Annotated in this window: 55 protein-coding genes, 1 pseudogene and 1 other annotated feature (1 of these 57 running past the window's edge); of the genes and pseudogenes, 31 read left to right on the forward strand and 25 right to left on the reverse strand. The window is 53.2% G+C overall.

Going from position 1 to position 55040, the window contains the following annotated elements; all coding sequences use genetic code 11:
- The 5 genes from dnaA to yidA all read left to right on the forward strand — a co-directional run bounded on the left by dnaA (window position 1) and on the right by yidA (window position 7200).
- Window positions 1–1404 carry a chromosomal replication initiator protein DnaA gene (dnaA, locus tag AC3ITF_RS00005; protein WP_117342601.1) on the forward strand — a complete coding sequence of 468 codons (1404 nt, stop codon included), beginning with the start codon at window positions 1–3 and terminating at the stop codon, window positions 1402–1404.
- A 4-nt stretch (window positions 1405–1408) separates the two neighbouring features.
- The gene (dnaN, locus tag AC3ITF_RS00010; RefSeq protein WP_096758997.1) at window positions 1409–2509 is read left to right on the forward strand and encodes a DNA polymerase III subunit beta; all 1101 of its coding nucleotides are present in this window, start codon (window positions 1409–1411) and stop codon (window positions 2507–2509) included.
- Window positions 2510–2657: 148 nt separating this feature from the next.
- Complete coding sequence (gene recF / locus AC3ITF_RS00015) at window positions 2658–3731, forward strand: DNA replication/repair protein RecF (RefSeq protein ID WP_181596070.1); 1074 nt, start codon at window positions 2658–2660, stop codon at window positions 3729–3731.
- A gap of 28 nt (window positions 3732–3759) precedes the next feature.
- Window positions 3760–6174 carry a DNA topoisomerase (ATP-hydrolyzing) subunit B gene (gene gyrB / locus AC3ITF_RS00020; RefSeq protein ID WP_115257112.1) on the forward strand — a complete coding sequence of 805 codons (2415 nt, stop codon included), beginning with the start codon at window positions 3760–3762 and terminating at the stop codon, window positions 6172–6174.
- A gap of 213 nt (window positions 6175–6387) precedes the next feature.
- Entirely contained in the window at window positions 6388–7200 is an 813-nt protein-coding gene (gene yidA, locus AC3ITF_RS00025; protein ID WP_115257113.1) for a sugar-phosphatase, read from the forward strand.
- A 5-nt stretch (window positions 7201–7205) separates the two neighbouring features.
- On the opposite strand, the gene cbrA is transcribed toward yidA, so the two are convergent.
- A complete protein-coding gene (gene cbrA / locus AC3ITF_RS00030; protein ID WP_489176026.1) occupies window positions 7206–8333 on the reverse strand; it encodes a colicin M resistance lipid reductase CbrA in 1128 nt (375 codons plus the stop codon).
- Window positions 8334–8432: 99 nt separating this feature from the next.
- Between cbrA and AC3ITF_RS00035 the strand changes: the two genes are divergently transcribed.
- Window positions 8433–9659 (forward strand): YidR family protein, encoded by a 1227-nt coding sequence (locus AC3ITF_RS00035; protein WP_489176027.1) that lies wholly within the window; start codon window positions 8433–8435, stop codon window positions 9657–9659.
- A gap of 1 nt (window position 9660) precedes the next feature.
- On the opposite strand, the gene AC3ITF_RS00040 is transcribed toward AC3ITF_RS00035, so the two are convergent.
- Window positions 9661–9993 carry a YceK/YidQ family lipoprotein gene (locus AC3ITF_RS00040; RefSeq protein ID WP_096759493.1) on the reverse strand — a complete coding sequence of 111 codons (333 nt, stop codon included), beginning with the start codon at window positions 9991–9993 and terminating at the stop codon, window positions 9661–9663.
- Between the two features lie 240 nt (window positions 9994–10233).
- Window positions 10234–10306: a sequence feature (ROSE (Repression Of Heat Shock gene Expression) occurs in the 5'-region of heat shock genes and acts as an RNA thermometer to modulate expression.), on the forward strand.
- Between AC3ITF_RS00040 and ibpA the strand changes: the two genes are divergently transcribed.
- The 3 genes from ibpA (at window position 10300) to AC3ITF_RS00055 (ending at window position 13022) form a co-directional block, all read left to right on the forward strand.
- A complete protein-coding gene (gene ibpA / locus AC3ITF_RS00045; protein WP_045448945.1) occupies window positions 10300–10713 on the forward strand; it encodes a small heat shock chaperone IbpA in 414 nt (137 codons plus the stop codon). (Overlaps the previous feature by 7 nt.)
- Window positions 10714–10807: 94 nt before the next feature.
- Entirely contained in the window at window positions 10808–11236 is a 429-nt protein-coding gene (ibpB, locus tag AC3ITF_RS00050; RefSeq protein ID WP_096759003.1) for a small heat shock chaperone IbpB, read from the forward strand.
- Window positions 11237–11360: 124 nt separating this feature from the next.
- Window positions 11361–13022, forward strand: a complete 1662-nt coding sequence (locus tag AC3ITF_RS00055; protein WP_181218479.1) for a putative transporter — start codon at window positions 11361–11363, stop codon at window positions 13020–13022.
- A 123-nt stretch (window positions 13023–13145) separates the two neighbouring features.
- Here the strand turns inward: AC3ITF_RS00055 and AC3ITF_RS00060 are convergent, their stop codons facing one another.
- Window positions 13146–13595: a hypothetical protein gene (locus AC3ITF_RS00060; protein ID WP_182292081.1), complete on the reverse strand. Its 450-nt coding sequence runs from the start codon at window positions 13593–13595 to the stop codon at window positions 13146–13148.
- 108 nt (window positions 13596–13703) lie between these two features.
- On the opposite strand from AC3ITF_RS00060, the gene AC3ITF_RS00065 reads away from it, so the two are divergent.
- The 3 genes from AC3ITF_RS00065 to AC3ITF_RS00075 are packed head-to-tail and all read left to right on the forward strand — an operon-like array spanning window position 13704 to window position 14930.
- Window positions 13704–14051: a YidH family protein gene (locus tag AC3ITF_RS00065; protein WP_096759005.1), complete on the forward strand. Its 348-nt coding sequence runs from the start codon at window positions 13704–13706 to the stop codon at window positions 14049–14051.
- The gene (locus tag AC3ITF_RS00070; RefSeq protein ID WP_115257118.1) at window positions 14041–14403 is read left to right on the forward strand and encodes a DUF202 domain-containing protein; all 363 of its coding nucleotides are present in this window, start codon (window positions 14041–14043) and stop codon (window positions 14401–14403) included. The genes AC3ITF_RS00065 and AC3ITF_RS00070 overlap by 11 nt, the downstream gene beginning before the upstream one ends.
- Window positions 14400–14930: a radical SAM protein gene (locus tag AC3ITF_RS00075; RefSeq protein WP_489176028.1), complete on the forward strand. Its 531-nt coding sequence runs from the start codon at window positions 14400–14402 to the stop codon at window positions 14928–14930. Before AC3ITF_RS00070 ends, AC3ITF_RS00075 begins: the two co-directional genes overlap by 4 nt.
- A 12-nt stretch (window positions 14931–14942) precedes the next feature.
- Here the strand turns inward: AC3ITF_RS00075 and dsdA are convergent, their stop codons facing one another.
- On the reverse strand, window positions 14943–16265 hold the full coding sequence (gene dsdA, locus AC3ITF_RS00080) for a D-serine ammonia-lyase (protein ID WP_117342595.1): 1323 nt from the start codon (window positions 16263–16265) through the stop codon (window positions 14943–14945).
- A gap of 17 nt (window positions 16266–16282) precedes the next feature.
- Window positions 16283–17620 carry a D-serine transporter DsdX gene (gene dsdX / locus AC3ITF_RS00085; protein ID WP_096759009.1) on the reverse strand — a complete coding sequence of 446 codons (1338 nt, stop codon included), beginning with the start codon at window positions 17618–17620 and terminating at the stop codon, window positions 16283–16285.
- Between the two features lie 241 nt (window positions 17621–17861).
- On the opposite strand from dsdX, the gene dsdC reads away from it, so the two are divergent.
- The gene (dsdC, locus tag AC3ITF_RS00090) at window positions 17862–18788 is read left to right on the forward strand and encodes a DNA-binding transcriptional regulator DsdC (RefSeq protein WP_182297224.1); all 927 of its coding nucleotides are present in this window, start codon (window positions 17862–17864) and stop codon (window positions 18786–18788) included.
- Window positions 18789–18869: 81 nt separating this feature from the next.
- Window positions 18870–19952 carry a cellulase family glycosylhydrolase gene (locus tag AC3ITF_RS00095; RefSeq protein ID WP_489176029.1) on the forward strand — a complete coding sequence of 361 codons (1083 nt, stop codon included), beginning with the start codon at window positions 18870–18872 and terminating at the stop codon, window positions 19950–19952.
- Here AC3ITF_RS00095 and emrD read toward each other — a convergent pair.
- The 3 genes from emrD to tisB form a co-directional block, all read right to left on the reverse strand.
- Window positions 19879–21063 (reverse strand): multidrug efflux MFS transporter EmrD, encoded by a 1185-nt coding sequence (gene emrD, locus AC3ITF_RS00100; protein WP_096759012.1) that lies wholly within the window; start codon window positions 21061–21063, stop codon window positions 19879–19881. The two genes, AC3ITF_RS00095 and emrD, sit on opposite strands and share 74 nt — an antisense overlap.
- Window positions 21064–21271: 208 nt before the next feature.
- Entirely contained in the window at window positions 21272–22132 is an 861-nt protein-coding gene (locus AC3ITF_RS00105) for a DMT family transporter (protein WP_297711787.1), read from the reverse strand.
- Window positions 22133–22224: 92 nt separating this feature from the next.
- Complete coding sequence (gene tisB / locus AC3ITF_RS00110; protein ID WP_115257124.1) at window positions 22225–22314, reverse strand: type I toxin-antitoxin system toxin TisB; 90 nt, start codon at window positions 22312–22314, stop codon at window positions 22225–22227.
- A 523-nt stretch (window positions 22315–22837) separates the two neighbouring features.
- Between tisB and ivbL the strand changes: the two genes are divergently transcribed.
- From ivbL to ilvN, 3 genes are all read left to right on the forward strand, one after another.
- Window positions 22838–22936: an ilvB operon leader peptide IvbL gene (ivbL, locus tag AC3ITF_RS00115; protein WP_096759014.1), complete on the forward strand. Its 99-nt coding sequence runs from the start codon at window positions 22838–22840 to the stop codon at window positions 22934–22936.
- A gap of 105 nt (window positions 22937–23041) precedes the next feature.
- The gene (gene ilvB / locus AC3ITF_RS00120; protein WP_489176030.1) at window positions 23042–24730 is read left to right on the forward strand and encodes an acetolactate synthase large subunit; all 1689 of its coding nucleotides are present in this window, start codon (window positions 23042–23044) and stop codon (window positions 24728–24730) included.
- 3 nt (window positions 24731–24733) lie between these two features.
- On the forward strand, window positions 24734–25024 hold the full coding sequence (gene ilvN, locus AC3ITF_RS00125) for an acetolactate synthase small subunit (protein WP_115257126.1): 291 nt from the start codon (window positions 24734–24736) through the stop codon (window positions 25022–25024).
- Between the two features lie 48 nt (window positions 25025–25072).
- Here the strand turns inward: ilvN and AC3ITF_RS00130 are convergent.
- Window positions 25073–25156: pseudogene (locus tag AC3ITF_RS00130) on the reverse strand (hypothetical protein); the annotation flags it as partial.
- 22 nt (window positions 25157–25178) lie between these two features.
- Between AC3ITF_RS00130 and uhpA the strand changes: the two are divergent.
- From uhpA to nepI, 6 genes are all read left to right on the forward strand, one after another.
- Complete coding sequence (gene uhpA, locus AC3ITF_RS00135; protein ID WP_096759017.1) at window positions 25179–25772, forward strand: response regulator transcription factor UhpA; 594 nt, start codon at window positions 25179–25181, stop codon at window positions 25770–25772.
- Entirely contained in the window at window positions 25769–27271 is a 1503-nt protein-coding gene (gene uhpB / locus AC3ITF_RS00140; RefSeq protein WP_137362530.1) for a signal transduction histidine-protein kinase/phosphatase UhpB, read from the forward strand. The genes uhpA and uhpB overlap by 4 nt, the downstream gene beginning before the upstream one ends.
- Window positions 27272–27280: 9 nt before the next feature.
- Entirely contained in the window at window positions 27281–28609 is a 1329-nt protein-coding gene (locus AC3ITF_RS00145) for an MFS transporter (RefSeq protein WP_096759019.1), read from the forward strand.
- A 142-nt stretch (window positions 28610–28751) separates the two neighbouring features.
- Complete coding sequence (uhpT, locus tag AC3ITF_RS00150; protein WP_096759020.1) at window positions 28752–30143, forward strand: hexose-6-phosphate:phosphate antiporter UhpT; 1392 nt, start codon at window positions 28752–28754, stop codon at window positions 30141–30143.
- A gap of 145 nt (window positions 30144–30288) precedes the next feature.
- Window positions 30289–30741 carry a DUF1198 domain-containing protein gene (locus AC3ITF_RS00155; RefSeq protein WP_096759021.1) on the forward strand — a complete coding sequence of 151 codons (453 nt, stop codon included), beginning with the start codon at window positions 30289–30291 and terminating at the stop codon, window positions 30739–30741.
- Between the two features lie 130 nt (window positions 30742–30871).
- Complete coding sequence (gene nepI / locus AC3ITF_RS00160) at window positions 30872–32065, forward strand: purine ribonucleoside efflux pump NepI (RefSeq protein WP_137399113.1); 1194 nt, start codon at window positions 30872–30874, stop codon at window positions 32063–32065.
- Between the two features lie 125 nt (window positions 32066–32190).
- On the opposite strand, the gene AC3ITF_RS00165 is transcribed toward nepI, so the two are convergent.
- The 5 genes from AC3ITF_RS00165 to AC3ITF_RS00185 all read right to left on the reverse strand — a co-directional run bounded on the left by AC3ITF_RS00165 (window position 32191) and on the right by AC3ITF_RS00185 (window position 37150).
- Window positions 32191–33567, reverse strand: a complete 1377-nt coding sequence (locus AC3ITF_RS00165) for a carbohydrate porin (protein ID WP_489176031.1) — start codon at window positions 33565–33567, stop codon at window positions 32191–32193.
- Window positions 33568–33773: 206 nt separating this feature from the next.
- Window positions 33774–34076: a PTS lactose/cellobiose transporter subunit IIA gene (locus AC3ITF_RS00170; RefSeq protein ID WP_008786514.1), complete on the reverse strand. Its 303-nt coding sequence runs from the start codon at window positions 34074–34076 to the stop codon at window positions 33774–33776.
- A 12-nt stretch (window positions 34077–34088) separates the two neighbouring features.
- Window positions 34089–35471 carry a glycoside hydrolase family 1 protein gene (locus AC3ITF_RS00175; RefSeq protein ID WP_181819821.1) on the reverse strand — a complete coding sequence of 461 codons (1383 nt, stop codon included), beginning with the start codon at window positions 35469–35471 and terminating at the stop codon, window positions 34089–34091.
- 20 nt (window positions 35472–35491) lie between these two features.
- On the reverse strand, window positions 35492–36823 hold the full coding sequence (locus AC3ITF_RS00180; protein ID WP_096759028.1) for a PTS sugar transporter subunit IIC: 1332 nt from the start codon (window positions 36821–36823) through the stop codon (window positions 35492–35494).
- A gap of 12 nt (window positions 36824–36835) precedes the next feature.
- Complete coding sequence (locus AC3ITF_RS00185) at window positions 36836–37150, reverse strand: PTS sugar transporter subunit IIB (protein ID WP_096759495.1); 315 nt, start codon at window positions 37148–37150, stop codon at window positions 36836–36838.
- A gap of 292 nt (window positions 37151–37442) precedes the next feature.
- Here AC3ITF_RS00185 and AC3ITF_RS00190 point away from each other — a divergent pair, with 292 nt between their 5' ends.
- Window positions 37443–38390 carry a LacI family DNA-binding transcriptional regulator gene (locus AC3ITF_RS00190; protein WP_137362526.1) on the forward strand — a complete coding sequence of 316 codons (948 nt, stop codon included), beginning with the start codon at window positions 37443–37445 and terminating at the stop codon, window positions 38388–38390.
- Window positions 38391–38426: 36 nt separating this feature from the next.
- Here the strand turns inward: AC3ITF_RS00190 and AC3ITF_RS00195 are convergent, their stop codons facing one another.
- On the reverse strand, window positions 38427–38720 hold the full coding sequence (locus tag AC3ITF_RS00195; RefSeq protein WP_115257133.1) for a YicS family protein: 294 nt from the start codon (window positions 38718–38720) through the stop codon (window positions 38427–38429).
- 129 nt (window positions 38721–38849) lie between these two features.
- Between AC3ITF_RS00195 and AC3ITF_RS00200 the strand changes: the two genes are divergently transcribed.
- From AC3ITF_RS00200 to nlpA, 3 genes are all read left to right on the forward strand, one after another.
- Window positions 38850–39266: a GNAT family N-acetyltransferase gene (locus tag AC3ITF_RS00200; protein WP_181624847.1), complete on the forward strand. Its 417-nt coding sequence runs from the start codon at window positions 38850–38852 to the stop codon at window positions 39264–39266.
- A 220-nt stretch (window positions 39267–39486) separates the two neighbouring features.
- Window positions 39487–40401, forward strand: a complete 915-nt coding sequence (locus AC3ITF_RS00205; protein ID WP_182297001.1) for an Rpn family recombination-promoting nuclease/putative transposase — start codon at window positions 39487–39489, stop codon at window positions 40399–40401.
- 124 nt (window positions 40402–40525) lie between these two features.
- Complete coding sequence (gene nlpA / locus AC3ITF_RS00210; protein ID WP_181540228.1) at window positions 40526–41344, forward strand: lipoprotein NlpA; 819 nt, start codon at window positions 40526–40528, stop codon at window positions 41342–41344.
- A gap of 28 nt (window positions 41345–41372) precedes the next feature.
- Here nlpA and AC3ITF_RS00215 read toward each other — a convergent pair whose 3' ends face one another.
- Window positions 41373–42275, reverse strand: a complete 903-nt coding sequence (locus tag AC3ITF_RS00215) for a carboxylate/amino acid/amine transporter (RefSeq protein ID WP_181540229.1) — start codon at window positions 42273–42275, stop codon at window positions 41373–41375.
- 26 nt (window positions 42276–42301) lie between these two features.
- A complete protein-coding gene (locus AC3ITF_RS00220; protein ID WP_489176032.1) occupies window positions 42302–43246 on the reverse strand; it encodes a LysR substrate-binding domain-containing protein in 945 nt (314 codons plus the stop codon).
- A gap of 147 nt (window positions 43247–43393) precedes the next feature.
- On the opposite strand from AC3ITF_RS00220, the gene AC3ITF_RS00225 reads away from it, so the two are divergent.
- Entirely contained in the window at window positions 43394–44170 is a 777-nt protein-coding gene (locus AC3ITF_RS00225) for an SDR family NAD(P)-dependent oxidoreductase (protein WP_489176033.1), read from the forward strand.
- A 39-nt stretch (window positions 44171–44209) separates the two neighbouring features.
- Here the strand turns inward: AC3ITF_RS00225 and AC3ITF_RS00230 are convergent, their stop codons facing one another.
- Together AC3ITF_RS00230 and AC3ITF_RS00235 are read right to left on the reverse strand one after the other, a co-directional pair.
- Window positions 44210–44515, reverse strand: coding sequence for a putative quinol monooxygenase (locus tag AC3ITF_RS00230; protein WP_181490795.1), 306 nt, complete (start codon window positions 44513–44515; stop codon window positions 44210–44212).
- A gap of 1 nt (window position 44516) precedes the next feature.
- Window positions 44517–45524: a zinc-binding alcohol dehydrogenase family protein gene (locus AC3ITF_RS00235; protein WP_489176034.1), complete on the reverse strand. Its 1008-nt coding sequence runs from the start codon at window positions 45522–45524 to the stop codon at window positions 44517–44519.
- Window positions 45525–45636: 112 nt separating this feature from the next.
- Between AC3ITF_RS00235 and AC3ITF_RS00240 the strand changes: the two genes are divergently transcribed.
- On the forward strand, window positions 45637–46539 hold the full coding sequence (locus AC3ITF_RS00240) for a LysR family transcriptional regulator (protein WP_137362522.1): 903 nt from the start codon (window positions 45637–45639) through the stop codon (window positions 46537–46539).
- Between the two features lie 45 nt (window positions 46540–46584).
- Here the strand turns inward: AC3ITF_RS00240 and AC3ITF_RS00245 are convergent, their stop codons facing one another.
- The 3 genes from AC3ITF_RS00245 to AC3ITF_RS00255 all read right to left on the reverse strand — a co-directional run bounded on the left by AC3ITF_RS00245 (window position 46585) and on the right by AC3ITF_RS00255 (window position 49643).
- A complete protein-coding gene (locus AC3ITF_RS00245; protein ID WP_489176035.1) occupies window positions 46585–48081 on the reverse strand; it encodes a C69 family dipeptidase in 1497 nt (498 codons plus the stop codon).
- A 327-nt stretch (window positions 48082–48408) separates the two neighbouring features.
- Entirely contained in the window at window positions 48409–48873 is a 465-nt protein-coding gene (locus tag AC3ITF_RS00250) for a hypothetical protein (protein WP_146718184.1), read from the reverse strand.
- Window positions 48870–49643, reverse strand: a complete 774-nt coding sequence (locus tag AC3ITF_RS00255) for a winged helix-turn-helix domain-containing protein (RefSeq protein ID WP_489176036.1) — start codon at window positions 49641–49643, stop codon at window positions 48870–48872. The genes AC3ITF_RS00250 and AC3ITF_RS00255 overlap by 4 nt, the downstream gene beginning before the upstream one ends.
- A gap of 572 nt (window positions 49644–50215) precedes the next feature.
- On the opposite strand from AC3ITF_RS00255, the gene AC3ITF_RS00260 reads away from it, so the two are divergent.
- Both AC3ITF_RS00260 and misL read left to right on the forward strand, forming a co-directional pair.
- Window positions 50216–50833: a helix-turn-helix transcriptional regulator gene (locus AC3ITF_RS00260; protein ID WP_115257147.1), complete on the forward strand. Its 618-nt coding sequence runs from the start codon at window positions 50216–50218 to the stop codon at window positions 50831–50833.
- A 74-nt stretch (window positions 50834–50907) separates the two neighbouring features.
- Complete coding sequence (misL, locus tag AC3ITF_RS00265) at window positions 50908–53691, forward strand: intestinal colonization autotransporter adhesin MisL (protein WP_489176037.1); 2784 nt, start codon at window positions 50908–50910, stop codon at window positions 53689–53691.
- 96 nt (window positions 53692–53787) lie between these two features.
- Here misL and AC3ITF_RS00270 read toward each other — a convergent pair whose 3' ends face one another.
- The 3 genes in view from AC3ITF_RS00270 to AC3ITF_RS00280 are tightly spaced (at most 10 nt apart) and all read right to left on the reverse strand, a layout consistent with a single transcriptional unit that may run on beyond the window.
- The gene (locus AC3ITF_RS00270) at window positions 53788–54120 is read right to left on the reverse strand and encodes a DUF1493 family protein (RefSeq protein WP_115257149.1); all 333 of its coding nucleotides are present in this window, start codon (window positions 54118–54120) and stop codon (window positions 53788–53790) included.
- Entirely contained in the window at window positions 54114–54557 is a 444-nt protein-coding gene (locus AC3ITF_RS00275) for an STM2901 family protein (protein ID WP_489176038.1), read from the reverse strand. Before AC3ITF_RS00275 ends, AC3ITF_RS00270 begins: the two co-directional genes overlap by 7 nt.
- Window positions 54558–54567: 10 nt before the next feature.
- Window positions 54568–55040: the 3' portion of an Hcp family type VI secretion system effector gene (locus AC3ITF_RS00280; protein ID WP_489176039.1), read on the reverse strand. It continues 13 nt past the right edge of the window; the window shows 473 of its 486 coding nt (coding positions 14–486); its start codon lies off the right edge, out of view; it ends in the stop codon at window positions 54568–54570.

Below are 55040 nucleotides of genomic sequence, written 5' to 3' on the forward strand. Positions count from 1 at the left end.
GTGTCACTTTCGCTTTGGCAGCAGTGTCTTGCCCGATTGCAGGATGAGTTACCAGCCACAGAATTCAGTATGTGGATACGCCCGTTGCAGGCGGAACTGAGCGATAACACGCTGGCTTTGTATGCGCCAAACCGTTTTGTGCTCGATTGGGTAAGGGACAAATACCTTAATAATATTAATGGATTGCTGAATAACTTCTGCGGAGCAGATGCCCCACAGCTACGCTTTGAAGTCGGTACCAAACCCGTCACGCAAACGCTGAAGACGCCGGTTAATCACGTTGTCGCACCTGCGTATGTAGCGCAACAAGTTCAGCCGCAACGAGCTGCACCTGCAGCACGTCCGGGTTGGGATAACGTCCCGGCCCCGGCAGAACCAACCTATCGCTCTAACGTCAACGTCAAACACACGTTTGATAACTTCGTTGAAGGTAAATCTAACCAACTGGCGCGCGCGGCGGCTCGTCAGGTGGCGGACAATCCTGGCGGCGCCTACAATCCTCTATTCCTTTATGGCGGCACCGGTCTGGGTAAAACCCACCTGTTGCATGCTGTGGGTAACGGGATTATGGCGCGCAAGCCGAATGCAAAAGTGGTGTATATGCACTCCGAGCGTTTTGTACAGGACATGGTTAAAGCCCTACAAAACAATGCGATCGAAGAGTTTAAACGCTACTACCGTTCGGTTGATGCGTTGCTGATTGACGATATTCAATTCTTTGCTAATAAAGAACGATCCCAGGAAGAGTTTTTCCACACCTTCAATGCCCTGCTGGAAGGTAATCAGCAGATCATCCTGACGTCGGATCGCTATCCGAAGGAGATCAATGGCGTTGAAGATCGTCTGAAATCCCGCTTTGGCTGGGGACTGACCGTCGCGATCGAACCACCTGAACTGGAAACGCGCGTTGCGATCCTGATGAAAAAAGCTGACGAAAACGATATTCGTCTGCCAGGCGAGGTGGCGTTCTTTATTGCCAAGCGTTTACGCTCTAACGTGCGTGAACTGGAAGGCGCACTGAACCGCGTGATTGCTAACGCCAACTTTACTGGCCGGGCGATTACTATCGATTTTGTGCGTGAGGCGCTGCGCGACCTGCTGGCATTACAGGAAAAACTGGTCACCATCGACAATATTCAAAAGACGGTGGCAGAGTATTACAAAATCAAAATTGCGGATCTGCTTTCTAAGCGTCGATCTCGCTCGGTAGCGCGTCCGCGTCAGATGGCGATGGCGCTGGCAAAAGAGCTTACCAACCACAGTTTGCCGGAAATTGGCGACGCCTTTGGTGGGCGTGACCATACTACCGTGCTTCATGCCTGTCGCAAGATTGAACAGTTGCGTGAAGAAAGCCATGATATTAAAGAAGATTTCTCCAATTTAATCAGAACATTATCTTCGTGACGCTATGAAATTTACCGTTGAACGTGAACATTTATTAAAACCGCTTCAGCAGGTCAGCGGCCCGCTGGGTGGTCGTCCTACGCTGCCGATCCTCGGAAACCTGTTACTACAGGTTGCGGATGGAACGCTTTCTCTGACCGGTACCGATCTCGAGATGGAGATGGTGGCACGCGTTGCGCTGATCCAGCCGCATGAACCCGGTGCGACCACCGTCCCGGCGCGTAAATTCTTCGACATTTGTCGTGGTTTGCCGGAAGGTGCGGAAATTGCTGTCCAGTTGGAAGGTGACCGCATGCTGGTGCGTTCTGGCCGCAGCCGTTTCTCGCTGTCCACACTGCCTGCTGCCGACTTCCCGAATCTGGATGACTGGCAGAGTGAAGTTGAATTCACGCTGCCGCAGGCGACGATGAAGCGTCTGATTGAAGCCACGCAGTTTTCGATGGCTCATCAGGATGTGCGCTATTACTTAAACGGCATGCTGTTTGAAACCGAAGGTGAAGAACTGCGTACCGTGGCGACCGACGGTCACCGCCTGGCGGTGTGCTCTATGCCGGTGGGTCAATCGCTGCCCAGTCATTCGGTGATCGTGCCGCGTAAAGGCGTGATTGAACTGATGCGTATGCTCGACGGCGGCGACAACCCGCTGCGCGTGCAGATTGGCAGCAACAACATCCGTGCGCATGTTGGCGACTTCATCTTTACCTCCAAGCTGGTAGATGGACGTTTCCCGGATTACCGTCGCGTACTGCCGAAGAATCCAGACAAACATCTGGAGGCGGGCTGCGATATCCTTAAGCAGGCGTTTGCCCGTGCGGCCATACTCTCCAATGAGAAATTCCGCGGTGTGCGTCTGTACGTCAGCGAAAACCAGCTCAAAATTACGGCCAACAACCCAGAGCAGGAAGAAGCGGAAGAGATCCTCGATGTCACCTATCCTGGGACTGAAATGGAAATCGGCTTCAATGTTAGCTACGTGCTGGACGTACTGAACGCGCTGAAGTGCGAAAACGTCCGTATTATGCTGACCGATTCCGTATCGAGCGTACAGATTGAAGATGCAGCGTCACAATCCGCAGCCTACGTCGTCATGCCTATGAGATTGTAGAATCTGCAAAGGGGCTGGTTTACTTGCCATTTCGCCTTCCGGCAGTGCTCGAAATGCTCACGTACTTCGTGTACGCTCCGCTTTCTGCGCGCTGGCGGTAGACGAACTGGCTGCGGCACCCACGCCCCTTGAATGATGACGAGTTGATATGTCGCTATCCCGACTCCTGATTAAAGATTTCCGCAATATTGAAAATGCGGATCTCACTTTATCTCCCGGCTTTAACTTCCTGGTCGGCGCTAACGGCAGCGGTAAAACCAGCGTGCTGGAAGCTATTTATACGCTCGGTCACGGTCGGGCGTTTCGCAGTGTGCAGATTGGCCGCGTCATTCGCCACGAGCAGGAGTCGTTTGTACTCCACGGGCGTTTGCAGGGCGCCGAGCGTGAAACCTCGATTGGCCTGACCAAAGATAAGCTGGGTGACAGCAAAGTGCGCATTGACGGCACTGACGGTCATAAGGTTGCCGAACTGGCGCACCTGATGCCGATGCAGCTGATAACGCCTGAGGGGTTTACTTTACTCAATGGCGGCCCCAAATACAGAAGAGCATTCCTTGACTGGGGATGCTTTCACAATGAAGCCGGATTCTTTACCGCCTGGAGCAACCTTAAGCGATTGCTAAAGCAGCGCAATGCGGCGCTGCGCCAGGTGAGTCGTTATGAGCAACTGCGCCCGTGGGATCGAGAGTTGATCCCGCTGGCGGAACAAATCAGCACCTGGCGCGCGGAGTACAGCGCCGGTATCGCGCAGGATATGGCGGATACCTGCCAGCTGTTTCTTCCCGAGTTTTCACTCTCTTTCTCTTTCCAGCGTGGCTGGGAGAAAGAGACCGATTACGCTGAGGTGCTGGAACGCAGTTTTGAACGCGATCGCATGTTGACCTACACCGCGCACGGCCCGCACAAAGCGGATTTCCGCATACGTGCCGACGGTGCACCGGTGGAAGATACGTTGTCGCGTGGGCAGTTAAAACTGCTGATGTGCGCCTTACGTCTGGCGCAAGGGGAGTTCCTGACTCGCGAAAGCGGACGGCGCTGCCTGTACCTGATAGATGATTTTGCCTCTGAACTGGATGATGCGCGTCGCGGACTGCTAGCCAGCCGCTTAAAAGCCACGCAATCTCAAGTCTTTGTCAGCGCAATTAGCGCTGAACACGTTATGGACATGTCGGACAAAAATTCGAAGATGTTCACCGTGGAAAAGGGTAAAATAACGGATTAACCCAAGATAAAATGAGCGAGAAACGTTGATGTCGAATTCTTATGACTCCTCCAGTATCAAAGTCCTGAAAGGACTGGATGCGGTGCGTAAGCGCCCGGGTATGTATATCGGCGACACGGATGACGGCACCGGTCTACACCACATGGTATTCGAGGTGGTAGATAACGCTATCGACGAAGCGCTCGCGGGTCACTGTAAAGATATCGTGGTGACAATCCACGCTGACAACTCCGTGTCCGTTACCGATGATGGTCGTGGTATCCCAACCGGTATCCACCCGGAAGAGGGCGTTTCGGCGGCCGAAGTGATCATGACCGTCCTGCACGCAGGCGGTAAATTCGATGATAACTCCTATAAAGTCTCCGGCGGTCTGCACGGCGTAGGTGTTTCCGTGGTTAACGCCCTGTCGCAGAAACTGGAGCTGGTGATTCGCCGCGAAGGCAAAGTGCATCAGCAAACTTACGTGCACGGCGTACCGCAGGCACCACTGGCCGTGACTGGCGAGACTGAAGCGACCGGTACCCAGGTGCGTTTCTGGCCAAGCCATGAAACCTTTACCAATGTCGTTGAGTTTGAATATGAGATTCTGGCGAAACGCCTGCGCGAGCTGTCATTCCTGAACTCCGGCGTATCCATCCGCCTGCGCGATAAGCGCGACGGCAAAGAAGATCATTTCCACTACGAAGGTGGCATCAAGGCGTTTGTTGAATACCTCAACAAAAACAAAACGCCGATCCACCCGAATATCTTCTACTTCTCCACCGAAAAAGACGGTATTGGCGTCGAAGTTGCGCTGCAGTGGAACGATGGTTTCCAGGAAAACATCTACTGCTTCACCAACAACATTCCACAGCGTGATGGCGGTACTCACCTTGCAGGCTTCCGTGCGGCGATGACCCGTACCCTGAACGCCTACATGGACAAAGAAGGCTACAGCAAAAAAGCGAAAGTCAGCGCCACCGGTGACGATGCCCGTGAAGGCCTGATTGCTGTCGTTTCCGTGAAAGTACCGGATCCGAAATTCTCCTCCCAGACCAAAGACAAGCTGGTCTCCTCCGAGGTGAAAACCGCAGTAGAACAGCAGATGAACGAACTGCTGAGCGAATACCTGCTGGAAAACCCGTCTGACGCGAAAATCGTCGTCGGTAAAATTATTGATGCGGCACGTGCCCGTGAAGCAGCACGTCGTGCACGTGAAATGACCCGTCGTAAGGGTGCGCTGGACTTAGCTGGCCTGCCGGGCAAACTGGCGGACTGTCAGGAACGCGACCCGGCCCACTCTGAACTGTACCTGGTGGAAGGGGACTCAGCGGGCGGCTCTGCGAAGCAGGGGCGTAACCGTAAGAACCAGGCGATTCTGCCGCTGAAGGGTAAAATCCTTAACGTTGAGAAGGCGCGCTTCGACAAGATGCTCTCTTCTCAGGAAGTGGCAACGCTGATTACCGCGCTCGGCTGCGGTATCGGTCGCGACGAATACAACCCGGATAAACTGCGTTATCACAGCATCATCATCATGACCGATGCGGACGTCGACGGCTCGCACATTCGTACGTTGCTGTTGACCTTCTTCTATCGTCAGATGCCGGAAATTGTTGAACGCGGCCACGTCTACATTGCACAGCCACCGCTGTACAAAGTGAAGAAAGGCAAGCAGGAACAGTACATCAAAGACGATGAAGCGATGGATCAGTACCAGATCTCTATTGCTCTTGATGGCGCCACGCTACACACCAATGCCCACGCTCCGGCGCTGGCGGGTGAAGCGCTGGAAAAACTGGTGTCTGAATACAATGCCACGCAGAAAATGATTGGTCGTATGGAGCGCCGCTTCCCGCGCTCGTTGCTGAAAGAACTGGTTTATCAACCGACGCTGGCCGAAGCCGATTTGGCTGATGAAGAGAAAGTCACGGCCTGGGTTTCCCAGCTGGTGAACGTGCTGAATGAAAACGAAATGCACGGTAGCACCTGGAATAGCTTTGTACGTAAAGACGCCGAGCTGAACCTGTTTGAACCGGTTATCCGCGTGCGTACCCACGGGGTCGATACCGACTATCCTCTGGAGCATGAGTTTGTGACCGGAGGTGAATACCGTCGTCTCTGCACGCTGGGTGAGAAACTGCGTGGCCTGATCGAAGACGATGCGTTTATTGAACGTGGTGAGCGTCGTCAGCCGGTTACCAGCTTCGAGCAGGCGCTGGACTGGCTGGTGAAAGAGTCCCGCCGTGGTCTGTCTATTCAGCGTTATAAAGGCCTGGGCGAAATGAACCCGGATCAGCTGTGGGAAACCACCATGGATCCGGAAAGCCGTCGTATGCTGCGTGTAACGGTGAAAGACGCGATTGCTGCCGACCAGTTGTTCACTACGCTGATGGGCGACGCCGTTGAACCGCGTCGTGCGTTTATCGAAGAGAACGCCCTGAAAGCGGCAAATATCGATATCTAATGTGTAACTCAGGCCTGCTCCTGTAGGCCTGATAAGCGCAGCGTCATCAGGCAGTTCGTCAGTTTTTGCCGGATGGCGGCTTAGGCCTTATCCGGCCTACCATCGATTGTCAAAAGGGGGATCCCGGTTCCCCTTCCTATCCCCCTTTTCGTAGCTGTTTTTTGAGCGGAATCGCGTTAGCATGAGGATGGACTCATTTAATCCGGGGAACTCATGGCTATCAAACTTATTGCTATCGACATGGATGGCACACTTCTGCTGCCCGATCACACCATTTCACCTGCAGTCAAAAATGCAATTGCTGCGGCGCGCGCGCGCGGGATAAACGTGGTGCTGACCACTGGCCGTCCGTATGCCGGCGTCCACAGCTACTTGAAAGAACTTCATATGGAACAACCCGGCGACTACTGCATTACCTACAACGGGGCGCTGGTGCAGAAAGCAGGAGATGGCAGCACCGTTGCCCAAACGGCGTTGAGCTATGACGATTATCGTTACCTGGAACAGCTCTCCCGGGAAGTCGGTTCACACTTCCACGCCCTCGATCGCAACACGCTGTATACCGCTAACCGAGATATCAGCTACTACACGGTGCATGAATCGTTTATCGCGACCATTCCGCTGGTGTTCTGCGAAGCCGAGAAGATGGACCCGGCGACTCAGTTCCTGAAAGTAATGATGATTGATGAACCCGAAATCCTCGATAAAGCCATCTCACGCATTCCGGCAGAGGTGAAAGAGAAATATACAGTGCTGAAAAGTGCGCCGTACTTCCTCGAAATCCTGGATAAACGCGTCAATAAAGGCACCGGTGTGAAATCGCTGGCCGATGCGCTGGGCATTAAAGCCGAAGAGGTTATGGCGATTGGCGATCAGGAAAACGACATCGCGATGATCGAATATGCCGGTATGGGCGTAGCCATGGATAACGCAATTCCCTCGGTAAAAGAAATCGCCAACTTCGTCACCAAATCTAATCTTGAAGACGGCGTTGCGTATGCCATTGAGAAATTTGCGCTGAATTAGGTCCGCTATGGGCAAATGCCTTGCCGCATTTGCCCAACGTCTTTTTCATCCGTTGTCGTTTTTGATTCAGGGTATTCGGCCTGCGGAATATGCGCCACGCCGCTGCGCATTATCCATTTACGGGAAAATGCGGACGTTAGCGCCCGGCTCTTGAGGATTTTTCCATACAGCTTGATACGCAGCTTGCGGGTTGCTTTGCGATAGGCTTTATTTTTGTCTACCACGTCCTGCAACAGTACGGATTTAAGGATTTCCGCGCTGTCCAGCGCATAGCTAATACCTTCCAGTGAACTGGCGCTAATAAATCCGGCGGCTTCACCAATCAGAAAGGCGTTCTCCTCGCCGCAGACGAAATCCTTCCAGCGTGACGGGAACAGGACTGTACATTTTTCGCTTTTCACCGGTTTGCCAAACTGGAAATGGAACGCTTCCATCCTGGTTTTCAGCATGTCAAAACGTGCCTGACCGTCCTTCATTGGGTAAGCCCCCCCGAAGATAAAAAAGCCGTCTTTGCTGATACTCCAGGAATAACAGTCCGTAGCATCGTTATCAAAAATACACGAGTAGAACGGGACAGGGTGTTGTTCCGTAAACCACTGTTGGATAGCAACATATTTACGGATCTGGTGTTGTGGATAGAGATGACGGCGCACCAGCGAATTCGCCCCGTCGGCACCGATCAGATAGCGAGCCGTAATCTGCTGTTCCCAGCCGTCTGCACTGAATATCACATGCCATTTATCGCCCTCGCGCCAGACTTTACGACACAGGCTGTCATGGTAAACCTGCACATCGTCAGGGATGAGTGATTTCATCCATAAATCAAAAGCATGGCGATCGATATTGATATAACTACGCTGGTAGTTTCGGGTCAGAGAGGCGGCCACATCGACCGTTTTAACGCTGAATATCTGCGGATTGGCAATAACATCAACGGGGAGCGTGATCCCGTCGCGGATAAATGAACGTTGGGCGTCAGGAGCCAGTAGGCCTCCGCAGGGTTTGGTGAACCCTTCAGTCCCGCACTGGCGCTTTTTATCCAGAGCAATCACGCGCATTTTTCCGCTCAACTGCCGCGCCAGCGCTGCACCTGCCGGGCCTAAACCGATAATCGCCACGTCAAAATGTTCCATCTTTCTGCCCATAGTAAGTGAGATGAGCATACGCTAAAGCCTGAAAGTGAAGTCCTTGTGAAGTATGATTGCTGAAATTGTCTCGTATCAGGGCATCCCATGAAGCAAGTCACCTTTACGCCGCGTCATCACCAACTGACCAATATCAATACCTGGACCCCGGACAGCCAGTGGCTGGTTTTTGATGTGCGACCCTCCGGCGCATCGTTTACCGGCGAGACCATTGAACGCGTCAATATTCACACTGGCGAGGTGGAAGTGATTTATCGTGCGACGCAGCAGGCACACGTTGGCGTGGTGACCGTTCATCCGAAGTCTGAAAAATACGTGTTCATTCACGGGCCTGAAAATCCTGATGAAACATGGCATTACGACTTTCATCACCGTCGCGGAGTCATTGCCGGGCAGGGTGATGTGACGAATCTGGACGCGATGGATATTACTGTCCCGTTTACCCCTGGCGCACTGCGCGGCGGCAGCCATGTACATGTTTTTAGCCCGAACGGCGAGTTTGTTAGCTTCACCTATAACGACCATGTGTTGCGTGAGCGTTCCCCGGCGCTGGATTTACGTAACGTTGGCGTGGCTTCGCCGTACGGTCCGGTGACGGTTTCCGTTCAGCATCCGCGCGAGTACAGCGGAAGTCACTGGTGCGTACTGGTAAGCCAGACTACGCCTGCGCCACAGCCGGGTAGCGATCAGATTAACCGTGCCTATGAAGAGGGCTGGGTGGGGAACCACGCGCTGGCGTTTATCGGTGATACGTTGTCAGTCAATGGTGAGAAAGTACCTGAACTGTTTATTGTCGATTTACCGCAGGATGAAAGTGGCTGGAAGCAATCGGGCGATGCACCGCTTGAAGGCAGCGAATCAACAATGCCAGCCCCGCCGGCTGGCGTGGTTCAGCGCCGCCTGACGTTTACTCACGACCGCGCTTTCCCAGGGCTGGTGAATCAGCCGCGTCACTGGGTGCGCAGTCATCCCCTGGCATCAGAGATTGCGTTTTTGATGCGTGATGATCATGGCGTGGTGCAGCTCTGGTTGATTTCACCTCAGGGCGGTGCACCGCGCCAGTTAACTCACTGTTCGAGTGATATTCAGTCCGCCTTTAACTGGCATCCGTCGGGGCAATGGTTGGGATTCGTGCTGGAAAATAGAATTGCCTGCTGTGATGCACAGACGGGAGAGATTGATTTTTTAACGAAAAATCACGAAGCGCCGCCGTCTGCTGATGCGATCGTTTTCTCGCCTGATGGGCAGCAAGTTGCGTGGATGGAGGACGTCGAGGGTTTCCGCCAGCTATGGGTGACAGAAACCGGGCGTTAACTTAAGGGGCTGGCATTGTTGCCGGGGGGATCACGTCGTTAATGGCTTGCGTGCTCTCCTCGCTTCTTTCAACGCGCGATCTTACCGAGCTATCGGTACGGAAGAAATCCCACGGGAGCAGTAGCGTATCCAGCACGGCGGTAAATGGCATATCAAGAATCGCCAGTGACTTGGTTCCCCAGTTGGTATCGCTCTCGCTAATCATCGTGGCGCTGGCACGCGTGCCAGGATACGTTCCCTCTTTGCCACCGGTGTGCGACATGACGCTGGAGCACCCGCTCACAACAACCATTCCGCTGCACATCATCAGTGTTAACAACATTTTTCTAATCATCATTTTTTCATCTGTTAAACATCGGTGTTTGCATGGTGAGTTATAGCGATCCGTTGCGAAAAATAACATCACCATTCTGTCGCACTGTGGTGGCTATCGCACTCTAACGATAACAACTGTTCCCCCAGTGTATGCAATAGACAACAAACTGCAAAAAAAGTCGGATGAATACGCTTGAAAAGTTTGTATCAAGACCCATTTTTAGGATGTAGGCAAATGAAGGGCACGCCTGATGGGTGTTCTGGCTACCTGACCTGTCCATGATGGAAGGTCTAACATTCTCGCTGATTTCAGGAGCTATTGATTATGCGTAACTTTGACTTATCCCCGTTATACCGTTCTGCAATTGGTTTTGATCGTCTGTTTAACCTGCTGGAAAGCAATCAGAGCCAGAGTAATGGCGGCTACCCTCCGTATAACGTCGAGCTGGTAGACGAAAACCATTACCGTATTGCGATTGCCGTTGCGGGCTTTGCTGAAAGCGAGCTGGAAATTACCGCCCAGGACAATTTGCTGGTGGTGAAAGGCGCTCATGCAGACGAGCAAAAAGAACGTACTTACCTGTATCAGGGTATTGCCGAGCGCAACTTTGAACGCAAGTTCCAGTTGGCGGAGAACATTCATGTTCGTGGCGCAAACCTGGTGAATGGTCTGCTGTATATCGAGCTTGAGCGCGTGATTCCGGAAGCGAACAAACCGCGCCGTATCGAAATCAACTAATTCAGTGGGCCGCGTCAGGCGGCCCTGCTAAGCAATCAGCTTGCCGTCAGGGAGCTGAAAGGTATTTACTCGCTTCTTAGAAGGAGAAATGAATATGCGTAACTACGATTTATCCCCGCTGCTGCGTCAATGGATCGGTTTTGACAAACTGGCCAATGCACTGCAAAACACCGGCGAAAGCCAGAGCTTCCCACCCTATAACATCGAAAAGAGCGACGATAACCACTATCGCATTACGCTTGCGTTAGCCGGTTTCCGTCAGGAAGATCTGGATATTCAGCTGGAAGGTACGCGTCTGACCGTGAAAGGTACGCCTGAGCAGCCGGAAAAAGAGACCAAGTGGCTGCATCAGGGGCTGGTGACACAATCCTTCAGCCTGAGCTTTACCCTGGCTGAAAATATGGAAGTCTCCGGCGCGAGCTTCACCAATGGTTTGCTGCACATCGATTTAATTCGCAACGAACCTGAAACGGTCCCACCGCAGCGGATCACCATCAGCGAACGTCCCGCATTAAATAGCTAATTAGCTCCTTGCCTTTGCCCCGCCAGAAATGACGGGGCTTTTTTGTGCTTTACCACCCATACATTGCGACTGTACTCTGCCAGAATCCATCTACTTAATGATGTTATTCACAGGGAACAGAAGAATGAGTGATATAGCATTGACGGTCAGCGTTCTGGCATTGGTGGCGGTTGTCGGGTTATGGATCGGCAACATTAAAGTCCGGGGTGTGGGTTTTGGCATCGGAGGCGTGCTGTTTGGCGGTATTATCGTCGGACATTTTGTCGATCAGGCAGGGATGACCCTGAGCGGCGATATGCTGCATTTTATTCAGGAGTTCGGCCTGATACTCTTCGTGTACACCATCGGTATCCAGGTGGGGCCGGGTTTCTTTGCTTCGCTGCGCGTTTCGGGCCTGCGCCTGAATTTGTTCGCCGTGCTGATTGTCATTATGGGGGGGCTGGTTACCGCTCTCCTGCATAAAATTTTTGCTATACCTCTTCCCGTGGTGCTGGGCATATTCTCCGGTGCCGTCACTAATACTCCGGCGCTGGGTGCTGGACAGCAAATCCTGCGCGATCTGGGTACGCCCATGGATGTCGTGGACCAGATGGGGATGAGCTACGCCATGGCTTATCCTTTTGGTATTTGCGGTATCTTGCTCACGATGTGGTTAATGCGCCTTATCTTCCGCGTTAACGTCGAGGCAGAAGCACAGCAGCACGAATCAACGCGGACCAACGGTCAGGCGCTGATTCAGACCATGAACATCCGCGTTGAAAACCCGAACCTGAATAATATGGCGATTCAGGACGTCCCCATTCTGAACAGCGATAAAATTATCTGCTCGCGTCTGAAGCGGGATGAGACACTGATGGTGCCGTCGCCGGGAACCATTATCCAGATGGGCGACCTGCTCCACCTGGTCGGGCAGCCCGATGACCTGCACAACGCGCTGGTAGTGATCGGTCAGGAAGTTGATACCTCGCTGTCGACGCGAGGCACGGATTTGCGCGTCGAGCGTGTGGTGGTGACCAACGAACAGGTGCTGGGTAAACGGATCCGCGATCTGCATTTCAAAGAACGCTATGACGTTGTTATCTCGCGTCTGAACCGCGCAGGTGTTGAGCTGGTCGCCAGCAGCGACGCCAGCCTGCAGTTTGGTGATATCCTCAATTTGGTGGGGCGGCCCTCGTCCATCGATGCCGTCGCTAATGTTGTCGGCAACGCGCAGCAAAAACTGCAGCAGGTACAGATGCTGCCAGTGTTTATCGGTATCGGACTTGGGGTTTTACTGGGTTCTATTCCGCTGTTTATTCCTGGCTTCCCGGTGGCGTTAAAGCTGGGCCTGGCTGGTGGGCCGCTGATTATGGCGCTGATACTTGGGCGTATTGGCAGCATCGGCAAGCTGTACTGGTTTATGCCGCCGAGCGCTAACCTGGCGTTGCGCGAACTGGGGATTGTGCTCTTTCTCGCGGTGGTTGGCCTGAAATCGGGTGGTGATTTTGTCGATACATTAACCCAGGGCGATGGCTTAAGCTGGGTGGGTTACGGTATTTTCATTACCGCCGTTCCGCTGCTCACCGTTGGTTTGCTGGCGCGGCTGCTCACCAAAATGAACTACCTCACGCTGTGCGGAATGCTGGCCGGTTCGATGACTGACCCACCGGCATTGGCTTTTGCCAACAACCTGCACGCTACCAGCGGTGCGGCGGCGCTTTCCTATGCCACTGTCTACCCACTGGTGATGTTCCTGCGCATTATCACCCCCCAACTGTTGGCGGTGATCTTCTGGGGGATGGGTTAACACTGACTTATCCGGCCTGCCTGGTCTGTAGGCCGGATAAGACGCAATTCGCCATTACCCTCCAGCGATACTCTGATTGCATCATTTCTAGCCAAATAATGTGACTGTATTTTGATAAAACGATTAAATCGGCGAACCGCCGCTGAGAAATGAAAATATCATTATAATCAGAATGATGGTGAATATCAGCGCGACGCCAAAGAGCAAGGCATGAAAGACTAGTGTTCCTCCGCCGAAGATAATGGCGCCATAGATACCCCAACGATTTTCTCTGCGCATGCCACCGATAAAAGCACAAACCAGAGCAATGACGGCAAGAGCGATACTACTGTTATCCAGCACCTTATCAATATCGATGGTTTCTTCTTTGTCAGTAACAAGCGGCTTCTCACCCTTCAGCCCAGCAATAATACCTTTTTTGACGGCTGAAACCTTCTCTGCCACCACGTTCTCAAGTCGAGCCTGTGGGGCGTAAAATGGACCGAAAGAGAAATGAAAAATACCAAAAATCAAGGCAATGGCGCCGAAAAGCATTCCTAATGAGCTACATTTGTTTTGCGATATGATGTCCATTTGACCTCCCGGTGCTGGATAGCGTGAAGAATATCAGCAATCTGGCGTTTGAAATTCTGAAAGTGGGCAGGAAAAACGGCTGAACCGCGATAGTTAAAAGGAGCCATAATGAAAATTTCCCGCCTTGGAGAGGCGCCGGATTACCGCTTCTCGCTGGCAAATGAGCGTACGTTTTTGGCGTGGATCCGCACTGCGCTGGGGTTTCTGGCCGCTGGTGTGGGTCTTGATCAACTGGCACCGGATTTCGCCACGCCGGTCATTCGCGAACTGCTGGCGCTGCTGCTGTGCCTGTTTGCCGGCGGTCTGGCGATTTATGGCTACCTGCGCTGGTTGCGGAATGAAAAGGCCATGCGCCTGAAAGAGGACCTGCCATACACGCATAGCCTGTTGATAATCAGTCTGATTTTGATGATTGTTGCGGTCATTGTGATGGGCCTGGTGCTGTATGCCGGATAGCCGTAAATCGCGACGTATTGCCGATCCGGGGCTGCAACCTGAACGTACCTCGCTGGCCTGGTTTCGCACCCTGCTGGGTTACGGCGCGTTAATAGCTCTGGCGCTGAAACATAACTGGCATCAGGCCGGCTTTCTGTTTTGGGTGTCAATTGGGGTACTGGCAATTGTGGCGATAATTCTTTGGCGCTATACCCGGAGCCGTAACCTGATGGACGTCACGCATAGTGATTTTTCTGAATCTCGCGCGGTGCGTGACAAATTTATGATCTCCCTCGCGGTGTTATCTCTCGCAATACTGTTTGCTGTAACACACGTTCGCCAACTTATCGTATATCTCGGGAATTTTGTATGACGGAGTGTGAGCACATGGATGTTAGTGAGGGAATGATTAGGGTGGTGGTAGATCGGTTGAGATGTAATCAATCTATTGATTTATATCGCAATATACAAAAATCAGGCGTTCGTTCGGTGCAGTTTGTTCCCTTAGTTGAACGCGATGAAAAAGGGTGTCCGACCGCGGGTTCCGTTACAGCGGAAGACTGGGGACATTTTTTAAATACGGTATTTGATATCTGGGTTCGTGAGGATATTACGCGAATATCTATTCCGCTTTTTGATGAAACGTTGAATCGGTGGTGTGGTCGAACGGGACAAACCAATCGACAGACGATCTCACAGATGAGCGCGCGCTGTCAGTCATGTTCCCTGTTGCAATTCTATCGTGGCGATTGCCCTGCATTTTGTGATGATAGCGGCAAGGGTGGACTGTGTGCAGGCTATCAAGCTTTCTTTGACCACACGGCTCCGCATATGCGCGTTATGCGCGACCTGCTGAAGCAGCATCGCTCACCGATGGAACTGATGGCGATGCTGCGTTAAGGTCAACGGCGTTTAGCGCCCTTTCGCCAGGTACTGTGCCATTTCGGCTTCCGGCACCATGCCGCCGCCGGTGGCCCACACCAGGTGCGTGGCGTTATTAAGTTGCTCAGCACTGAAACCGTGCATTTGTTGATAGTCAGTTGACGCGCAAACGCGCTGCGGACCGGCCATCCCCGCCAGTGCCGACGGCTCAAGGCGAATCCCTTCCTCCTGCGCCAGCCAGCCCAGCATGTCGTACATGGTCTGGTCATCAAGGGTGTACAAGCCGTCGAGTAGACGCTCCATTGCACGCCCCACAAAACCAGAAGCCCGACCCACCGCCAGGCCATCGGCTGCAGTCAGATTATCAATGCCAATCTCCTGTACAGAGATTTCATCGTGCAGCCCGGTGTAAACCCCGAGCAGCATGCACGGTGAATGGGTCGGCTCTGCAAAGAAGCAGTGTACGTTATCGCCGAACGCCAACTTCAGGCCAAATGCCACGCCGCCAGGGCCGCCGCCGACGCCGCATGGCAGATAAACAAACAACGGATGGTCGGCATCTACCACGCGGCCCTGCTGCGTGAACTGCGCCTTCAAACGCTGCCCGGCAACCGCATAGCCTAAGAACAGCGTGCGGGAATTTTCGTCGTCGATAAAGAAGCAGTTTGGATCAGACTCCGCCGCCTTGCGGCCTTGTTCAACCGCCACGCCGTAATCTTCTTCATACTCCACTACCGTCACGCCGTGGCTGCGCAGTTTGGCTTTTTTCCAGGCGCGGGCGTCAGCAGACATATGCACCGTCACCTTAAAGCCAATGCAGGCGCTCATGATACCGATCGACATCCCGAGGTTACCGGTCGAGCCTACCGCGATGCTGTACTGGCTGAAGAACTGCTTGAACTCAGGTGAAAGCAGCACGCTGTAATCATCATCGGTGGTCAGCAGACCGGCTTCCAGCGCCAGTTTTTCGGCGTGAGTCAGTACTTCATAAATACCGCCACGGGCTTTAATCGAGCCGGAAATCGGCAGGTGGCTGTCCTTCTTCAACAGAATTTCGCCACTGATATTCTGGCCAAACTCTTTTTCCAGCCGTTTCTTCATGGCGGGAATGGCGGCCAGCTCAGATTCGATAATACCGCCGGTGGCCGCGGTTTCCGGGAAAGCTTTTGCCAGGTACGGCGCAAAGCGCGCCAGACGGGCGTGAGCATCCTGAACGTCGTCTTCCGTCAGGCCAACATAGGGTAAACCTTCCGCAAGAGAGGTGGTGCCCGGGTTAAACCAGGTCGTTTCTTTCAGTGCGACCAGATCCTCCACTAACGGATACTGGGCGATGAGTTTTTGCATGTTTTCCATAGGACGTCTCTTTGCGCTTAGATGATAAAGGAAAGCAGGAATGTGCACGCGAGTGCAATCACCGACGCGATAAATGTCGCGGTCGTATAGTATTTAAACGTCTCATTCAGGGTAGCGCCGCAGTACTGCTTCACCAGCCAGAAGAGGGAATCGGTGACGATTGTGCAGCCAATCGCGCCGGAACCGATGGCAATGGCAATGATCTCCGGGCTGACGTTGGGATAGAGCGGCAGCATGGGTGCCACAATCGCCGTTGCGCCCATCATCGCCACCGTGGCAGAACCCACCGCAGCGTGCAGGATCAGCGCCACCAGCCAGGCCAGCAGAATCGGGTGCATATGCATGTTTGAAAGAATCAGCGCCAGCGTATCCGCCAGTCCGCTGCTCTTCAGAATGGCGTTGAACGCGCCGCCCGCACCGATAATCAGCAGGATGTTGGCAATGGATCCAAAGCCATTTTCAGTATGGGTCAACAGTGCGCCCATGCCGATATGCTGGCGCAGACCGAGAATGTAATAGGCCACAAACACGGCGATAAACATGGCGGTGATCGGGTTGCCGATAAACTCCAGCAGCGTATACACCGCGCTGCCTTTCGCCATATTCAGTTCAGCGACGGTTTTCATCAGCATCAGGCCAATCGGCAGCAGCACGGTAAACAGCGTGGCACCCAGCGACGGCAGCGTGTTTTCGTCGCGTACCTTCAGGTCGGAAAACTCAGCCGGTACCGGTTTAAACGGCAGACGATTGCCGAGGAATTTCAGGTACAGCGGCCCGCCGATCAGCGACGCCATCAGACCCACCAGTAAACCGTAAACGATCACTGTACCAATATCGGCACCCAACTTGTTCGCCACGAACAGGGCCGCCGGATGTGGTGGGACGACGCAGTGCACCGCCATCAGTGCTGTACACAACGGGATCGCCAGCTTCAGCAGCGAGGTATTGGTTTTTTTGGCAATAGAAAACGCCAGCGGAATCAACAGCACCACGCCGACTTCAACAAACAGCGTGATCCCGCAAATCAGACCGACCAGCACCATAATGACGTCAGCGGAAAGCCAGCGGCAGCGCTGTAGCGTCAGGCCGATGCGTTCTGCCGCGCCGGACACTTCCATCATTTTTCCGAGAATAGTCCCCAGACCGATAACCGCGGCGAGGAAGCCCAGCGTACCGCCGATACCACTCTCAATGGCATTAACCATATCCAGTGGACCCATACCCATCATCGTTCCCACAAAGAAGCTGGCTAACAGCAGCGCCAGAAACGGGTGGAATTTGAACTTCACGATGGTCAAAACGATCAACACGATGCTTATCAACAACGTGCTCACAACCCAGATTTGAGAGTGCATATCTCACCTTGCCCTGTGATTAACCTGACTTTATAGCCTGGGTCTATTGGACAAAAATAAGGCACTCGCTGACAAACGATAAAAATCCTCTTTCACATGAGATAGATTGAATCAAATGGGTGATTTACCTCTAATAATGGCCTAATAATGCGATATGGTTCACTCTGATTCATCTTTGCGCTGATTTTTACAGCGGTTTTTTTTACACTTCGGGGAAAGATTCAGGATGAAAGAGGTGAGTATGGATCCCGTACGCGAGGTCAGAAATCGGCTGCTCAATGGCTGGCAACTGTCAAAGCTTTATACCTTTGAAGTGGCGGCCAGGCATCAGTCGTTTGCGCTGGCAGCAGACGAACTGTCGTTAAGTCCCAGCGCCGTCAGTCACCGTATTAATCAACTGGAAGAGGAACTGGGCATCCAGTTGTTTGTCCGTTCACATCGAAAAGTCGAACTCACGCACGAAGGCAAGCGGGTGTTCTGGGCGCTGAAATCTTCTCTGGATACGCTTAATCAGGAAATTCTCGATATCAAAAACCAGGAGCTGTCCGGGACGCTTACCGTCTACTCGCGGCCCTCCATCGCCCAGTGCTGGCTGGTTCCCGCGCTCGGCGACTTTACCCGTCGCTATCCGTCGATTTCACTGACCATGCTGACCGGGAATGACAACGTCAATATGCAGCGTGCCGGTATTGACCTGGCCATCTATTTTGATGATGCGCCGTCTGCGCAGCTCACGCATCATTTCCTGATGGACGAAGCGATCTTGCCGGTGTGCAGCCCGGATTATGCCCGCCGCCATGATCTTACCGACGCGCGGGTGAACCTGTCGCACTGCACGTTGCTGCATGACAGGCAGGCGTGGAGTAATGATTCAGGGACCGATGAGTGGCACAGCTGGGCGCAGCATTTTGCAGTGAATTTGCCGACATCATCGGGCATTGGCTTCGATCGTTCCGATTTAGCGGTGATTGCCGCCATGAACCACATCGGCGTGGCGATGGGGCGCAAGCGGTTGGTACAAAAACGCCTCGATAGTGGAGAACTGGTCGCTCCCTTTGGTGATATGGCGCTGAAATGCCATCAGCATTATTACATCACTACGCTACCTGGCCGGCAGTGGCCGAAAATCGAGGCGTTTATTAGCTGGCTGCAGGAGCAGGTAAAATAATCGAGGTGAGCCTCGAATATTTTTACGCTTTCTCTCTACACCCGGCGTCAGAAATCATGCTAAATACGTGAATCACACCTGATGATTTACTTGAGGATCACCGTGTTAAAGCCGCTTGCTTCTCTGTTGCTGCTCGCCAGCGCCACTGTCTATGCGGCACAACCTCCGCTGACGGCAGCACACTACGCCCAACAACTGGGTGTGGGGATGGACGTGGATTGGGCGCGCACCGAACGGGGCATCCGCGAGTTTGACCCGCTGGTGGTAAGAGATTTCCAGGCGAAGGGGCTCGCCCATGTGCGTATTCGCGTGGCCGGAGAACCCACTGAGGCCCGGCTTATCCATCTGCGTAAGCTGGTGGAAGCCTGTGAACACTATGGCGTGATCCCGATTATTGCTTATCAGGCGGACGAGTATAAAAAAGACCCCAGCATCAGCAATGAAAAAGAGGTGATTAACTGGTGGGTGGCCGTCGCACATTACTTTGGTCAAGGCTTGCCGTTACTGGGTTTTGACCTGATCTACGAACCTGCTGATAAGCTCAATCACAATCAGGCGTCGCTCAATCGGGTGTATGACAAAACGATTCGTATGATTCACGCCATCTATCCCCAGCGTATGATTTTTGTCGCACCCCGTCTGCGCGCCGCGCCGGAAGAATTGTCGAGTCTGAAGCTACCGCCGCAAAGTCAGAACACCGTGCTGGCCGAGTGGCATGTCTTCCCGTGGGGGCCGCTAAAAAACAACGGTAAGTATCCGTGGACGTCGGGTACAGCGGCAGAAAAGACGGCGATTCGCGCCCGCATTAACAGCGCTGTTCACTGGCAGCAGAAGACCGGTCATGTCAGTTGGGTTGGGGGATGGGCGCCGGGAGAGACGATCAAAAATGTGCCTTCGGCCTCGCAGATGGCGTTTGCCCGCTTTATGGCCTGTGAGCTGAAGAAAGCAAAAATTCCCTATGCTATCAATGCAGATACGCAGTTTTATGATGGCGAGGAAGGGGCCTGGCGTCCGGCGCTGGAACCGTTGCTGAATACGGTGATTGCGCCTGAATGTGAAAAGCCCGGCGAGAAACCGGGCCATCACACGCTTAAACCGCCTGCTCCTGATGAGACACGCGTGACGCCAGCGGCAACCAGCACACCAGAATCAGCACACCCATAAGGGTCATCAGCAGACCCAGGCTAGCTTGTCCGGTCTGAGGCATCATCGCGGAAAGCCACGCCAGCACGCCGGAACCAATATTTTGTAAACCACCTACCAGTGCCCCGGCGGTACCAGCCAGGAACGGGAAGGGTTCCATCGCGCCGCTGGTGGCGAGTGGGAACAGCATCCCGGCACCAAAGAAGAACAGCGCGGCGGGGATCAGTAACGTCCAGACGTTCATCACGTCAAGCAGGCCCGGGATCCACATCATCAAACCAGCCACCAGGCAGCAGATAACCGACTGCCACATCAGCGTTGAGAAGCGCTTGTTCGGGCGACCGGCGAACCACGCACCGAAAAACGCCGCCGGGATCGGCAGAATAAACAGAATACTGACCGCCATGCTGCTCAAGCCTAATCCTGCGCCCAGCAATACCCCGGAGCAGGCTTCGAAGACGGCAACGCCCGCCAGTCCGCCGATGAGCATCAGTACGTAACAGGTGAATGCGCCGTTGCCAAACAGGGTTTTGTAGCTGGCGATAAGCCGTGGGCGCGGCGCACCCGCAGGGCGCGTTTCCGGCATCCAACGCGCCATGCTAAACGTTACGCCTGCGCACAGAATCAACAGGAAAATATAACAGGCGCGCCAGTTCCACATCGTGTCCAGCACGCCGCCAATCAGCGGCGCTAACAGCGGGCTGACAAGAATACCCATGTTTAACAAACTGTTAGCATGACGTAGTTGGGTACCTTCATACAGATCGCGCGGTAAGGTTCGCGCCATTACGCCGCCGACGCCCGTTCCCATTCCCTGAATGGCGCTGGCGATAATCAGTACCGTCAGGCTATGGGTAGTAATGGCGACCAGCGTAGCCAGCATAAAAATAGACATTCCGGTGAGGATCACCGGACGGCGCCCTACTCGGTCGGAAAGGGGACCGTAAACCAGCTGCGACAAGCCGTAGGTCAGCAGGTAAGCCGCCATTACACTTTGCACCGCTCCTTCGCGAACGTTGAGTTCACGCGCCATATCGGCAATGGCGGGGATATAAATGGTTTGAGCCATCTGGCCTACCGCCACCAGGAGTACCAACATCAACAACAAATTGACGCTTCTATGCCTTTTCATTTCGCTGATTACTTTTAAAAAAGAGAAAAAAGAAGAATAAGGTGCTGAACATTCCGCTAAATGCGCGTGGAATCTACCACATTAAAAAAAGAAGACCATATTGATCACTACAAAGGCGGGAAGGGAAGCGGCAGGAAATGTAAACAAATAGCGGCAATAAATGTTGCCGGAATGCATCCGACCATTCTGGAGGATGGAGAAGGCGCGATCACGACAAACGGAGCAAAATCGCCCCGGCGGCAATCCCGGCAGCAGCAAAAATGCGTATACCGGCGACTTTTTCTTTAAGCAGCAGCCAGGCGAGCAGGGCACCAAACAGGATTGACGTTTCCCGTAACGCGGCGACCACTGCCAGCGGGGCCTGTGTCATTGCCCACAGTGCCAGACCGTAAGATCCCATGGTGCCGATACCGCCCAAAATGCCTTTCTTCCATTGCTGCGCCAGATAGCGTGATGCCTCCCGGCGTCGGGCGATCATCGCCCAGGTGAGCAGACAAGATCCGTTGAGAAAGAAGGTCCACAGCGTATAGCCCAACGCGGTCTCTGAGAGTCGTACCCCGGTGCCATCCACCAGCGTATAGCCAGCAATAAAGCAGGCGTTAATTAACGCCAAAACAATTCCCTGCTGTGAGCTGCTGCGCCCGTTAAACGCCATGCCGAGGATTGCCATACAGATGGTGGCGATACCCACCCAGGCGAGCATTGACAGACTATCGCCGAGAAACAGAACGCTGATGATCGCGACAAGCAGCGGGGCAGTACCGCGCATTAAGGGATAGGTCTGGCTCATGTCCGAGACCTGATAGGTCTTGGCGACCAGCACGGTATACACCACCTGTAACGCGGTTGAGACCGCTAAGTACGGCAGGCTGGCTGCTGAGGGATGAGGTGAAAAAGGCAGTAAAATCAAGGCCATGACTGCAGCCGATCCGCTGACGCTAATGGCGGAGTACAACTTGTCGTTTCCTGCTTTTACGATAGCATTCCAGCTGGCATGGAGCAGTGCGGCGAACAGCAAAATGCAGAAAACAGAAAGCGTCATAGCGGTATTCGTCCCTGATAGCGTCATAAAAACGTAACATATTGTCGAGCTACGCGCACCTGGGTAACGGTGAAAGGGGAGTGGTTACCCACTCCCCTTTAGTGCGACTTGAATCTGAGTTATTTAATGTACTTCAGAACAGCATCAAGCAGTTGCAGTGCAGCAACAATGAGTTTCAGGATAAGAATGGTGATATCCACGAGGCTCATACGCTCTCCTTTTGGTACAAGGAGCACGGTGCTGGCGTACCTCGCCGCTGCCTGTTGCCAGCACCTTTGTTGACATAACACAGTGTGCTCACACGGGGGTTAAGGCGCTGACGGCACCACCCGTTTCAGCCAGGACTTTTTTGCGCCGGTTTACTCTGCGGCCCCCGCATAACACATTGCGTACGGTGACATTATAGATAAATACTGTATAAATGAACAGTATTTTATGGACGTAATGCTATGACTGAATCATACTAAAAAACGTCAAAATTCGTGCCGAAATTGCGTGTTCTTCGTAGAACGCGTATACTTTTTGCGTTGACATAACACAGTGTGTCCAGCGGAAACCAACCGCACAACGCTGATGAAAACCTCGCTCCGGCGGGGTTTTTTGTTTTTGCACAACATACAATGAAACGTGATCGTTGACGCATTTTTACGCAGATGAAAATTTTTCCATTGTCACGCTGAAAAACCTGTGTTTGTATAAATCCTGTTAACCAACAAACAGACAAGGCCCCTAATGAACCCTTCCATGCTGACAGCGACCCTACTAAAAACTGCGCCATCTCGCGCAGTGGTCGTCGTGCGTGTGGTGGTGGTCGTCGGCAATGCGCCGTAGGGTCCGGAACACACGATTCCAAAACCCCGCCGGCGCAAACCGGGCGGGGTTTTTCGTTTAAGAGACCCACCCGGATACGCAGGCCCAGAATAAAAGGACTGGAGCATGGCAAGTTCGGGCATAACATCCAAGCGTACGCGCTTTACGGGCGCAGAATTCATCGTTCATTTCCTGGAGCGCCAGGGCATTACGGTGGTCACCGGTATTCCGGGCGGCTCGATTCTCCCCGTCTACGACGCTTTAAGCCAAAGTACGCAAATCCGTCATATCCTGGCGCGTCACGAACAGGGCGCGGGGTTTATCGCCCAGGGCATGGCGCGAACCGATGGCAAACCTGCCGTGTGTATGGCCTGTAGCGGGCCGGGGGCCACCAATCTGGTGACGGCTATTGCCGATGCGCGACTGGATTCCATCCCGCTGGTGTGTATCACCGGTCAGGTTCCGGCCTCGATGATCGGCACCGACGCCTTCCAGGAAGTCGACACCTACGGCATTGCGATTCCCATCACCAAGCACAACTATCTGGTCCGCCATATCAATGAATTACCCCAGGTTATGAGTGATGCCTTCCGCATTGCGCAGTCAGGCCGTCCGGGCCCGGTGTGGATAGACATTCCTAAAGATATCCAAACCGCCGTGTTTGAGATTGAATCATTGCCTGCACCGGCTGAAAAAGCACCCGCGCCAGCCTTTAGCACGGGGAGCATCCGCGATGCCGCTGCGATGATTAACGCGGCCAAACGGCCGGTGCTGTATCTTGGCGGCGGAGTCATTAACGCCCCTGAGCGGGTGCGTGAGCTGGCAGAAAAAGCGACGTTGCCCACCACCATGACCTTAATGGCGCTCGGCATGCTGCCAAAAGCGCATCCGCTGTCGTTAGGTATGCTGGGGATGCACGGCGCGCGCAGCACCAACTTTATTCTGCAAGAAGCGGATTTATTGATCGTTCTGGGAGCCCGTTTTGATGACCGGGCGATCGGTAAAACTGAGCAGTTCTGCCCGAATGCAAAAATCATCCACGTGGATATCGACCGCGCGGAGCTGGGTAAAATCAAACAAGCGCATGTGGCGATTCAGGCGGATGTAGATGAGGTGCTGGCACAGTTAATCCCGCTGATTGAAGCGCAACCGCGTGAAGCCTGGCATCAGCAGGTGTCCGACCTGCAGCAAGAATTTCCGTGCACCATCCCACAGGAAAAAAATCCGCTCAGCCATTATGGGCTGATTAACGCGGTTGCTGCCTGTGTGGACGACAGCGCGATCATCACCACCGACGTCGGTCAGCATCAGATGTGGGCGGCGCAGGCTTACCCGCTGAACCGTCCGCGCCAGTGGCTGACTTCCGGCGGCCTCGGTACCATGGGGTTTGGCCTGCCTGCGGCAATTGGCGCGGCGCTGGCGAACCCGGATAAAAAAGTGCTGTGCTTCTCCGGCGACGGCAGCCTGATGATGAATATTCAGGAAATGGCCACCGCCAGTGAGAATCAGTTGGATATTAAAATCATCCTGATGAATAACGAAGCGCTGGGGCTGGTGTATCAGCAACAAAGCCTGTTCTACAAACAGGGCGTGTTTGCTGCCACCTATCCGGGGATGATTAACTTTATGCAGATTGCCGCCGGTTTCGGCCTCGAAACTTGCGATTTAAACCACGAAGCCGACCCGCAGGCGGCATTGCAGGCGATTATCGATCGTCCGGGACCGGCGCTGATCCACGTGCGTATCGATGCGGAAGAAAAAGTGTATCCGATGGTGCCGCCGGGCGCGGCAAATACAGAGATGGTGGGGGAATAAGCTATGCAACAGCAGACTCATGACAACGTAATACTTGAACTCACCGTGCGTAACCACCCCGGCGTAATGACTCACGTTTGTGGCCTGTTCGCCCGTCGCGCGTTTAACGTGGAAGGCATTCTCTGTCTACCGATTCAGGACAGCGACCAGAGCCGCATCTGGCTACTGGTCAACGATGACCAACGTCTGGAACAGATGATCAGCCAGATTGATAAACTGGAAGATGTGGTGAAAGTCGCGCGCAACCAGTCCGACCCGTCGATGTTTAACAAGATAAGCGTGTTCTTCGAGTAATCCGTTCAAGGCTTGAACGATGAAGTGTATATCGTTAAGGTAAGCGCCTTTGCCGGAGGGCGGCGTAAACGCCTTATCCGGCCTACCACGGCTCCCGCCCGTAGGCCTGATAAGCGTAGCGTCATCAGGCATCCCACACGCCAGGACAACATTCATGACAACCATTGCACTGATAGACGATCACCTTATCGTCCGCTCCGGCTTTGCGCAGCTGCTGGGGCTTGAACCCGATTTGCAGGTTGTGGCTGAGTTTGGTTCAGGCGCTGAGGCGTTGGCGGGATTGCCTGGCCGCGGCGTGCAGGTGTGCATTTGCGATATTTCGATGCCGGATATCTCCGGGCTGGAGCTGTTAAGCCAGCTCCCCAAAGGGATGGCGACGATTATGCTCTCCGTGCACGACAGCCCGGCGCTGGTGGAACAGGCGCTAAACGCCGGGGCGCGCGGCTTCCTCTCCAAACGCTGTAGCCCTGATGAGCTGATTGCAGCAGTACATACTGTAGCAACAGGCGGCTGCTATCTCACGCCGGATATCGCTGTCAAACTGGCGGCAGGGCGTCAGGATCCGTTGACCAAGCGAGAGCGTCAGGTGGCGGAAAAACTGGCGCAGGGCATGGCGGTGAAAGAGATTGCCGCCGAGTTGGGCCTGTCGCCAAAAACGGTGCATGTGCACCGCGCTAATCTGATGGAAAAACTGAACGTCAGTAACGACGTTGAGCTGGCTCGACGGATGTTTGACGGCTGGCAATGAACACCTTTTTTTCTCGCTTAATCACCGTTGTCGCCTGCTTCTTTATCTTCTCCGCCGCCTGGTTCTGCCTGTGGAGCATTAGCTTGCATCTGGTGGAACGCCCGGAGCTGGCGGTACTGCTGTTCCCGTTTGGCCTGCGGCTGGGGTTGATGCTGCAATGTCCACGTGGCTACTGGCCGGTGCTGCTGGGCGCGGAATGGCTGCTGATTTTCTGGCTGGCGCAGGAAGTGGCGCTGGCGCACTTCCCCCTGTTGATGACCGGTAGCCTGCTGACGCTGCTGCCTGTGACGTTGATCTGGCGCTATCGCCATCAGCGCGACTGGCGTGCCTTGTTGTTGCAGGGGGCGGCGCTGATTGCCGCGGCGCTGTTACAGTCGCTGCCGTGGCTGGGGCAGGGCGAAGTCGCGTGGACTGCGCTGCTGCTGACCCTGACCGGTGGACTGACGCTGGCCCCTATTTGTCTGGTGTTCTGGCACTACCTGACCAGCACTACCTGGCTACCGCTCGGGCCGGCGGTGGTCTCCCAGCCGGTGAACTGGCGTGGGCGGCACCTGGTGTGGTACCTGCTGCTGTTCAGCGTCAGCCTGTGGCTGCAGTTGGGCTTGCCGGACGAGCTTTCGCGCTTTACACCGTTTTGCCTGGCGCTGCCGATCATCGCACTGGCCTGGCATTATGGCTGGCAGGGCGCGCTGATTGCCACGCTGATGAACGCCATCGCGCTGATTGCCAGCCAGACCTGGCACGATCATCCCGTTGATTTACTGCTCTCGCTGCTGGCGCAAAGCCTGACCGGGCTGCTGCTCGGTGCGGGGATTCAGCGTCTGCGAGAACTCAACCAGTCGCTGCAAAACGAGCTGGCGCGTAATCATCGGCTGGCAGAACGCTTGCTGGAAACCGAAGAGAGCGTGCGCCGCGATGTGGCGCGCGAACTGCATGACGATATCGGCCAGACCATCACCGCCATTCGCACCCAGGCGGGCATTGTCCAGCGGCTGGCCCCGGAGAATGCGGGCGTGAAGCAAAGCGGGGCGCATATTGAGCAGCTTTCGTTGGGCGTCTACGATTCGGTGCGTCGCCTGCTTGGGCGGTTACGCCCACGCCAGCTCGACGATCTGACGCTGGAACAGGCTATTCGCTCGCTGCTACGCGAAATGGAGCTGGAAAGTCGCGGCATCGTCAGCCATCTCGACTGGCACATCGACGAGTCGGCACTCAGTGAAAGCCAGCGGGTGACGCTGTTTCGCGTCTGTCAGGAAGGGCTGAACAACATTGTGAAACACGCCAACGCCAGCGCGGTGACGCTTCAGGCCTGGCAACAGGACGAGCGGTTAATGTTGGTGATTGAAGATGATGGCTGCGGTCTGCCGCCGGGCTCGAATCAACAAGGATTTGGCCTGACCGGCATGCGTGAGCGCATTACGGCCCTTGGCGGATCGCTCTCGATTTCCTGCACGCATGGCACGCGCGTCAGCGTGTCGTTGCCTCAGCGCTACGTGTAAGGAGCATTGATGCTGACGTTTTTTAAAGCCCCGGCGAATGCGCCGCTTATCACTGATAAACACGAGGTCGACGCCCGTTACCGCTACTGGCGGCGTCATATCCTGCTGACCATCTGGCTTGGCTATGCGCTGTTTTATTTCACGCGTAAAAGCTTCAACGCCGCGGTGCCCGATATCCTTGCCAGCGGCGTACTCACCCGCAACGATATTGGCCTGCTGGCAACGCTGTTTTACATCACCTATGGCTTGTCGAAGTTTGTCTCCGGTATCGTCAGCGACCGCTCCAACGCCCGCTATTTTATGGGCATCGGGCTGATTGCCACCGGGGTGGTAAACATCCTGTTTGGCTTTTCCACTTCGCTGTGGGCGTTTGCCGTACTGTGGGCGCTGAATGCCTTCTTCCAGGGCTGGGGGTCGCCGGTGTGCGCCCGTCTGTTGACGGCCTGGTACTCGCGTACTGAACGCGGCGGCTGGTGGGCGCTGTGGAACACCGCGCATAATGTTGGTGGGGCGTTAATTCCGATGGTGATGGCCGCCGCCGCGCTGCACTACGGCTGGCGGGCCGGGATGATGATTGCCGGGACGATGGCGATTGTGGTTGGCATTTTCCTCTGCTGGCGACTGCGTGACCGCCCGCAGGCCATCGGCTTACCGCCGGTTGGCGACTGGCGGCACGACGAGCTGGAAATCGCCCAACAGCAGGAAGGGGCAGGGCTGACCCGTAAAGAGATCCTCACTAAATACGTGCTGCTGAACCCGTATATTTGGCTGCTGTCGCTGTGCTATGTGCTGGTGTACGTGGTGCGTGCGGCGATCAACGACTGGGGCAATCTGTACATGTCGGAGACGCTGGGCGTTGATTTGGTCACCGCTAATACGGCGGTCACCATGTTCGAACTGGGCGGATTTATCGGTGCGCTGGTGGCGGGTTGGGGATCGGACAAACTGTTTAACGGCAACCGTGGACCGATGAACCTGATTTTTGCCGCCGGGATTTTGCTCTCAGTCGGTTCACTATGGCTGATGCCGTTTGCCAGCTATGTGATGCAGGCGGCGTGCTTCTTCACCACCGGATTCTTTGTCTTTGGCCCGCAGATGTTGATCGGCATGGCGGCGGCGGAGTGCTCGCACAAAGAGGCGGCGGGCGCGGCAACCGGGTTTGTTGGGCTGTTCGCTTATCTCGGCGCATCGCTCTCCGGCTGGCCGCTGGCAAAGGTGATGGAAGTCTGGCACTGGACCGGGTTCTTCGTGGTGATCGCCATTGCGGCGGGTATTTCCGCACTATTGTTGCTGCCGTTTTTAAACGCTCAGGCGCCGCGCAACGTCAGCGAAGCGTGATGCACCTCACCTTTTTGCCCTGAGTGGGGCAAAACTAAGAAATTTTCCCGGTTCCGCCTGGACGCTGTCTCAGGCGTCTCTGCCGACTGATTTTTACAATGCCTGCTATTCGCAGGTATAAAAATTAGCTCGGGAGTGTCCTATGCTGGCCTTTCTAAACCAGGTGCGCAAGCCGACCCTGGATTTGCCGCTCGATGTGCGGCGCAAAATGTGGTTCAAGCCGTTCATGCAGTCTTACCTGGTGGTTTTCATCGGCTACCTGACCATGTACCTGATCCGCAAAAACTTCAACATCGCGCAGAACGACATGATCACCACCTACGGGCTGAGCATGACGCAGCTGGGGATGATTGGCCTGGGCTTCTCCATCACCTATGGCGTGGGTAAAACGCTGGTCTCCTACTACGCTGACGGCAAAAACACTAAGCAGTTCCTGCCGCTGATGTTGATCCTCTCGGCCATCTGTATGCTCGGCTTTAGCGCCAGCATGGGGCCGGGCACAACCAGCTTGTACCTGATGATCGCCTTCTACGCGCTGAGCGGTTTCTTCCAGAGTACCGGCGGCTCGTGCAGCTATTCGACCATCACCAAATGGACGCCGCGCCGTAAACGTGGTTCCTACCTCGGTATGTGGAACATCTCCCATAACCTCGGCGGTGCGGGTGCGGCAGGCGTGGCGCTGTTCGGTGCTAACGTGCTGTTCGACGGCCACGTCATTGGGATGTTTATCTTCCCGTCGATTATCGCGCTGATCGTGGGCTTTATCGGCCTGCGCTTTGGTAGCGACTCTCCGGAATCTTATGGTCTCGGTAAAGCAGAAGAACTGTTTGGCGAAGAGATCAGCGAAGAGGACAAAGAGACCGAAGAAAACGAAATGACCAAATGGCAGATCTTTGTTGAGTACGTGCTGAAAAACAAAGTGATCTGGCTGCTGTGCTTCTCCAACATCTTCCTGTACGTGGTGCGTATCGGTATCGACCAGTGGTCTACCGTGTATGCCTTCCAGGAGCTGAAACTCTCTAAAGAGGTGGCAATTCAGGGGTTCACCCTGTTTGAAGTGGGCGCGCTGGTCGGCACGCTGCTGTGGGGCTGGCTGTCGGATCTGGCGAACGGTCGTCGCGCACTGGTAGCCTGTGTCGCGCTGGCATTAATTATCGCCACGCTCGGTGTTTATCAGCACGCCAGCAACCAGTACGTTTACCTGGCTTCCCTGTTTGCCCTCGGCTTCCTGGTGTTTGGTCCGCAGCTGTTGATCGGCGTGGCGGCAGTCGGTTTTGTGCCGAAAAAAGCGATCGGCGCGGCCGATGGGATTAAAGGCACATTCGCGTATCTGATCGGTGACAGCTTCGCTAAGCTGGGTCTGGGGATGATTGCCGATGGGACGCCAGTCTTCGGCCTGACCGGCTGGGCGGGCACCTTCGCCGCGCTGGACACCGCCGCTATCGCTTGTATCTGCCTGATGGCTATCGTGGCCGTCTTCGAAGAACGTAAAATCCGTCGCGAGAAAAAAATTCAGCAGTTAAACATCGCTTAAGTGTGTAGTGGTAACGTTTTGCCCGCCTTTATGGCGGGCTTTTTTATGCCTTATGCGCCGTCCGGAATAGCGTTGACACGTTCGGCCGTCGACAGAGATGAATTTGCCGCTATGATGGGCGTCCTGTCGGGTAAGGGATGTGCGCATGATTTGGATAATGCTGGCCACGTTGGTGGTTGTTTTTATTGTCGGTTTTCGGGTGCTGACGTCCGGGGCGCGGCGTGCGGTTCGCCGGTTGAGCGAGCGTCTGGGTATTGATGTGATGGCGGTAGAATCGATGACCGATCAGATGGGAAAAGTGCAGGGTGAGGCGTTTTTACAGTACCTCCACCGACCTGACGAATCGCATCTGCAAAATGCCGCACAGGTGCTGTTGATCTGGCAAGTCGTCATTGTCGACGGTAGTGAGCAGAATCTGCTGCAGTGGCATCGTTTACTGCAAAAAGCCCGGTTGGCCGCGCCAATTACCGACGCCCAGGTGCGTCTGGCGCTCGGTTTTTTGCGTGAAATGGAGCCAGACCTGCAGGAGATAAATGCATTTCAAATGCGCTACAACGCCTTTTTCCTGCCTGAAGATGGTGTGCACTGGCTACACTGATATCAGATTTGTGATGATGGCTATTTGGCATCGCCGTCCGGCGGTGAAAGTTGTTAAAACGTTAAATACGTCACATTTTTAATGTTACACTGCGTAACTTTTCTACAATAATCCTACGCAGGTTACAAAATTGAGTGACGTTATTGAACAAAAATCCCGCGCAGAGGTGAATGCCCGACCTAACTGGTCGGCGGTATTTGCCGTCGCGTTCTGTGTTGCCTGCCTGATAACCGTTGAGTTCTTGCCGGTCAGTTTGCTGACGCCGATGGCGCAGGATCTGGGCATTTCAGAAGGTGTTGCCGGGCAGTCGGTCACCGTGACGGCCTTTGTCGCCATGTTTGCCAGCTTGTTTGTCACGCAAATCATTCAGGCGACAGATCGTCGCTATGTGGTGATCCTGTTCTCAGTGCTGCTGACGCTCTCCTGCCTGCTGGTCTCGTTCGCCAACTCTTTTGCGCTGCTACTGGTGGGCCGTGCCTGTTTGGGGCTGGCGCTGGGCGGATTCTGGGCGATGTCGGCGTCGCTGACTATGCGTCTGGTTCCCGCGCGTACGGTGCCGAAGGCGCTGTCGGTTATCTTCGGCGCGGTCTCTATTGCGCTGGTGATTGCTGCACCGTTGGGGAGTTTTTTAGGCGGTATTATCGGCTGGCGTAACGTGTTTAATGCTGCGGCGGTAATGGGAGTGCTGTGCACCATTTGGGTGGTGAGATCGCTGCCTTCGCTGCCCGGTGAGCCGTCGCACCAGAAACAAAATATGTTCAGCCTGCTCCAGCGTCCGGGCGTGATGGCCGGCATGATCGCCATCTTTATGTCCTTTGCCGGACAGTTTGCCTTCTTTACCTATATTCGCCCGGTGTATATGAATCTGGCGGGATTTGATGTGGATGGCCTGACGTTGGTGCTGCTGAGCTTTGGTATTGCCAGTTTTGTGGGTACGTCGCTCTCGTCGATGATTTTGAAGCGCTCGGTGAAACTGGCGTTAGCCGGTGCACCGCTGGTGCTGGCGCTCAGCGCGCTGATCCTGATTTTTTGGGGCAGTGACAAAGTGGTAGCCGCGGGTATTGCGATTGTTTGGGGGCTGGCGTTTGCGCTGGTGCCGGTGGGATGGTCGACGTGGATCACCCGCTCGCTGGCCGATCAGGCAGAAAAAGCCGGATCCGTCCAGGTCGCCGTGATCCAGCTTGCCAATACCTGCGGGGCTGCGGTGGGAGGCTATGCGCTTGATAACCTCGGACTGCTGTCGCCCCTGATGCTCTCCGGCAGCCTGATGCTGCTGACGGCGCTAGTGGTGGCAGCGAAAGTGCGCATAAAGGGTATGCAATGATCCCAATATTCATTGCGGGACCGTCTACGTAGGCCGGATAAGGCGTTAACGCCGCCCCCCGTCATCGTGCCCGGTGGCGCGGTGCTTACCGGGCCTACGTAACGACGAGAATGCATGATTCCTTATCAGAACCACGCTTCCCACATCGCGCCGAGGTTGAAGTCGTCCAGGGTTTCGTCTTTCGTGCCGTTGACGCGCGCGGTGCGGTCGTTGTCCACTTTGCCGCCTGTCACGTAGAAGCGCAGCATGGGGCGGAATTCGGGTCCCATGGCGATCGACATGTTCTGCGACAGCGTCAGCTTCCAGCCGCTGTTATCCTCGCCGTTGTCGTAATCTACGCGCTGATAGCCCGCTTCCAGCCAGGTGGAGTGAACGTCGTTCCAGAAGTACATCGGGCGTACAATTGCGCCGTAGTTCTTACGGTTATCACTTTTATCTGCGCTGTTGTCGTAGTCATGGAACGCCAGCAGGTATTCCACCTGCGCCTGGCGGGTAAACTTATGGCTCCCCTCGAAGCTGGCGTAAACCGTGGTCAGGTCGTCGGTTTTGTTGTAGACGCTGTTGTCTGAGTTATCCGAATAACGGGCGATCACCTTGTTCACGCCGCTGTCGTTGGTGTGGCTCAGCACAAAAGCGCCCTGCCAGGCTTTCAGACGGTCATCGCTCTCGACGGCCTTGGAGTCAAAGCCATAGTTGGCGTAGATCTCCAGGTCCAGCGGGCCGACCTTCATATTGTGGATTTTTGACGTCACCGCGTAGTTACCCTTATCGCCGGTGCCGGAGCCGCCGGTACAGGTAATGCGTGAAGGGTTAGCTTCGTCTTCCATGACTTCCGGGCTACACGATTCGACGGCGGCGACGGTGGCAACATCAAACTGTACGCCGCCAATGTCGAAGTTCTTCACCCCGGCGCCCTGGCCGTCGTGGTTCATCCAGAAGTAGTCGTTGATACCCTGTTGTGGACGCTGATGGAAGTCACGACCGGCCCAGATGTAGGCGTTCGGATTGGACTCCAGCACGTTGGTCACGCCCGCGTAGGCTTTTTTGAGGTTAACTTCGTCGCCCCAGTGGTCAATCATCACGTTGATATCCCAGATTGCGCCGTTGTCGCTTTTGAACGCTTTGGAGAGCTGGAATTCGCCACCGTTGCCTTCGTTACCCAGACGACCAATCGCGGATGCACCGTTATAGGACCCGTCAACGCCAACGTATTTCTGATCGCCACTCTGGAAGTGCGCGCCGTAACGGGCGTAGCCGCTGAACTTCACGCCGAACGGTATCGCCATATCCGGCGACTGCGCCGCGCTTTGCGGTTCGTTAATCACATCGGTTTTCTTCGCCACGGCAGCGTCCATTTTCTCCTGGCGTTCCGCCAGCGCTTTATCGACGGCTTTGGCGACGATGGCGTCGATTTGTTCCTGCGTAAATTCCTGTGCGAGCACAGAAATTGGGCACAGCGCGGCCACGACCGCCATGGCTAATGGAAGTTTTTTTATGTTCATGGTTATCTCATTTGACACTTAACCCTTCAGGTTGCCATTGGCATTCTGAATAAGCGTGTGTATTCATTTATTTTAAGATAATAACCATCCCGTCTCGGTTGAATTTGCTATCACCAAAACAAGTTGATTTGTTTGTTTTTTAATAGGTACAGAAATGATTTATTTAGTCGTAATAAATACTCCGTTCAGAAAGTGTTATTTAGAAACTAACGTTGATACAGATGAATGATTTCTTCTGACAGTTCGCGGGCTAATAGCGACGTCATTAAGTGGTCCTGCGCATGCACCATAATTAATGTCATTGGTTGCCGGGCTTCCCCGGCGTCCTGTTCGATCAATTTGGTTTGCATGTGGTGAGCCTGACGGGCATAGCCGTCAGCCTCACGAAGCAGGCTTTTCGCTTCGTCAATGTTCCCGGCGCGCGCGGCGTGCAGCGCTTCGAAGCACAGGCTGCGTGACTGCCCGGCATTGACGATGATTTCCATTACTGCTTCTTCTAATGCAATCATGATGCTCTCTTTTTAATCGAATCCATTATTGGCGGCAGTTTTCGCAAACCACTCGCCGCTCTTTTTCACTGTACGTTTTTGCGTGGCTAAATCTAACTGGACAAAACCGTAGCGGTTTTTATATCCGTTAAGCCATGACCAATTATCAATAAAGGTCCACATATGGTAACCAAGGCAATGACAACCCTCGTTAATGCCTTTATGCAGCCATTTAAGATGTTCCGAGACAAACTCAATACGGTAATTGTCGTTAATCTGATTGTCCTGAATAAAACGCTGCTCGTTTTCTACGCCCATGCCGTTTTCAGAAATAAAACAGCGCGGGTTGCCATAATTATCACGCAGATTCGTAATAATATCGTAAATGCCCGGCTCATAGATTTCCCAGCCACGGTACGGATTCATTTTACGTCCCGGCATTTCGTAATAATCAAACAGCGACTCTGGCATAAACGGCGCGTCAGGATTGACGGCGCTATCGCGGCATTTCACCCGGCGTGGTTGGTAGTAGTTAATGCCCAACAGGTCGATTTTACCCTCGGCGATGAGCTGGCTGTCGCCGGGCTGGCAGGCCGGTAGTTGATCGTACTGTTTTAACAGTTCCACCAGGTCCGCCGGATATTCGCCTTTTAATACCGGATCGAGGAAGCTGCGGTTAAACAGCAGATCCGCATGGTGTGCGGCTTTCACATCCGCCGGATTTTGCGAGCGCGGATAAGACGGCGTTAAATTCAGCACCACGCCGATTTCACCGTCATAGTTGCCAGCGCGATACGCACGGACCGCCGTCGAATGCGCCAGTACGGTGTGGTAAGCCACGGTTGCCGCACGTTTGAAATCCACCACGTTCGGGTAGTGGAAGTCATACAGATAGCCGCCTTCTACCGGGACAATCGGTTCGTTGAAGGTGAACCAGTGCTTCACCCGATTGCCGAACAAGGTAAAACACGTCTGGGCGTAGCGGCCAAAGGCTTCCACAACTTCACGATTTTCCCAGCCGCCTTTCTCCTGCATGACCATTGGCATATCGAAGTGAAACAGGGTGATAAAGGGCGTGATACCCTGTGCCAGCAGCTCGTCGATGACGTTGTTATAGAAATCGACCGCTTCGGGATTGACCTCGCCGGTGCCGTCCGGGATCAGGCGCGACCAGCTCAAGGATGTACGAAAGCTGTTGTGCTGTAGCTGTTTCAGCAGTGCGATGTCCTGTTTCCAGTGTTGATAAAAACCGGAGGTGTCTGCCGGGCCAACCCCCTGATGGAAACGACCTGGCTGACGGTCGAACCACACGTCCCATGTGGTCTGGCTTTTACCGCCGTTCAGGCTATCCCCTTCGGTTTGCAGCGCTGAGCAGGCACTGCCCCACCAGAAGTTTTCAGGAAAACGGTATCTCATTGTTCTGACTCCTTGATTCATTATGAGTTGCTACGGGCAGCGTTCGCCACGGAGACGGCATCCTGGGCTTTTTGCTCTTCGGATTTCATCAAAGAACGTTCGTACGCACGCAGGAAAGGCAGGTACATCAGCGCCGACATTGCCATGCAGATAAAGCACATCACCACTGGACTTAATGCCCAGTTCGCAGCCCAGGATGCCCCAATTGGCGCAGGCGTGGTCCACGGGGTTAACGACACGACCTGGGCTATCCAGCCGAGCTTGGTAGCGCTATAGGCCAGTACGGCGTTGATCATTGGAACGCAGACGAACGGGATGAACAGCATCGGGTTCATGATGATCGGCGCACCAAACAGAATAGGCTCATTAATATTAAAGAAACTAGGCACAATTCCCATTTTGCCGATGGTGCGCAGGTGGGCGACGCGGCTGCGCAGTAGCAGGAACGCCAGCGGTAAGGTTGAGCCCACGCCGCCAATCAACAGGTAGTGATCCCAGAAGCCTTGCAGATAAACGTGCGGTAGCGCCGCACCTGCCGCCAGTGCCGCCTGGTTAGCGGACAGGTTTGCCATCCAGAATGGGTTCATGATGCCGGTGACAATCAGTGCGCCGTGGATTCCCGCAAACCAGAAAATCTGGCACAGCAGGACGGAAAGCAGAATCGCCGGCAGCGAATCAGAGGCGGAAACCAGCGGTTCCAACAGGTGCATAATCGCCTGCGGAATGATCATCCCGGTTTGTGCTTCGATAAACAGGTTCAGCGGATGCAGGGTGGCAATTACCACCAGCACCGGAATCAGGATCTCAAATGAACGCGCGACGCCGGTCGGCACTTCTTTCGGCAGGCGGATTGTCACGTTATTCTGCTTCAGCCAGGCATACACGCGGGTGGAATAAATGGCGGTAATCAGGGCGGTAAAAATTCCCTGACCGGAAAGATACTGGGTCGAGATTTTTCCGTCGGCATAAGGCGCTGCTACCAGCAGAAACGCCATAAAAGCCAGCAGCCCGGACATAATTGGGTCGAGATTAAACTGACGGCCAAGGCTGGCGCCAATGCCAACGGAGATGAAGAACGTCATAACACCCATGCTGAGGTTGAACGGCAGCATTAACTGTTCACGGTAGGTGGCAGAAAAGTCGAGCCAGCCACGGGCAAAGCTGTTGGTGGTTTCGGCAGAGAACGGAGGGAAAATAAACACCAGCATGAACGAGCCGATGATCATAAACGGCAACGCCGCCGTAAAACCGTCACGAATCGCAATCACATACTTTTGCTGCCCCAGTTTTCCGGCGAGCGGGGTGATGGATTGTTCAATGACGGCAACCATTGACTGATATAACGAACTCATATTGATACCTTTCTAGTGTGCCGCTTCAATCAGCGACAGGGCATAATCCAGCACTTTGTCACCGCGTTGCATACCGTAATCCATCATATCTATGGCTTTTACGGGTACACCCTGGGTGGCAGCCTTTTCTGAGAGCGTAGTAAGCATGTACTTTACCTGGGGGCCGAGCAGCACCACCTGATAATTTGGAAACTGTGTGTCAAATTCGGCAACACCGTATGCATCAATCTTCACGGGCAACCCGCGCGTTTCCGCTTCTTCAACCATTTTGCGAACCAGCATGCTGGTGGACATCCCTGCAGAGCAACACAACATAATCCTGAACATGGTGAACCATCCTTTAAATGTAAAAACATATTGCGAGTCTGATTTGATATCATACGGAAACCGGTTTCCATCCATCGCAAGCAGAACTGTGACGGCCATCAAGATCTTATTGTTATAAGGCTAATTATTTGAATCTGGCTCACGAAATTCGGCAATTTGATCTCTTTTTGAGTCAAAATGGAAAATCGGTTTCCATGAAAAACGGAAACAGATATACTGCGAGTGGCGATTATTTAAGCCAGTGTTAAATACAGGAAGGAAAGGGCCAGGCGGGTCCTGTCAGGGGAGAATGATGTCTACTATCAACGATGTATCGCGTCTGGCCGGGGTGTCAAAGGCCACGGTGTCACGCGTGTTGAGCGGTTCACGTGGTGTCAAAGAGGCCAGCCGTCTTGCCGTGCTGAAAGCGGTGGATGAACTGAACTATCGCCCGAACGTGATTGCACAGTCGCTGCTGAGTCAGTCTACCGGCTGTATTGGGGTGATTTGCGCGCAGGATAACATTAACCAGACTACCGGCTATCTCTACGCGCTGGAAAAACACCTTAGCCAGCATCAAAAGCATCTGCTGCTGCGTTTTGCCAATAGCAAAGCGGAAGTGATGAACGCCCTGGATGAATTAAGCTGTGGGTTGTGCGATGACGTATTGATTATTGGCGCGCGGTTCCCGCTGAGCATTAGCCAGGAGAATGTCATTCTGGTGGATTGCCTGGACTCTGGCGATGACGTCAACAGCATTCAGTTTGATCACGCGTTTGCTACCGAAACAGCCTGTAACTACCTGATAAGCCAGAACCGACGCCAGATTGCACTGATCCACCCGGACGGTATGGGGTTCTCGGATCAGGTGCTGCTGGGCTACAAGCATGCGCTGGAAAAAAACTTCCTGCCGTTTAACCGCAATCTGGTGTTTATGGAAGCCACTTCGTCCTCCGTGGCATTGCAGGAGCTGCTCAATAACGCGTCAACGCTCAATTTTAACGCGCTGCTGGTGGCGGACGAACAGCAGGCCCAGCGGGTTATCCCGCAGCTGCAGGCGTTTAATAAATCGGTGCCGGGAGACATTATGGTCTTTAGCCTGGCCGGGTCGCTGCATCTGCCGGGCATTCCAACTATCCCGGCCATTGAGTATTCAATGGATGCGATGGCGGCACGCATTGTCAGTTGGCTGAACGAGAAAACCCAGAACGTGCTGGGTTCATACGTGCTGCGTGGCGACCTCATTATTCCTCAGCGTTAACCGTCTTAATCAGGCGTGAAGCCATGCGCTTCACGCCTAGATATCCGGGCATTCCACTTTGCCCAGCGCATCCCAGTAGTTATTCTGATTACTCCTTTGTATTGCCAAAATGGCCTCGCGAATGTGCTGCTGATTACGCGTATCAGACATAATCGTTTTTTCCCATACTTCATCCGACGGCGACCCTTGTGGGGTACAAATTTTGCGTAAGTCCTTTAATACGGTGTTTTTTTCGTGAACTGCCTGTAGAGAACCGTAAGCCGAGTCGGCCTGCGCCAGACCCGGCAGCGTGAAAAGGACGGCAATAATCGGAAAAACGGCTCGTTTCATGATAATAATCCTTGTTGTCGATGCGCATCATCTCAAGAGTAAGTGTAGACGCCATAAGGCTCACTCATCAGCCTGTGTTAATGTCTAAAACCAAATCAGCCAGAAGTTGTAGTTTTTCAGGAGGATAGAATGCAGATACAGATTACGGATACGGTTACTGAAGACGATCAAAACGCGCTGCTTACTGGCCTGCGGGCTTACAACTTCCAGTTCCTGAAAACGAGCAATTTCGGCGATTTGGCGGTCTATTGGCGCAATGAACACAATGAAATACAGGGTGGGCTGATCGGCAAAATCAAAGGTGAATGGCTGTGTATCGAGTTTTTGTGGATGCATGAATCCCTGCGTAAAGGGGGTTATGGCACGAAGCTGATTCAGGCAGCAGAACAGACGGCTCGCGAGAGAGGATGTCTGCATGCGCTGGTTGATACCCTGAGTTTCCAGGCGCTACCGTTTTATCAAAAGAACGGCTACCAGCTGCAATTAACCCTCGAAAATTTTCCGGAGCAAGGGGCTGCGCGCCACTATTTATCGAAAACGTTTTGATGACCGTCACAGCCGGTTATGCGTTTCAGCAGCCCGTGTAGGCCCGGTAAGCGTTAGCGCCTCCGGGCATTTTTGCGAACATCATTCCCTGAAAATGAATACATTACAGTAGTGTGTATTTATCTCCCAAAGCACCTCGCAGGCTTAAACGTTGCCTGATGTGGATTATGCGATAGGCGAGTAAGGTCCCGTCATCTTGTAATGCAGGTGATGGATCGCCATGAAAAAAAGCACGACATCCACGCCGCATGATGCGGTGTTTAAAAGGTTTTTAGCCCACCCGGAAACGGCGAGGGATTTCCTGGATATTTGGCTTCCTGAATCGCTACGCGACCTTTGCAAGCTGGACACGCTGAAGCTTGAATCCGGCAGTTTTGTAGAGGAAGACCTGCGGGCCAGCTATTCCGATGTACTGTGGTCTCTGCAAACAACGAAGGGTAATGGCTACATCTATGCGCTGATTGAACATCAAAGTTCGCCGGATGCCCACATGGCATTTCGACTGATGCGCTATGCCATTGCCGCGATGCAGCGTCATCTCGACGCCGGGTATAAAACGTTGCCCCTGGTGGTGCCGATACTTTTTTACCATGGTGTGGAAAGCCCATATCCCTTTTCGCTAAGTTGGCTGGATGAATTTGCCGAGCCAGAGATAGCGCGGCAACTTTATGATGCGCCTTTTCCGTTGGTGGACATCACCGTGGTGTCTGATGATGAGATTATGCAGCATCGGCGGATGGCTCTGTTGGAGCTTGTTCAAAAGCATATCCGTGAGCGCGACCTGACGCTTTTGGTGGATAAACTGACGGTCCTGCTTGTTAAGGAACACGCTAATGACAGCCAGATAGAAACGCTGTTTAATTACTTGCTACAGTCTGGTAGTGCGACCCGTTTTGAGGTGTTTATCCGCAGGCTTGCCGGGCGCGTTCCCCAACACAAGGAGAGATTAATGACGATTGCAGAATGCTTACGTGAGTCGGGGAGAAAAGAAGGAAAGCTTGAAGGAAAACAGGAAGGAAAGCAGGACGAAGCGTTGCGGATTGCACATGCCATGCTTGAAAAGGGTATCGATCGCGACCTGGTGCTACTGATTACCGGGCTATCCATTGATGAGCTTATGGAACACTCTGACTAATCTCTCTTATTTCCGTTATGCCTTTTTCTTCTTGCTGATGCTTTTTCGTTTTATAAACCGCAGCGGCCTTCCCGCTATAGTCATTTCATTACTCAATGGGCGGTTAATTCAAAAGGATAAAAACGTGAAGCTGAAGAAACCCTATTTCGGGGCCGGGACCGCGGTATTGCTGGTGGGATTATTGCTGGCAGGTTGCGACCAGCAAAGCAGTGATACAAAACACATTAAAGTCGGCGTGATTAACGGCGCAGAGCAGGATGTGGCGGAAGTCGCGAAGAAGGTGGCCAAAGAGAAGTACGGACTTGATGTTGAGCTGGTGGGATTTAGTGGTTCGTTACTGCCTAATGATGCAACTAATCAGGGTGAGCTGGATGCCAACGTCTTCCAGCATCGTCCGTTCCTGGAGCAGGATAATAAAGCGCATAACTATACGCTGGTGGCGGTGGGCAATACCTTTGTCTTCCCGATGGCCGGTTATTCGAAAAAAATCAAAACGGTCGATCAACTGCAAGACGGTGCGACGATTGCGATACCTAACGATCCCACTAACCTCGGGCGTGCGCTGTTGCTGCTGCAAAAAGAAAAATTAATCACGCTGAAAGAGGGAACCGGTCTGCTGCCGACGGCGCTGGATATCACCGATAACCCGCGTCATCTGACTATTATGGAGCTGGAAGGCGCGCAGTTGCCGCGCGTGCTGGACGATCAGAAAGTAGACGTGGCGATCATCAGTACCACCTACATTCAGCAAACCGGACTTTCGCCAGTACATGACAGCGTGTTTATCGAAGATAAAAACTCGCCGTACGTGAATATCCTGGTGGCGAGAGAAGACAATAAAAATGCCGAGAACGTAAAAGAGTTCCTGCAATCTTATCAGTCTCCGGAAGTCGCAAAAGCGGCGGAAAAAATCTTTAACGGCGGCGCGGTACCTGGCTGGTAATACCCCTCTGTAGCCGCGCCGCTCGGTGTTATACCGTTCGGACGCGGCGACGGGAATCCATTGAAATCAGCACTACAGAAGAGAGGATCAGCAGCGTGCCCAGCCAATCAGGCAGGGTAAACGTAATCCCTAACAATAACAGCGACAACAGGGCGCTGCTCAACGGTTCCGCACAGCTCAAAATACTCGCTTTCGGTCCGCCAATCATCTGCGCGCCTTTCAGATACAGGCTAAACGTTAGCGATGTGCCGATCACCACCAGATAGAAAAACGCCAGAATCAAACTGCCATTGACCACGAAGTCCGTTCCCTCTCCGGCATAGATCGGGAGCAGGATCAGGCCACCTATCAACATACTCCAGCCAACGATCGGCAGCGTACCGTAACGGGCGATAAGCGTAGAGGGATAGGTGGTATAGAACGCGGCGGCAAAGGCGGAGGCGATCCCCCAGAACAGCGCGGCAGGTGAAATAGACAGCGAGGTTGGGTTGCCGTGAGTCACCAGCAGGAATGTGCCGATAAGTGAAGTCAGAATGGCGGTGAGCACTAAAATGCCGGGTCGCGCTTTACGCGCCACGGAGAACCACGCCACGATAATGGTCGGTGACAAAAATTGCAGTACCGTTGCGGTGGCGGCGTTGGATTTTTCAATGGTCAGCAGAAAAGTCAGCTGTACGGTGAGCGCGCCGACCACAGAAAAGATCAGCAGACTGATGGCATCTTTGCGGTTTTTGATGATCGAAAAGACTTTGTCGCCGTGCACAAACGAGAGCATCAGCAGAATGAGTCCGGCGAAAATCAGGCGCGTCATGGTTAAAAACGGCGACGACATCTGGCTTTGCTCCATGATGTACTGCGCGCAAACGCCCGAACTTCCCCATAATACGGCGGCAATCAGGACGTTTATCATCCCTCTTCTGGTGGAACTCATTATTCCCTCGGCATGGTTGTATTGTCTTATTTGTGTGCAAGTATCATATCAGAGATGGTATGGATCTCTGCCTGCACATCCGCCTTCAGCCAGTCATTAAAGATTTTCACCTCAGGGCGCATAGCCGCGTGCTGTGGCGTGACGATGTAGTATGACCATGCCAGAGGCCAGCGGACGTTGGGATGAAGCTGGACCAGTTGTCCGTCAGTAAGAAGTTGTTGCACCAGCGCGAGGCGCACAATGGCCACACCCTGACCACTGAGTGCTGCCAGAATCACGGTGGCGGTGGAGTTGATGTGCAGCCCGCTTTCGCGTGCGGCGGGAGCATGGGTAGCATTCAGAACATCATCCCAGGACGGAAAATTGGCACCGTGGTGGGGGGTATCATCATGGATCAGCTTCTGTGTGGCCAACCATTCACCACAGGATATTTTTTCTGTTGGCACGAGGAGCGGGCTGCAGACCAGAACGGCCTCTTCATCCATCAACTTGGTTTTGTTGATTCCTGGCCAGTCACCTTTTCCGCAGCGCACACCCAAATCCGCTTCGCCGTGGGCGACATCCATTAATTTTTCCGTCACGTTCAGGCGTAGTTCGATGTTTTCATGCGCCTGCGAGAAACGGTTGAGACGACTCATCAGCCAGTTCATTACCAGCACCTGGGAGGCGGTGATGATTACCACCGAGCGTGCCCGACGACCGCGCAGTTTATTCAGCCCGGATTCGAGGTTATCCAGTCCTTGGGTAATGTCGCGTAATGCGTCCTGCGCTTCACTAACCAGCGTGAGGCGCTCTTTACCTGAACGGGATCGGTGTAACAGCGGATGGCCCACCCAATCTTCCAGTGCGCGTACCAACTGTCCGACTGCGGCGGGCGTTACGCCCAACTCCTGCGCAGCGCCGGTAAAGCTGCCATGGCGGGCGGTGGCCTCAAAGGCGTGCAGCCATTTTAGTCGATTAAGTAAACGCATCTGGTTCTGTTCCTTCTGATTGGCAGTTCTCAGTATACGCCTGCGAGATAGATTTTCTTTCTGGTGTCGCTATTTCTTCTCATTCGTCATCACCTCTGCCGGGTGGCATCTTTAGCGCATCAAGGAATTTTTGAAACGAGGTTAACGATGAAAGCATTATTTGCCGGACAAAAACTGTTAGTGGTGGGCGGGACCAGTGGGATGGGACTTGAAACTGCGAAACTGATCCTGAAAGAGGGTGGACGTGTGGTGCTGGTCGGTAATCGTGCCGATAAAGCTGAGCAGGCGCGTCAGGCGCTGGCGGCAATGGGTGATGTCGCGGTCATTGCCGCGGATCTGATGTCAGAAGCCGGAATGCACCAGGTGATGGAAACGGTGAATACTGAACACCGCGACATCAGCCTGCTGGTCAATGCGGCCGGGGTTTTCTTGCCGAAACCATTTATTGAACATGAGGTTGCGGATTATGATCTGTACATGAGCCTCAACCGCGCGATGTTCTTCATTACCCGGGATGTGGTGCGCAATATGGTGGCGGCAAAGATAAATGGTGCCATTGTGAATATTGGTTCGATGTGGGCACAACAAGCGATAGCGGCGACGCCCTCTTCGGCCTACTCGATGGCAAAAGCGGGCCTGCATGCCTTAACGAAAAATCTGGCCATTGAACTGGGGGGCTGCGGTATTCGCGTTAATGCCGTTTCTCCAGCGGTGGTACACACGCCTATCTATGAAGGGTTTATTCCGAAAGAGGATGTGCAGGGGGTGATGAGCAGCTTTGATAGCTTCCATCCGACAGGCCGGGTTGGGACGCCAGTTGATGTTGCAGAAACCGTCGCATTCCTGCTTTCTGATAGAGCGGGTTGGGTGACCGGGGCTGTCTGGAATGTGGATGGCGGTGTGATGGCGGGGCGTAATGCCTGACTGAATATCCCCCGTGTGGCGGGGGATTTCATCAAGAGATTAAGGCGCAATCGGCGTCAGATAATCCAGACGCAGCGGCTCAGCCAGCAGATCGTTCATTTGCAGGATAAACGTCTGGAAATGCGGCAGGGCAATATGGTCGTCCAGACCGGCCTGACCCCGCCAGGATTCGCGCACGTAAAACACATCCGGCGTATCGCGCAGTTGAAACAGCGCATACTCTATATTGCCCGGTTCCCGACGCGTGGGCAGCAGTAAGGCCTGCAGCGCCTGTTTCAGAGCGTCGGTTTTCCCATGTTTGGCTTTCAGTACTGCAATAATCGAAATCACTTCAGTGTCAGACATATTAAAACCCCTCCAGAACAATTTTGCCTACCGCACGACCGGTTTCAATTTGCGCGTGGGCTTTTTGTAAGTTCGCCGCAGAAATAGTGCCCAAATGCTCGCCCAGAGTGGTACGGATCGTCTGACTGTCGATCAGTTGCGCCACGCGGGTCAGTAGCTGGTGCTGGGCAATGATGTCATGGGTTTCGAACATTGAACGGGTGAACATAAATTCCCAGTGCAGCGAAATACTTTTGGCTTTCAGCGGGCGGGCATCAAGGAACTCCGGGTCGTCAATCAGTGCCAGTTTGCCCTGTGGGGCCAGGGCGCTAATAATCTGCTGATAGTGCTGTTCGGTATTATTCAGGCTGGCAACGTGTGTGACCTCTTTAACTCCAATTCGTGCCAGCTCTTCGGTCAGTGGTTTGCTGTGATCGATCACATGATGCGCACCTGCTTCATGCACCCATTTCTGGCTTTCCGGGCGCGATGCTGTGCCGATAACGGTCATTTTGGTCAGTTTACTCGCCAGTTGAGTCAGGATAGAACCGACGCCCCCCGCTGCACCGACGATCAACAATACGTCGCCTTCGTTGCCATTTTCTGCAACACCCAGGCGGTCGAACAGCATTTCCCATGCGGTGATGGCCGTCAACGGCAGGGCGGCGGCAGAGGCGTTATCCAGCGATTGCGGCTTCAGCGCGACAATGCGTTCATCAACCAGCTGAAATTCGCTGTTACTGCCCGCCCGACCCAGCGCGCCGGCATACCAGACTTCGTCGCCCGGTGTGAATAACGTTACGGACTCGCCGACGGATTTCACCACGCCCACCGCATCCCAGCCCAGAACACGCGGGGTATCAGCGCTGAATCCCTCGCGAACTTTGGTATCAACAGGGTTAACGGAAATCGCTTTCACCTCAACCAGCAGGTCATGCCCTTTGGCAATGGGCGTTGGCAGGTCAATCTCTTGTAAATATGCGATGTTACTGCCGTCGGTTGCGGCGTGGGTAATGGCGATGGCTTTCATAATCTCTCCGGTTACAGGATTCTGTTTATCTGTTGAATAATTCGATGGTAAACCGGCATCAGAACGGGAAAAATAGCCTCACGGCGACAGGACTTATACTCGGGGAGTGAAAATGTTCCGGCTTGAAGATCTCACGTTGTTTGTCCGCGCCGCGGCGCTTAACAGTTTTAGTGATGCGGCGCGCGAAGTCGGCGTCCAGCCGGCCCAGGTCAGTTCCGCCATCAAGCGCCTGGAGTCCACGCTGACCATACGCTTGTTTGCGCGCTCCACGCGTAGTCTGCGGTTGACACCGGAAGGCGAGGTCTGGTTGCCCTATGCCCGCCAGATGCTGGACGTGATGCATGCCGGTCTGCAGAAAATTCAGACACCCGAGGATGAGATTTCCGGCACGCTGCAAATTGCGGTGCCGTCCGATCTCGGGCGTAACCTGCTGCTGCCTGTTTTTCAGTCATTTCGTCGTTGCCACCCCGCCCTGCGCCTGCGGGTCTTTTTCTCCGATCAGGTGACTGATGTGTTTAAAGATCCCGTCGATGTCGCGTTTCGTTATGGTAATACCGAGGATGCGTCTTACATCGCACTGCCCGTGGCTCCTGGTAATCGACGCGTGCTGGTGGCTTCTCCGGGGTGGGTTACGCAGCACGGTGAGCCGCAAAAACCAGATGATTTAGCACCGTTAAATGCCATGACCTTCGTCTTACGCGGGCGACTCCATGACCGCTGGACGTTTACGCGCAACGGTGAGGTCAGCAGTGTGCAGGTCAACAGCACGTTTATGAGCGATGACGCCGAAGTGATCCGTCGTCTGGCGATTGCCGGTGAGGGGATTGCGTATAAGTCGTGGCTGGACGTGAGTGAAGATGTACGTGACGGTCGTTTGCAGTTGCTGATGCCTGATTATCAGGGGGAAAAAGTCCCGCTAAATATGATTTGCCCGCACCGAAAACAGCTTTCAACGGCGGTACGCCTGCTGCACGACGCCGTGAAGGCGCGGTGTGAAACGCTGGCGCAGAGCTGAAAACGTCTCCGCACCAGCAAACCAGGCCATTTACCTGGCGGTGACTCAGTCTTTTTTGGCTGCGTTAGCAAAGAAAATATCAGACTGAATATCTTTAGTGCGGATAGTGAACAGCTGATTCGTCAGGTCTTCCGTCAGCTTCTCGGCGTCGGCCATGATGCGCAGGTTGAAGTCATTCAGCATTTTATCTGCGGCAGGCTTATCGGTTTTCGCCATCTTCAGATATTCGGCCTCAACCTCTTTTTGCTCCTGTGCAACCTTGTCTTCCCACGCTTTGTAGGCTTTTTTGACGATGGGCGCGAGCTTAGGATAATCGGTCATAGTCAGCGTCTGTAATTTACGATACTTCCAGTAGATGGATTGATCGTCTGCTTTATCCGTCCCCATCGTATAGTTGGCCGGATACGCCTTCAGTCCACTGTAGTATGGAACAAAGGCGGTAAGATCGGCCATACCGAGGCCAATGTAGGTCGTTTCGCCAATTTCTTTTGGCAGCCACGGGCGGACCTGCATCACGTGCGCCTCGTAGGTGCGGAATACGCTGACAGGACGCCACGGTTCTTTGCCGTTCAGACCGTTGGTGTACGGATCATGGCTGGTGCCTTCATAGTGGCTACGCAGCACTGACTTCACATCATCCAGCGTCATCTTCTTCTCCGGCTTCAGGAATACCGGGAACTCGCGGCCTGCGGCCATATCCTGATTGACGGAAGGATTAAACGTTTTCTGGATGGTCCACACGCGGGGGTCGTTATAGGTACGGTCACGTACATCATCGCGGGTATAGACTGTGGAGAAGTTAAATTTGCCGTCTTTGGCCTTATCGTACAGACCTTTTTCGCTGGCGAACTCAACCAGGTTTTTCGACGCCATCATGTTCGGGTCTTGTGGATCGTAATCCTGTAAACGTCCCTGGTTACCGGTGGCAAAATATTGATTATTTGGCAGCCGCTGTGCCATCCACTGGTGACCGCTACCGGTTTCCAGATACCAGATTTCTTTATCATCCACGACGGCAACGCCGAAACCTTCACCTGCGCCGACGGTTTCAACGATATGCCCCAGCAGGGCCACCGCGTCACGTGCGATTTTGCTCTGTGACAGTAAGATGTCTGGGATATCGTCTTCGGTGATCCCTTTATCCTCAACGTACGGGTCAACGGCCAGCGCCTTCGGTGAAGCAAAAATAGATTCTGTCCCGCTGACGCCAACGCCCAGTTCGTTAAAACCGGTGGCTCCGTGTAGCTGGGTTTTCCAGTTAGGCACGGTGGTATAACGCAGTGAGTTTTTCGGCAGCGGCCAGGTAAAATCATTCGCACCATTATGTGCTTTGGTGCTGTATACCCCGGTCTGGTTCTGTTTCGCTGGATGAATCAAAAAATGCTGTGCTTTCAGCGCGTCGCTGTCTGCGCTACGGGCCACCAACATTGAGCCGTCCGCCGAGGCTTCATTGCCGACCAGCAGGGTCGTACACGCAAAACCGGATGAAACAACCGCCAGGTTTACTGAAAGTGCAATCAGGCACTTTTTAAAACTAAACATTATGTATCCCTCATAAGTACGCCATAAGTACACCGGAAACACACCGTTTCCTTAATGCGATCACGCCTGTACTGTCAGGCATGGCTCGCCAGAGAGATAAACGCCCCTGCCCACGTTATCTCCGCATATCCATCCGTCGGTTAAAGTCTTCTGGACGCTCTAACACGTCCATTTCGCTTGATTTTTACGCAGTGGATATCGAGGTATTCAGGATGCTTCCTGATTCGGGGAGAAGAATAGCAATGGCTTATTACTGGATTCAGTGACCCATGTCGCGTAAGTCAATGATGATAAATGTGAATGCTGGATTTAAGTGAAATTACGATATTATCTTTTGCGGCAATACAGTGAGGGAACATTCGACGTCGCAAAAATCCACGCGCCTTTATACTCCTCCATAACCAGGCTCAGGCCTCGCCCGCTCTGGCGATAAAACCCTGGCAATGTGCTGTTAATATCATCTTCATCCGCTGTATCGGCGAAAGTTTTGACCACCTGCATCGTCTGCAGCACGCGGGCATCGCGCTGTTGGGTGTAGCTAAAATAAATGTTCCTGCTGACGTCCGTGGTGTGATGTCCATACAGCCTGCCGTTAATGGTCGCCAGCCCTTCATGCTGGTACATCCGGTACGACACCGTGCCGGTAAAGCGTTTGTCACCAATATTCCACTCTACGTTGCCGACGCAATTCAGTGGTTGTTCGGCATATCGCGAATGCCATAGCCAGGCACCTGAACCGAGAACCGTCGCCAGCCCAATACTGACCAGAATAATCGTGCAGGTTTTTTTCATTGCGCACGCATCCAGTAATAATGGCTGGTACAAAACGCAGAAGCATCCGTTCGTGCGTCTTTATCACAGACAAAGGCGACCACTCTCTCGGCTTTGCGGTAACCGGCAAGGAACACATAATGGTTTTTTTCACAGAGAGAGGGATGCGATTGCATCAAATTGAAATAACCGTCCAGATTGTGTTCATTCGGTGAATAATAAATTTTGCAGTTTTGATTTGAGGGAATTCGCATGGAAATAGAGACGAAGGCGTTAAATGGCATCGCCGGGCGTTTCTGATACCACACCAGCCAGATAACCAGGGTAGCAATAAGCACGCTGAGGGTAAAAATAATCCCCCATCGTGGGATCGGCGTTGTTTGTTTCGGTGAGGGCACTATTGTTACGGGTGTTGTTTTTTCTTCAATCACTGGCGGTAAGGAAACATCACTTTGTGTGTGCGTTATGACTTCTACCTGTGTATTTTCCGTTAATCTTAGCCCTCGGCGAGAAATAGTTTTTACCGTGTCACGAGGCAGCCCTACTTCCTCCAGCGCTTTACGCAGCGTCAGGATTGTCTGATAAAAGGTATTGGTTGTGGTGACATTATTGCGCTCCCCCCAACCCACTTTTAGCAGCGTGTTCTGAGAAACAATTTCATTTGGGTGCGTAATTAAATACAAAAAGCAGAGTGAGGCTGGCAGTTGCAGTTGAATCGACCGCCCGGTCTGCTGGTTAACCAGACTTCTGTTATCAGGATTAAATTCGACCAACTGATTGATAAGGTACAATGCCCGGCCCTCAGTAACAAAGACGTATCACGGAGTGCCGTTGACACCCCCTTTAATTCTACATACAAATCGCAAAAACGCCTCGGTCTTTGCACATCATCAGTGATAAAGTTCTTAGGTGACGAAATAAAATCATTAAAATACAAACGGATAGCATAGATAAATCTTAGGTGAGAATGAACTAAGGTTAAGTAATGAGAATTCATTACAGATTTATCAGAATTACCCTTATATTTATTCACCACGCCGCCAGAGTGATTAAATTATCGGATTAATGTTACTGATAATTATCTCTTGTGTCGGTTTTTTAGCAAATAGTGCTATGTGAGTATTTATCCTGGTGCCGTGATTTGTGTGCAAAATTCCTAATGTTATGGTTATTTGTCTGAGAAAAGATACGCATATACTGATTGGTATCAGGTTATTTATCATCCGTATTAATTTGCTGATAAGACTTTATAACATTTTTAATGACTGAATTTAATTGACTAACGGGGCGCGCGTAGCGTGTCGATTGACACATTTATTTACCAGTGAAATATTGAAGGAAAAAATTACAGGAGTTGTTTTTGATGAAGAGAAAACCGCCACCAAATGTTCGTTGCATAAGTTGTGAATTATCCTGCTCGTTATTTCCGCAGCCTGCGGTACGCGCACAGTATTGCCATCGTGCTACTTTTGCTATCTGGCCTGAGGGGAATCGTTTTTTGAAAGCAGGGATCGTTGAAAAACTTCTTCTTAATAATCAAAATCATTTGTCCCGGGGCTTTATTTTTGTCGACTTTTCGTTCCCGAATCTGCGCTTGTTCGCCGATCCGCAGTGGGTTGACCGTTTAGCCCGTAGCGGGATGCGTATTGTCCTGCTCTCTGACCGGAATCTGACACCGTTAGCCAATTACTGGTTGTCGAAAAGCAGTTACATACAAGGCATTATTTATTCTGACGATGACGATATTGTTCAGCATCAGAAGATTCACCGACTGTTCACAGGTCACCTGGCTAACAGCAAGCGTGGACGATCATTAAACTACACGGAAATGATATTGCTGAAGCGTTTTATGTCGGGGAAAAGTATTCAGCAAATCACCGTCACAGATAATATCGATATTAAGAAAATTTACGTCTATAAACTTCGGCTTGAAGAAAAGCTGGGACATAGTATTCATAAAATAATCTCGAATATTTTATAACTGTTTTTCATTTTTATTATTTCCACATTATTACGATGTGGTGGACTCTCTACGCCTAAATGTAGGAGGCAATTATGCCCAATCCTAAGTATTACTCACGTCTAGCCATAGCGGTGTCTGCCGCATTAGCTTCTATGGTATTTTCATCCCACGCGGCATGGGTGGATGTCGACAGTCTTCCCTCCAGCGGGCTGGTGAGCAGTTTGCCCCCGGAATTGCAGGCGTTAATTCCTGCTCAGGCGAATGCTCATTTCGCGAAAACCAGCGCGTTGCCGAATTATGTTTATCAATGGAATGCGGGCACGATTCCCGTTTATGGCCACGGGGTGACGCTTAATGGACCTGGCGCAGAAGCCTTTGAACACTCCCTTACCGTTATTCAGAACGGCAACACGGGAAGCCCAGGGGTTATTTTCGGTGATGACCTGACGATTCATACTCAGTCAAAGAATGCCGCTAACAACGGTAAAGACGTTGATGGTATCCGTACACACGGAGCTAATACGCCAGATAACCCGGTCTTTATTATCACCGGCGACCGTACCTCCATTTATGTGGACGGTCAGGATGGTGACGGTATTAACGCTGGTTACAACTCCTTTAGCCAAGGTTGGAAAGGATCGGCCAGCATTTACGTCGGTGACGATCTGTATATTCAAACCACCGGTTACCAGGGGCGTGGTATCACTGCAAACGCAATGAAAGACGCTACGGAGGCCAAAAATACGATTGTCGTTGGCGACCGGGCACACATTGTGACGACCGGCGACGGCTCTGAAGGTCTTCGCACCGGGCGGAGTGGTTCCTCGATCCTGCTTGGCAATGACGCTACCATCGAGACGTCGGGTGCTTCCTCAACGGGGATTTATGCCGCCTCATCGTCCAAAACGGAACTGGGCAATAACGCCACGATTACGGTGAACGGTATCAGTGCACATGCGGTCTACTCCACGAACGCGACCGTGAACCTGGGCGACAAAGCGACCATTAGCGTGAACAGTGCTGGAAAAGCGACTTCATACAGCAAAGCCCCACGCGGTCTGTTTGCGCTTTCACGCGGTGCGATAAACCTCGCCGGTGGTGCAGCCATTACCATGGCGGGCGATCACAGCAACGAAAGCTATGCCATCAGCACTGAAATGGGCGGTATCGTCGACGGCTCGGCGGGCGGTCGCTTCCTCATCGACGGTGATTTGCACGCCGCCAGCGGCACTGCGGCGATCAGCACGCTGGCGCAGCAAAACAGTACGATTAAGCTCAACATGACCGATAACTCGTTGTGGAATGGGGCGTCATATATCACCAGTGCCACGGCAGGGACGGGGGTTATCTCGCTGCAAATGCGCGATGCGACGTGGAATATGACCCACAGCTCAACGCTCACCGACCTGACGTTAAACAGCGGGGCAGTCGTTAACTTTGGCCACGGTGGCGACGAAGCGTGGCAGACGCTGACCATCAATGAGGATTTCACCGGCAACGGCGGCAAACTGGTTTTTAACACCGTGCTTCATGATGACGCCTCCGAAACCGATAAGCTGAAGGTACTTGGCAATACGGCGGGTAACACGTTCGTGGTGGTGAACAACATCGGCGGAACCGGGGCGCAAACCGTAGAAGGAATTGAAATCATTGAAGTGGCGGGCAATTCCGACGGTACCTTTGAAAAAGCGGGCCGTATTGTTGCCGGTGCGTATGATTACAACGTGGTACAGAAGGACAACAACTGGTATCTGACCAGTTTTATTCCGGTCACTCCACCTGGTCCGGTTGACCCCGATCCTGTCGACCCAACTGACCCTGAGCCGGTTGATCCAGACCCCATTGATCCCGTGGACCCTGTGATCCCTGAGCCAGAAGAGCCTGTTGTGCCGCCGGTAACTGAACAGCAGTACCGCCCGGAAGCGGGCAGCTATCTGGCTAACAACTTTGCCGCCAATACCTTGTTTATGACCCGACTGCACGATCGTCTGGGGGAAACGCAGTACACCGATATGCTGACGGGCGAGAAAAAAGTCACCAGCCTGTGGATGCGCAACGTCGGCGGCCATACCCGCTTTAAAGATGGCAGCGGGCAGTTGAAAACTCAAAGCAACAGCTATGTATTGCAGTTAGGCGGCGACCTGGCTCAGTGGAGTAGCGACGGTCTCGATCGCTGGCAGATCGGCGCGATGGCAGGCTACGCCAACAGCCAGAACCGCACGCAGTCCAGTCTGACCGGTTACGCATCACGCGGTCAGGTTACCGGTTACAGCGTGGGTCTGTACGGTACCTGGTACGCGAATGACGCCGACAAGACCGGTACTTATGTGGATAGCTGGGTGCTGTACAACTGGTTTGATAACAAGGTGATGGGCCAGGAGCAGGCGGCGGAGAAGTATAAATCCAGCGGGGTAACCACCTCGGTGGAAGCCGGTTACAGCTTCAAACTGGGTGAAAGCGAGCGCAACAGCTACTGGCTGCAACCGAAAGCGCAGGTGGTGTGGATGGACGTGCAGGCCGACGATCACCGCGAAGCGAACGGCACCCGCGTGAAGGATGATACCGCAGGCAACCTGATGACCCGCCTGGGCGTGAAGGCCTTCATCAATGGCCACAACGCCATCGACGACGGTAAATCTCGCGAGTTCCAGCCGTTTGTTGAAGCCAACTGGATCCACAATACGCAGACCGCCCGCGTGAAAATGGACGATGTCAGCAACGACATGCGCGGCACAAAAAACATCGCCGAACTGAAAGTCGGTGTCGAAGGCCAAATCACCCCGCGACTCAACGTGTGGAGCAACGTGGCTCAACAGGTCGGCGATAAAGGCTACAGCGATACCCGCGGTATGCTGGGCGTGAAATACAACTTCTGATATAAGTGAGTAATGGAAAAGCCGCTGATTAATGGGTCAGCGGCTTTATTTTTTTTGGAAGCGGTATGTCGGATAAATGACATTCGTCAATAAGGCTCAGTCATAAAGCCATTTACCCGCTTTTGCTGACTCTGCCAGCATGCGGAGTGTTAATGGCTGTGGCTTATCGTCATCTCTGCTACAGGTAAAAATTGCATAAAGTATGAATGTCTCATTAGGCCAATATTTATAAAAATCGAAATTGGTGCAATCAACATTGAAAGTTGCAAAGTAAGCATCCATGATGTCTGCGCCCGTTTCACTGGCCCACACATAATCTCCCGTTGAAAGACTGGTATCGAGGGTGACTGGCCAACGCTTTTTAAAGAATAAGCTGGGTTTATTAAATGTTTCATCGTACCAGGCGATGACATCATTATCACTTACCATAGCTTATCTTTACCTCTGGCTATGGTGTTGTATTTAATTGTGGCTTTGTATGAAATCACACTCACGTCATAAGCCATTATGATAATCCCCAATATTGGAATCCATCTTCCAACAAAAGCGCCTAGATTTGTTACATATGCAAATTTTAATCGTCTTATACTTCCTGTAGTTAGGGTGGGTAAACGTCTGTTTTCTATATTTAACCAGTGTCGTAGCTGAGAGCTCAGAGGTGATGTCCCTGCTGTTGCCCCTATCGGCTTACCTCTGGTTGCGATCGTAGGTTGACCAAGTAAAATTAGACCCAAGGTCATGTAATCATTTACGCCAAATTGTTCACTGGTTTCATCAAGGAAAATCCAGAAAAGAAGTTCTCCTGCTGAAAGATTAGCAAACCCTCTGTAGAAATATGTACCGTTAAGCTCTTCGATAGTGTCCATATGATTTCACTTATTCGGTTATGCGTTCATTCCAAGCATCCGAATACTGGATATTACCATCGAGATAATGCCAAGTAATTTTATCGTAACGCAGCTGTACTTGTTCACTATGACCAACATTGATGACAGTTTTAGTGTCATGCATCATCGGTGTTACGGATACAACTTTAACCCCTTCGAGGAGCATGTTGTAGTACTCTACTTCCTGACCTGCATTATTGATCTCGTACCACCTAAATTCTGCCGATTGCAAGCTTTGCCCTGTGGCAACGGCTTTAAAAAGATAAGGTGAAGCGCTATCGAATTCCTTCTCAAAAATCAGTGCGCCGTGCACACGTGTGCCAGTAAGCTTTCCTGTATTGCCATCCGTGGGGATGTAAAGGTTATGGCTAAACGATATCACCTCGATTGAGCGTTCGCGATTGGTTACATCAACAGATCCCTTTATAAGTGAGCCACCATCGTCTTTGAGCCAGAGATAAG

This window comes from Citrobacter sp. KH_055_1, from assembly GCF_057838705.1.

What these genes read in the sequence shown, in the direction of transcription:
- dnaN (WP_096758997.1), top strand. Translation starts at nt 1,409, where the DNA reads ATGAAATTTACCGTTGAACGTGAACATTTATTAAAACCGCTTCAGCAG.
- recF (WP_181596070.1), top strand. Translation starts at nt 2,658, where the DNA reads ATGTCGCTATCCCGACTCCTGATTAAAGATTTCCGCAATATTGAAAAT.
- gyrB (WP_115257112.1), top strand. Translation starts at nt 3,760, where the DNA reads ATGTCGAATTCTTATGACTCCTCCAGTATCAAAGTCCTGAAAGGACTG.
- yidA (WP_115257113.1), top strand. Translation starts at nt 6,388, where the DNA reads ATGGCTATCAAACTTATTGCTATCGACATGGATGGCACACTTCTGCTG.
- cbrA (WP_489176026.1), bottom strand. Translation starts at nt 8,333, where the DNA reads ATGGAACATTTTGACGTGGCGATTATCGGTTTAGGCCCGGCAGGTGCA.
- AC3ITF_RS00035 (WP_489176027.1), top strand. Translation starts at nt 8,433, where the DNA reads ATGAAGCAAGTCACCTTTACGCCGCGTCATCACCAACTGACCAATATC.
- AC3ITF_RS00040 (WP_096759493.1), bottom strand. Translation starts at nt 9,993, where the DNA reads ATGATTAGAAAAATGTTGTTAACACTGATGATGTGCAGCGGAATGGTT.
- ibpA (WP_045448945.1), top strand. Translation starts at nt 10,300, where the DNA reads ATGCGTAACTTTGACTTATCCCCGTTATACCGTTCTGCAATTGGTTTT.
- ibpB (WP_096759003.1), top strand. Translation starts at nt 10,808, where the DNA reads ATGCGTAACTACGATTTATCCCCGCTGCTGCGTCAATGGATCGGTTTT.
- AC3ITF_RS00055 (WP_181218479.1), top strand. Translation starts at nt 11,361, where the DNA reads ATGAGTGATATAGCATTGACGGTCAGCGTTCTGGCATTGGTGGCGGTT.
- AC3ITF_RS00060 (WP_182292081.1), bottom strand. Translation starts at nt 13,595, where the DNA reads ATGGACATCATATCGCAAAACAAATGTAGCTCATTAGGAATGCTTTTC.
- AC3ITF_RS00065 (WP_096759005.1), top strand. Translation starts at nt 13,704, where the DNA reads ATGAAAATTTCCCGCCTTGGAGAGGCGCCGGATTACCGCTTCTCGCTG.
- AC3ITF_RS00070 (WP_115257118.1), top strand. Translation starts at nt 14,041, where the DNA reads ATGCCGGATAGCCGTAAATCGCGACGTATTGCCGATCCGGGGCTGCAA.
- AC3ITF_RS00075 (WP_489176028.1), top strand. Translation starts at nt 14,400, where the DNA reads ATGACGGAGTGTGAGCACATGGATGTTAGTGAGGGAATGATTAGGGTG.
- dsdA (WP_117342595.1), bottom strand. Translation starts at nt 16,265, where the DNA reads ATGGAAAACATGCAAAAACTCATCGCCCAGTATCCGTTAGTGGAGGAT.
- dsdX (WP_096759009.1), bottom strand. Translation starts at nt 17,620, where the DNA reads ATGCACTCTCAAATCTGGGTTGTGAGCACGTTGTTGATAAGCATCGTG.
- dsdC (WP_182297224.1), top strand. Translation starts at nt 17,862, where the DNA reads ATGGATCCCGTACGCGAGGTCAGAAATCGGCTGCTCAATGGCTGGCAA.
- AC3ITF_RS00095 (WP_489176029.1), top strand. Translation starts at nt 18,870, where the DNA reads ATGATTTACTTGAGGATCACCGTGTTAAAGCCGCTTGCTTCTCTGTTG.
- emrD (WP_096759012.1), bottom strand. Translation starts at nt 21,063, where the DNA reads ATGAAAAGGCATAGAAGCGTCAATTTGTTGTTGATGTTGGTACTCCTG.
- AC3ITF_RS00105 (WP_297711787.1), bottom strand. Translation starts at nt 22,132, where the DNA reads ATGACGCTATCAGGGACGAATACCGCTATGACGCTTTCTGTTTTCTGC.
- tisB (WP_115257124.1), bottom strand. Translation starts at nt 22,314, where the DNA reads ATGAGCCTCGTGGATATCACCATTCTTATCCTGAAACTCATTGTTGCT.
- ivbL (WP_096759014.1), top strand. Translation starts at nt 22,838, where the DNA reads ATGAACCCTTCCATGCTGACAGCGACCCTACTAAAAACTGCGCCATCT.
- ilvB (WP_489176030.1), top strand. Translation starts at nt 23,042, where the DNA reads ATGGCAAGTTCGGGCATAACATCCAAGCGTACGCGCTTTACGGGCGCA.
- ilvN (WP_115257126.1), top strand. Translation starts at nt 24,734, where the DNA reads ATGCAACAGCAGACTCATGACAACGTAATACTTGAACTCACCGTGCGT.
- uhpA (WP_096759017.1), top strand. Translation starts at nt 25,179, where the DNA reads ATGACAACCATTGCACTGATAGACGATCACCTTATCGTCCGCTCCGGC.
- uhpB (WP_137362530.1), top strand. Translation starts at nt 25,769, where the DNA reads ATGAACACCTTTTTTTCTCGCTTAATCACCGTTGTCGCCTGCTTCTTT.
- AC3ITF_RS00145 (WP_096759019.1), top strand. Translation starts at nt 27,281, where the DNA reads ATGCTGACGTTTTTTAAAGCCCCGGCGAATGCGCCGCTTATCACTGAT.
- uhpT (WP_096759020.1), top strand. Translation starts at nt 28,752, where the DNA reads ATGCTGGCCTTTCTAAACCAGGTGCGCAAGCCGACCCTGGATTTGCCG.
- AC3ITF_RS00155 (WP_096759021.1), top strand. Translation starts at nt 30,289, where the DNA reads ATGATTTGGATAATGCTGGCCACGTTGGTGGTTGTTTTTATTGTCGGT.
- AC3ITF_RS00165 (WP_489176031.1), bottom strand. Translation starts at nt 33,567, where the DNA reads ATGAACATAAAAAAACTTCCATTAGCCATGGCGGTCGTGGCCGCGCTG.
- AC3ITF_RS00170 (WP_008786514.1), bottom strand. Translation starts at nt 34,076, where the DNA reads ATGATTGCATTAGAAGAAGCAGTAATGGAAATCATCGTCAATGCCGGG.
- AC3ITF_RS00175 (WP_181819821.1), bottom strand. Translation starts at nt 35,471, where the DNA reads ATGAGATACCGTTTTCCTGAAAACTTCTGGTGGGGCAGTGCCTGCTCA.
- AC3ITF_RS00180 (WP_096759028.1), bottom strand. Translation starts at nt 36,823, where the DNA reads ATGAGTTCGTTATATCAGTCAATGGTTGCCGTCATTGAACAATCCATC.
- AC3ITF_RS00185 (WP_096759495.1), bottom strand. Translation starts at nt 37,150, where the DNA reads ATGTTCAGGATTATGTTGTGTTGCTCTGCAGGGATGTCCACCAGCATG.
- AC3ITF_RS00190 (WP_137362526.1), top strand. Translation starts at nt 37,443, where the DNA reads ATGTCTACTATCAACGATGTATCGCGTCTGGCCGGGGTGTCAAAGGCC.
- AC3ITF_RS00195 (WP_115257133.1), bottom strand. Translation starts at nt 38,720, where the DNA reads ATGAAACGAGCCGTTTTTCCGATTATTGCCGTCCTTTTCACGCTGCCG.
- AC3ITF_RS00200 (WP_181624847.1), top strand. Translation starts at nt 38,850, where the DNA reads ATGCAGATACAGATTACGGATACGGTTACTGAAGACGATCAAAACGCG.
- AC3ITF_RS00205 (WP_182297001.1), top strand. Translation starts at nt 39,487, where the DNA reads ATGAAAAAAAGCACGACATCCACGCCGCATGATGCGGTGTTTAAAAGG.
- AC3ITF_RS00215 (WP_181540229.1), bottom strand. Translation starts at nt 42,275, where the DNA reads ATGAGTTCCACCAGAAGAGGGATGATAAACGTCCTGATTGCCGCCGTA.
- AC3ITF_RS00220 (WP_489176032.1), bottom strand. Translation starts at nt 43,246, where the DNA reads ATGCGTTTACTTAATCGACTAAAATGGCTGCACGCCTTTGAGGCCACC.
- AC3ITF_RS00225 (WP_489176033.1), top strand. Translation starts at nt 43,394, where the DNA reads ATGAAAGCATTATTTGCCGGACAAAAACTGTTAGTGGTGGGCGGGACC.
- AC3ITF_RS00230 (WP_181490795.1), bottom strand. Translation starts at nt 44,515, where the DNA reads ATGTCTGACACTGAAGTGATTTCGATTATTGCAGTACTGAAAGCCAAA.
- AC3ITF_RS00235 (WP_489176034.1), bottom strand. Translation starts at nt 45,524, where the DNA reads ATGAAAGCCATCGCCATTACCCACGCCGCAACCGACGGCAGTAACATC.
- AC3ITF_RS00240 (WP_137362522.1), top strand. Translation starts at nt 45,637, where the DNA reads ATGTTCCGGCTTGAAGATCTCACGTTGTTTGTCCGCGCCGCGGCGCTT.
- AC3ITF_RS00245 (WP_489176035.1), bottom strand. Translation starts at nt 48,081, where the DNA reads ATGTTTAGTTTTAAAAAGTGCCTGATTGCACTTTCAGTAAACCTGGCG.
- AC3ITF_RS00250 (WP_146718184.1), bottom strand. Translation starts at nt 48,873, where the DNA reads ATGAAAAAAACCTGCACGATTATTCTGGTCAGTATTGGGCTGGCGACG.
- AC3ITF_RS00260 (WP_115257147.1), top strand. Translation starts at nt 50,216, where the DNA reads ATGAAGAGAAAACCGCCACCAAATGTTCGTTGCATAAGTTGTGAATTA.
- misL (WP_489176037.1), top strand. Translation starts at nt 50,908, where the DNA reads ATGCCCAATCCTAAGTATTACTCACGTCTAGCCATAGCGGTGTCTGCC.
- AC3ITF_RS00270 (WP_115257149.1), bottom strand. Translation starts at nt 54,120, where the DNA reads ATGGTAAGTGATAATGATGTCATCGCCTGGTACGATGAAACATTTAAT.
- AC3ITF_RS00275 (WP_489176038.1), bottom strand. Translation starts at nt 54,557, where the DNA reads ATGGACACTATCGAAGAGCTTAACGGTACATATTTCTACAGAGGGTTT.